Annotated in this window: 37 protein-coding genes and 1 tRNA gene (2 of these 38 running past the window's edge); 15 read left to right on the top strand and 23 right to left on the bottom strand. The window is 41.2% G+C overall.

Annotated elements, in window-relative coordinates:
* From sufD to O3603_RS00820, 8 genes are all read right to left on the bottom strand, one after another.
* Nucleotides 1-4 carry the 5' portion of a Fe-S cluster assembly protein SufD gene (gene sufD, locus O3603_RS00855; RefSeq protein ID WP_371519647.1) on the bottom strand. It extends 1,340 nt beyond the left edge of the window, so only the first 4 of its 1,344 coding nucleotides appear in the window; its start codon is at nt 2-4; the stop codon falls past the left edge of the window.
* Nucleotides 5-256: 252 nt separating this feature from the next.
* Nucleotides 257-1,012 (bottom strand): Fe-S cluster assembly ATPase SufC, encoded by a 756-nt coding sequence (sufC, locus tag O3603_RS00850; protein WP_279181079.1) that lies wholly within the window; start codon nt 1,010-1,012, stop codon nt 257-259.
* Between the two features lie 12 nt (nt 1,013-1,024).
* Complete coding sequence (locus tag O3603_RS00845) at nt 1,025-1,429, bottom strand: hypothetical protein (protein ID WP_371519644.1); 405 nt, start codon at nt 1,427-1,429, stop codon at nt 1,025-1,027.
* Nucleotides 1,430-1,447: 18 nt separating this feature from the next.
* Nucleotides 1,448-2,893 (bottom strand): Fe-S cluster assembly protein SufB, encoded by a 1,446-nt coding sequence (sufB, locus tag O3603_RS00840; protein WP_371519642.1) that lies wholly within the window; start codon nt 2,891-2,893, stop codon nt 1,448-1,450.
* A 356-nt stretch (nt 2,894-3,249) separates the two neighbouring features.
* Nucleotides 3,250-6,180, bottom strand: a complete 2,931-nt coding sequence (gene infB, locus O3603_RS00835) for a translation initiation factor IF-2 (protein ID WP_371519639.1) — start codon at nt 6,178-6,180, stop codon at nt 3,250-3,252.
* 144 nt (nt 6,181-6,324) lie between these two features.
* Nucleotides 6,325-7,590: a transcription termination factor NusA gene (gene nusA, locus O3603_RS00830; RefSeq protein ID WP_155714909.1), complete on the bottom strand. Its 1,266-nt coding sequence runs from the start codon at nt 7,588-7,590 to the stop codon at nt 6,325-6,327.
* Between the two features lie 5 nt (nt 7,591-7,595).
* Complete coding sequence (rimP, locus tag O3603_RS00825) at nt 7,596-8,063, bottom strand: ribosome assembly cofactor RimP (protein WP_009435524.1); 468 nt, start codon at nt 8,061-8,063, stop codon at nt 7,596-7,598.
* A 487-nt stretch (nt 8,064-8,550) separates the two neighbouring features.
* On the bottom strand, nt 8,551-10,239 hold the full coding sequence (locus tag O3603_RS00820) for a S41 family peptidase (RefSeq protein WP_315441459.1): 1,689 nt from the start codon (nt 10,237-10,239) through the stop codon (nt 8,551-8,553).
* A 185-nt stretch (nt 10,240-10,424) separates the two neighbouring features.
* Between O3603_RS00820 and O3603_RS00815 the strand changes: the two genes are divergently transcribed.
* Nucleotides 10,425-10,498 (top strand) — tRNA-Asn (locus O3603_RS00815).
* 518 nt (nt 10,499-11,016) lie between these two features.
* Here the strand turns inward: O3603_RS00815 and O3603_RS00810 are convergent.
* From O3603_RS00810 to O3603_RS00770, 9 genes are all read right to left on the bottom strand, one after another.
* A complete protein-coding gene (locus O3603_RS00810) occupies nt 11,017-12,150 on the bottom strand; it encodes a SusE domain-containing protein (protein ID WP_273541082.1) in 1,134 nt (377 codons plus the stop codon).
* A 35-nt stretch (nt 12,151-12,185) separates the two neighbouring features.
* The gene (locus tag O3603_RS00805; RefSeq protein ID WP_371519634.1) at nt 12,186-14,108 is read right to left on the bottom strand and encodes a RagB/SusD family nutrient uptake outer membrane protein; all 1,923 of its coding nucleotides are present in this window, start codon (nt 14,106-14,108) and stop codon (nt 12,186-12,188) included.
* An 11-nt stretch (nt 14,109-14,119) separates the two neighbouring features.
* Nucleotides 14,120-17,167, bottom strand: a complete 3,048-nt coding sequence (locus O3603_RS00800) for a TonB-dependent receptor (RefSeq protein WP_315088974.1) — start codon at nt 17,165-17,167, stop codon at nt 14,120-14,122.
* Nucleotides 17,168-17,670: 503 nt separating this feature from the next.
* Complete coding sequence (locus O3603_RS00795; protein ID WP_371519632.1) at nt 17,671-18,039, bottom strand: desulfoferrodoxin family protein; 369 nt, start codon at nt 18,037-18,039, stop codon at nt 17,671-17,673.
* A gap of 413 nt (nt 18,040-18,452) precedes the next feature.
* Nucleotides 18,453-20,477, bottom strand: a complete 2,025-nt coding sequence (locus O3603_RS00790; protein WP_371519630.1) for an alpha-amylase family glycosyl hydrolase — start codon at nt 20,475-20,477, stop codon at nt 18,453-18,455.
* A 579-nt stretch (nt 20,478-21,056) separates the two neighbouring features.
* Nucleotides 21,057-22,064, bottom strand: coding sequence for a DUF5115 domain-containing protein (locus O3603_RS00785; protein ID WP_371519627.1), 1,008 nt, complete (start codon nt 22,062-22,064; stop codon nt 21,057-21,059).
* A gap of 82 nt (nt 22,065-22,146) precedes the next feature.
* Complete coding sequence (locus O3603_RS00780) at nt 22,147-23,328, bottom strand: SusE domain-containing protein (RefSeq protein ID WP_314866893.1); 1,182 nt, start codon at nt 23,326-23,328, stop codon at nt 22,147-22,149.
* Nucleotides 23,329-23,433: 105 nt separating this feature from the next.
* Nucleotides 23,434-25,068, bottom strand: coding sequence for a RagB/SusD family nutrient uptake outer membrane protein (locus O3603_RS00775; RefSeq protein ID WP_371519624.1), 1,635 nt, complete (start codon nt 25,066-25,068; stop codon nt 23,434-23,436).
* Nucleotides 25,069-25,089: 21 nt separating this feature from the next.
* The gene (locus O3603_RS00770; RefSeq protein ID WP_371519622.1) at nt 25,090-28,158 is read right to left on the bottom strand and encodes a SusC/RagA family TonB-linked outer membrane protein; all 3,069 of its coding nucleotides are present in this window, start codon (nt 28,156-28,158) and stop codon (nt 25,090-25,092) included.
* A 282-nt stretch (nt 28,159-28,440) separates the two neighbouring features.
* On the opposite strand from O3603_RS00770, the gene O3603_RS00765 reads away from it, so the two are divergent.
* Together O3603_RS00765 and O3603_RS00760 are read left to right on the top strand one after the other, a co-directional pair.
* Nucleotides 28,441-29,466, top strand: coding sequence for a LacI family DNA-binding transcriptional regulator (locus O3603_RS00765; protein WP_009435426.1), 1,026 nt, complete (start codon nt 28,441-28,443; stop codon nt 29,464-29,466).
* Between the two features lie 70 nt (nt 29,467-29,536).
* The gene (locus O3603_RS00760; RefSeq protein WP_371519618.1) at nt 29,537-30,865 is read left to right on the top strand and encodes an MFS transporter; all 1,329 of its coding nucleotides are present in this window, start codon (nt 29,537-29,539) and stop codon (nt 30,863-30,865) included.
* 283 nt (nt 30,866-31,148) lie between these two features.
* Here O3603_RS00760 and O3603_RS00755 read toward each other — a convergent pair whose 3' ends face one another.
* The 6 genes from O3603_RS00755 to O3603_RS00730 all read right to left on the bottom strand — a co-directional run bounded on the left by O3603_RS00755 (nt 31,149) and on the right by O3603_RS00730 (nt 39,343).
* Nucleotides 31,149-32,030 (bottom strand): carbohydrate kinase, encoded by an 882-nt coding sequence (locus tag O3603_RS00755; protein ID WP_371519615.1) that lies wholly within the window; start codon nt 32,028-32,030, stop codon nt 31,149-31,151.
* A 12-nt stretch (nt 32,031-32,042) separates the two neighbouring features.
* On the bottom strand, nt 32,043-33,206 hold the full coding sequence (locus O3603_RS00750) for an MFS transporter (protein ID WP_371519612.1): 1,164 nt from the start codon (nt 33,204-33,206) through the stop codon (nt 32,043-32,045).
* A gap of 84 nt (nt 33,207-33,290) precedes the next feature.
* The gene (locus O3603_RS00745) at nt 33,291-34,982 is read right to left on the bottom strand and encodes a DUF4980 domain-containing protein (RefSeq protein WP_371519610.1); all 1,692 of its coding nucleotides are present in this window, start codon (nt 34,980-34,982) and stop codon (nt 33,291-33,293) included.
* A gap of 206 nt (nt 34,983-35,188) precedes the next feature.
* Nucleotides 35,189-37,468: a hypothetical protein gene (locus O3603_RS00740; protein ID WP_371519607.1), complete on the bottom strand. Its 2,280-nt coding sequence runs from the start codon at nt 37,466-37,468 to the stop codon at nt 35,189-35,191.
* Between the two features lie 67 nt (nt 37,469-37,535).
* On the bottom strand, nt 37,536-37,697 hold the full coding sequence (locus tag O3603_RS00735; RefSeq protein WP_287315251.1) for a hypothetical protein: 162 nt from the start codon (nt 37,695-37,697) through the stop codon (nt 37,536-37,538).
* 554 nt (nt 37,698-38,251) lie between these two features.
* Nucleotides 38,252-39,343 (bottom strand): lactonase family protein, encoded by a 1,092-nt coding sequence (locus O3603_RS00730; protein WP_371519604.1) that lies wholly within the window; start codon nt 39,341-39,343, stop codon nt 38,252-38,254.
* A gap of 2,740 nt (nt 39,344-42,083) precedes the next feature.
* Here O3603_RS00730 and rplM point away from each other — a divergent pair.
* The 12 genes from rplM to O3603_RS00670 all read left to right on the top strand — a co-directional run.
* Nucleotides 42,084-42,548 carry a 50S ribosomal protein L13 gene (rplM, locus tag O3603_RS00725; protein WP_009435477.1) on the top strand — a complete coding sequence of 155 codons (465 nt, stop codon included), beginning with the start codon at nt 42,084-42,086 and terminating at the stop codon, nt 42,546-42,548.
* An 11-nt stretch (nt 42,549-42,559) separates the two neighbouring features.
* A complete protein-coding gene (gene rpsI / locus O3603_RS00720) occupies nt 42,560-42,946 on the top strand; it encodes a 30S ribosomal protein S9 (protein ID WP_009435516.1) in 387 nt (128 codons plus the stop codon).
* Between the two features lie 222 nt (nt 42,947-43,168).
* Complete coding sequence (rpsB, locus tag O3603_RS00715; protein ID WP_155714931.1) at nt 43,169-43,984, top strand: 30S ribosomal protein S2; 816 nt, start codon at nt 43,169-43,171, stop codon at nt 43,982-43,984.
* Between the two features lie 119 nt (nt 43,985-44,103).
* Nucleotides 44,104-45,102: a translation elongation factor Ts gene (gene tsf, locus O3603_RS00710; protein WP_371519600.1), complete on the top strand. Its 999-nt coding sequence runs from the start codon at nt 44,104-44,106 to the stop codon at nt 45,100-45,102.
* A 151-nt stretch (nt 45,103-45,253) separates the two neighbouring features.
* The gene (locus tag O3603_RS00705) at nt 45,254-45,871 is read left to right on the top strand and encodes a fumarylacetoacetate hydrolase family protein (protein ID WP_371519597.1); all 618 of its coding nucleotides are present in this window, start codon (nt 45,254-45,256) and stop codon (nt 45,869-45,871) included.
* 91 nt (nt 45,872-45,962) lie between these two features.
* Entirely contained in the window at nt 45,963-49,547 is a 3,585-nt protein-coding gene (gene porU, locus O3603_RS00700) for a type IX secretion system sortase PorU (protein ID WP_371519594.1), read from the top strand.
* 99 nt (nt 49,548-49,646) lie between these two features.
* Nucleotides 49,647-50,816, top strand: a complete 1,170-nt coding sequence (gene porV / locus O3603_RS00695) for a type IX secretion system outer membrane channel protein PorV (RefSeq protein WP_371519591.1) — start codon at nt 49,647-49,649, stop codon at nt 50,814-50,816.
* A 35-nt stretch (nt 50,817-50,851) separates the two neighbouring features.
* Nucleotides 50,852-51,355 (top strand): 2-C-methyl-D-erythritol 2,4-cyclodiphosphate synthase, encoded by a 504-nt coding sequence (ispF, locus tag O3603_RS00690; protein ID WP_273539617.1) that lies wholly within the window; start codon nt 50,852-50,854, stop codon nt 51,353-51,355.
* Nucleotides 51,356-52,061: 706 nt separating this feature from the next.
* Entirely contained in the window at nt 52,062-53,567 is a 1,506-nt protein-coding gene (locus O3603_RS00685; protein WP_371519588.1) for a hypothetical protein, read from the top strand.
* Between the two features lie 109 nt (nt 53,568-53,676).
* Nucleotides 53,677-55,158 carry a hypothetical protein gene (locus O3603_RS00680; protein ID WP_371519585.1) on the top strand — a complete coding sequence of 494 codons (1,482 nt, stop codon included), beginning with the start codon at nt 53,677-53,679 and terminating at the stop codon, nt 55,156-55,158.
* 57 nt (nt 55,159-55,215) lie between these two features.
* Complete coding sequence (locus tag O3603_RS00675; RefSeq protein ID WP_371519582.1) at nt 55,216-56,841, top strand: hypothetical protein; 1,626 nt, start codon at nt 55,216-55,218, stop codon at nt 56,839-56,841.
* 374 nt (nt 56,842-57,215) lie between these two features.
* Nucleotides 57,216-57,671, top strand: partial view of a glycosyltransferase family 4 protein gene (locus O3603_RS00670; protein WP_371519579.1) — the start only. Its footprint extends 819 nt past the window's final position; 456 of the gene's 1,275 nt are visible here — the first part of the coding sequence; the start codon lies at nt 57,216-57,218; its stop codon lies off the right edge, out of view.

Here is a 57,671-nt window from a genome sequence, read left to right as displayed (position 1 = left end):
GCATGTTTGTTTTAAGAAGTTTGGGAGCAATGAAAGAGCAGTCTTTGTAATCCTTTTTTACCGTTTATTACAACCTAAAAAGAGGTTTTATAACTCTTTGAGAGCCATCATCTTACAGACAATTAAAAATCTCTTATAAGACAATTTAAATTCTCTTATAGGACAATTTGAATTCTCTTATAAGACAATTTCAACTTTCTACTAACTCTTTTCCTACTCGCTCCATTATGTAAATACTTTTTCTTACACGACGTTATCAGTCGTTATCCACTTCTTCCTTTATCCAATCGTAACCGCGTTGTTCAATCTCCTTCGCCAATTCTGGGCCTGCCGTCTTCACGATACGACCTTTATAAAGCACGTGAACAACGTCTGGTTTGATCATATCAAGCAGTCGCTCATAGTGCGTGATGACGATGTATGAGGTTTTATCAGTATGCATCTTGTTAACGCCATCAGCTACAATGCGCATAGCATCAACGTCAAGACCAGAGTCAGTCTCGTCCAGAATACTAAGCTTTGGCTCCAACATTGCCATCTGGAAGATTTCATTACGCTTCTTCTCACCCCCCGAAAAACCTTCGTTTACACTGCGACGGGAGAGTGTGGAGTCCATCCCTACCAGCTGACGTTTCTCACGCATGAGTGCCATAAACTCAGCAGCCTTCATTGGTTCTAATCCTTCATAGGCACGCTTTGCATTGATAGCAGCCTTCATGAAGTTTGTCATACTCACGCCAGGTATCTCAACAGGATATTGGAAAGAGAGGAACAAACCCTCGTGAGAGCGGTCTTCCGGCTTCATCTCCAATAGGTTTTTGCCATTAAAAATAGCCATACCATCGGTCACCTCATAGAGAGGATTACCCGTCAGTACGGCACTCAGCGTTGATTTACCCGAACCATTAGGTCCCATGATAGCATGCACCTCACCATCTTTTACCGTGAGGTTGATACCTTTTAATATTTCTTTTCCTGCGATGGTTGCATGCAGGTTTCTTACTTCTAACATATTATCTTTGCTTTAATTATCCTTCACTAAAAATGAATTAACAACATCTAACAACGTATCGAACACGAAATCAGAGAAATGATATTCACCACGAGCCATCTTTTCTACTCTCTCTTGCTCTATTTGCTCTTCAAGGAGCGAGGACGAATAAGCATCTTTACCAAAGAAAGACTTTGATTTCTTCTTATAAGGTGGTAAGTTACCTATCATCTCCGAGCCCGTAACTGTACGATAGAGACGAGTATCGAAGGGCTTAGGTGTATACGGTAACCCCATCACAGACTGGCATGTAATCGCTGTATCCTGCTTCACTTGCTCATCAATCAAATATTTCTGCCACGGCTTTATCTGCCATGATTGGGCTTGAAGCATTGTTGTAAGGAGCAAACCAAACGTGATAAGAATGAGCTTTCGCATGTTGTTTATTCAGTTATATTATCCTACCGTTCCTTCCAAAGTTACAGAGAGAAGTTTCTGTGCTTCAACGGCAAATTCCATTGGAAGTTTGTTGAGAACATCCTTCGCATAACCATTAACAATCAAGCCGACAGCATCCTCGGTAGGAATACCACGCTGATTACAGTAGAAGAGTTGGTCCTCACTTATCTTCGAAGTGGTTGCTTCATGCTCAACAATAGCAGTATCGTTGTGGATGTCCATATAAGGGAATGTATGTGCACCGCAGTCGGAACCTAAGAGAAGAGAGTCACAACTTGAATAGTTACGAGCGTTCTCCGCATTGGCTGTAGCACGAACCAGACCACGATAAGAATTCTGACTATGTCCGGCAGAGATACCTTTCGAGATGATTGTACTCTTCGTATTCTTACCTATGTGAATCATCTTCGTTCCCGTATCTGCCTCTTGGTAGTTGTTGGTTACAGCAACAGAATAGAACTCTGCCTGTGAGTTATCACCCTTCAACACACAAGAAGGATACTTCCAAGTAATAGCCGATCCAGTCTCTACCTGTGTCCATGACAGCTTAGAGTTCACTCCACGCAGTTCGCCACGCTTTGTAACAAGGTTCAAGACACCACCCTTACCATTCTCATCACCAGGATACCAGTTCTGAACAGTAGAGTATTTAACCTCTGCATTGTCTAACACAACGATTTCAACTACCGCAGCATGCAACTGATTCTCATCACGCATAGGAGCAGTACAGCCCTCAAGATAGCTAACATACGAATCATCATCAGCTACGATCAATGTACGTTCGAACTGACCAGTGTTGATAGCATTGATGCGGAAGTACGAACTAAGCTCCATCGGACAGCGGACACCTTTAGGAATATATACGAAGGAACCATCACTGAAGACCGCAGAATTGAGTGCTGCAGAGTAGTTGTCACGATAAGGAACAACACTTCCAAGGTATTTACGCACCAGGTCTGGGTGCTCCTTGACTGCTTCACCGATAGAACAGAAGATAATCCCCTTCTCAGCTAACTGCTTCTTAAAGGTTGTCTTCACTGATACTGAGTCCATAATGGCATCAACAGCCGTCCCACTCAGTGCTAATCGTTCTTCCAAAGGAATACCTAACTTATCGAAAGTCTTCTCTAACTCTGGGTCAATCTCCTTATTCTTAGGCTTCTTCGCCAATGGATCAGCATAATAAGAGATATCCTGCAAATGTATTTCTGGCAAATGCAAGTGTCCCCACGTTGGTATAGGGAGTGTCTGCCAGTAACGGAAAGCCTTCAAACGAAAATCGAGGAGCCACTCTGGTTCCCCTTTCTTCTGCGAAATAAGTCGAACGACATCCTCGTTCAGACCCTTCGGAATGACCTCCGTATGTACATCAGTCGTAAAGCCGAACTCATACTTCTGCTCTGCGACTTTCTTTACAAATTCATTATTCTTGTTCTCAGACATTTGTTTTGTGATTAAAGAGAGGAGAGGCTGTTCAGTCGTTAAAGAGGTTAAAGGATGTCAGAGGAATCAAGATCAATACTTACAATTGCTGTAGACCTCTTTATCTCTAACGTTTAGCCCATCTGAAAAACACTCTTTACCTTTCTTATACCTATTGCTTGACGCATCAAAACCTATCGTTCCTCTTCATCCAACAATAAGTCTTTTTAGCTCTCGCCATCTCTATTCTCGATACTAAATATACACTCTATGACCATACAAGATGTATGCCATGAAGTTCTACGGCAACATTTGTTACCATGAAGAAAAAACCGTCTTTACTCCTTTACCGGAGAGAAGACGGTTTTTTTATGTTGTTACAATTTCTGTTCAACCTCAATCTCCGTGAAGGTTTCGATAATGTCACCCACCTGTAAATCATTATAGTTGACAAGCGAGATACCACATTCGAGACCCGTTGCGACTTCCTTCACATCATCTTTATAACGTTTCAGGGCGTCGATAGGAGCTGTATGAATAACAATACCATCACGAACTACGCGACCTTTATCCTTGCTATGAACCTTACCTTCAGTAACCATACCACCGGCAACCGTTCCAACCTTGGATATCTTGAAGACTTGTTTCACCTCAAACTGACCAGTGACAATCTCCTTCTTCACCTTGTCAAGCATACCCACCATCGTTGACTTCACATCATCGATAGCATCATAGATGACAGAGTAAGTATTGATCTCAACACCCTCACGGTCGGCCAAGCGGCGTGCATCGGCAGAAGGACGAACCTGGAAGCCGACAATGACAGCATCAGAAGCAGATGCTAACATAACGTCACTCTCAGAGATCTGACCTACCGCCTTACTGATCACGTTCACATTAACCTTCTCTGTTGACAGCTTGATGAATGAGTCAGACAATGCCTCGATAGATCCATCGGTATCACCCTTCACGATGATATTCATCTCATGGAACTCACCACGAGCGATTCGGTGAGAGATATCAGACAGAGTAAGACGTGTTTGTGTACGCAAGCCCTGCTCACGTTGCAACTGCTCACGCTTGTTAGCAATCTCACGTGCCTCCTGTTCAGTCTCCATAACATGGAAGGTATCACCAGCTGTTGGTGCACCATTCAGACCAAGGATAATAGCTGGTTCCGCAGGTCCTGCACTCTCGATGCGTTGGTTACGCTCATTGAACATAGCCTTAATACGTCCCCATGAAGTACCAGCGATAACGTTATCACCAATCTTCAACGTACCATTAGACACAAGAACCGTACTTACATAACCACGCCCCTTATCAAGAGAAGACTCAATGATAGTACCTGTAGCCTTACGGTTAGGGTTAGCTTTAAGATCCATCATATCGGCTTCAAGAAGGACTTTGTCAAGAAGCTCATTCACTCCCAATCCCTTCTTAGCACTGATCTCTTGACACTGATACTTACCACCCCACTCTTCAACGAGCAGATTCATCTGTGACAAGTCTTCACGTATCTTATCAGGATTAGCTCCTGGCTTATCAATCTTATTGATTGCAAATACCATAGGAACACCTGCTGCCTGTGCATGAGCAATAGCCTCCTTGGTAGTAGGCATCACAGAGTCGTCCGCCGCAATGATGATAATCACAATATCGGTAACCTGCGCACCACGAGCACGCATAGCAGTAAAGGCTTCGTGACCCGGAGTATCAAGGAAAGTAACCTTACGGCCATTCTCCAATGTTACACTATAGGCACCAATATGCTGGGTAATACCACCTGCCTCACCAGCAATCACGTTCGTGTTACGGATATGGTCGAGCAAAGAAGTCTTACCATGGTCGACATGACCCATGACAGTAACGATAGGAGCACGTGAAACAAGGTCGTTCTCATCATCAACCTCCTCGCTAACAGCCTCCTGTACCTCAGCACTGACATACTCTGTCTTGAAGTCGAACTCATCAGCAACGAGATTGATAGTCTCAGCATCCAAACGTTGGTTGATAGAAACCATGATACCGACAGACATCAATGTTGAGATGACATTCGTTACAGGAACATTCATCATTGTAGCCAACTCAGAAACAGTAACGAACTCTGTCAGCTTCAATATCTTACTTTCCTTGCGCTCTGCCTTAGCCTCCGCATTCAGACGCTCTTGAACAGCATCACGCTTCTCCTTACGGTACTTAGCACCCTTCTTGTTCTGGCTCTTACTTGTCAGACGAGCAAGTGTCTCCTTTACCTGGCGTGCTACAGCTTCATCATCAACCTCTAATGGTTTCTGATTACGGTTGCGGTTCTTCTTTCCACCGTTCTTATTATTGCCGTTATTGCTACCCTTCTTACCATTCTGGTTTTGCTGTTGATTAGCGGCAGCATTGATATCTACGCGTTCCTTATTAATACGAACGCGTTTTTTCTTGCCCTGACCATTATTCTGACCAGCCTTCTCCTCACGCTCTTTACGACGTTCCTCCTTACTCTTCTTCTTAGGACGAGTACTCTGGTTCAGCGTACTAAGGTCTATCTTACCTAAGACATTCACCTTAGGAGTATTCAAGATCTTCTTCTCGTTCTTTGTCAAGAAGAGCCCATTATCTTTCTTTTCCTCCACTACTGCAGAATTTGTAGTTGTATTTGATGTTGTCGAAGCAGGCTCTGCCACTACTTCAGCTTTTACTTCTTTCTTAGAATCATCATGGTTCTTTTCCTCATTCTGAGGTGCCTCCACAACTTTTGGCTCAACAGACTTCTGTGTCATATGACCCTCAACAGATTTCTCAACCTTTGTTTTATTAGTAGTAACAGACTTATCTGTCTCTACCTTTTCTATTGGCTTTTCATTAACAACAGGCTTATCTTCTTTTTCGGATTTCAAAACCTTATTAACCTCATTCTTAACCTGCTCTTGGCTAACGGCAGTAGCAGCTACAGGTTCAGAGTTCTTTTCAGTAGGAGCAACAGAAGACTTAGCGACCGGCTTATTAAGCTGATCGAGATCTATTTTTCCGACTGGTTTATACTGCGGACGATTACCCTTAAGCAGAGCCTCTGCCCTATGTTCTGCAGTAGACTTCTTCTCTTTAGGCTTCTTTTGGAAAAGTTTAGCAGCGTCATTCTTAACCTCTTTATCGTTTTTAAAGGCTCCGACAAGAGCATTATACTGCCCATCACTGAGTTTGAAGTTCAAGTCACTCTTAACCTCTCCCAACTCTTGTTTCTTCTCCAAGAACTCCACTGCCGTCTGAAGTCCTATATTCAATTCTCGAATTGCTTTGTTTAATCTGATGCTCATTAACTTTATTTTATTCGGTGTTGGGTGCTAGTTGTTGGTAGTTGTTTTGCCTTTTGGTAGAGAGGGGTTCCGAACATGGAGTCGATAAATAGTCACACCCGTTAGCTATCAATCAACAGCCATCACCCACCAACCAATCACCTTTTATTGTTCAAACTCTGACTTCAATATGTTCAAGACATTATCAACAGTCTCTTCCTCTAAGTCAGCTTTCTCGATTAACATCTCACGTGGAGCATTCAATACCTGTCGAGCAGTGTCAAGTCCGATACCTTTAATAGCATCGATAACCCACTGATCAATCTCATCAGAGAACTCATCCAAATAGATATCCTCTTCAGCATTCTGTTCATCAAGCTCACGGAACACATCGATAGTATAACCTGTCAGCATACTAGCCAACTTGATATTCATACCACCACGACCAATAGCTAGACTCACTTCTTCTGGTTGCAAGTAAACTTCAGCCTTCTTGTTTTCCTCATCAATGGTCAAACTGCTAACCTTAGCAGGAGCCAGTGCGCGCTGAATAAAGAGTTTAGTATTGGCTGTCCAATTGATGACATCAAGGTTTTCGTTACATAATTCACGAACGATGCCATGTACACGACTTCCACGCACACCAACGCAAGCTCCAACAGGATCAATACGTTCATCAAAACTCTCAACAGCTATCTTCGCACGCTCACCAGGCATACGAGCAATCTTATGAATTGCTATTAAGCCTTCCGCAATTTCAGGAACTTCTGCTTCAAGAAGACGCTCTAAGAATTCAGGAGCAGTACGTGAAAGGATAATCTTTGGATTGTTATTTTCATTATCAACACGATGAATCACCGCACGAATAGTCTCACCCTTACGATACTGATCACGTGGAATCTGTTCACCCTTAGGGAGTATCAACTCGTTATTCTCGTCATCAACAAGTAAGACTTCACGTTTCCAAGTTTGATAGACTTCACCTGAAATTATTTGACCAACACGATCCTTATACTTATTATATAGAGAGTCATGCTCCAATTCAAGGATCTTTGACGCCAAAGTCTGGCGTAAATTCAATATAGCACGGCGACCGAACTTATTAAAATCGACCTCCTCACTAACATCCTCACCAACTTCATAATCGGCTTCTATCTTACGTGCATCCGTCAGACTAATCTCTTTATTTTCGTCTTTAACCTCACCATCAGCCACAACTACGCGGTTACGGTGAATCTCAAAGTCTCCCTTATCAGGATTAACAATCACGTCGAAGTTTTCATCGCTACCGAATATCTTTGCGAGAACATTACGAAAGCTCTCTTCCAATACACTCACAAGTGTTGTGCGATCGATACTCTTGGTGTCTTTAAACTCCTTAAAGGTCTCGATCATATTCGGACGCTCTTCTTCTACTTTTCTTGCTGCCATAGCCTTTACTTGAAACTTATTATATATTTTGTATACTTTACTTCATCCATCTTGTACGCATGGTCTACATCCATTTTCACTGGACGCTTCTTTCCTTCCACTTGTACTTTCTCATTAACTGCAACGACGAAATCATTGCCATCAACGCTCTTCAAAACGCCTTTAACCTTCTTCCCATCCTTATCCAACACCTCAACTTCCTTTCCAATGAAGTTCACATACTGTTGAGGAACCTTGAATGGCTGTCCTAGACCAGCAGAACCAACTTCTAACTCATAATCCTCCTCATCACGTGAAAGGCGATCTTCTATATATTTACTCAGCTCTACACAATCCTCGATCCACACCCCATCGGCATGATCAATCTCAACGACAATCTTGTCATCTGAACTGATTTGAATGTCAACTAAGAAGTATTCCTTACCTTCCAGCCACTCGTCAACGAGACTCTTTACAACGTTTTTATCTATCATAAGCGTTTTAATATGAAAAATGAGGAGCTATCGAAAGCCCCTCATTCCTCTGAACGTGTGCAAAGTTACAAATAAATTCGACACAAGCCAAATGTTTTCTACTTTTTCTTAAGACTTCACTTTTCTAACACATATAACACAAGTGATGTGTAATAAGACGTTCCAATCCGAACTTAACCAATGTTCCTTAAGGTAAACATACTTTTAATTATTACCCAAGATAGCCTTTCTTGTGAAACAGAAAGCACTATATTGAATTAGGGGAAACGACTCCTTTGCTTTAAAAACAATCTAAAAATTAACTAAAAACAGACTATTTAATCATTATAAATAAGCTATTTTCATCATACGAAAACACCCTTTTACAAGTATATAGATACCCTTTAATAACCAAGAAGATGCCCTTTGATTACTTCAAAGGGCATCTTTTCTCTTTAAAAAGGTATCTATTGATAGTCTTAAAAACTTACGCTTTATCTAATACTTACTACTTTTTAATATCAACAGATGGTTGCAGTATTTTCTTATATGCAGTTGGATCTTTTAACAATTCTACTGCCCTTTTCCATTGTTTGTCGAACTGCAAACTATTTTCCATTGATCCTCTCTGGTAGTAATAAGCAGAAACAAGGTCACTTGTCAACAACTGTTTTAAGGTTTGCTTGTTGTAATCAAGATCCTTAGCAATGTTATGATTGAGCTTTTTCTCCAATGCATCGAACTCTGGTTTAGCGTCATCATAATAACCTTCAAACCTTGCTAATTTCACAAGACCTTCTAGATATTTCTTGCTTTCACGATCATATTTGAAGCCACTCTTTAGTACTGCCTGCTTAAAGTCTGCGTAATCTGCATCGGAGATAACAAAGTTCTTTGCAGGAGCAATTGTAGGATGTGTACTCAAATACTTCAATTCCCAATTCAACATCACTTCACTTGAATCACGTCCAGATGAGGTAAGATAAAAAGCAATATTAGGTAAGGAGTCTGGTTGCACCTCTATATCTGGCTTAATACCTCCACCATCTCTGACCTCACGCCCATCGGCAGTATGGAACACACGAGTCAAAGAATCGGGTACGTGTTCAGTGTATCCACCATTAGAATGTTTATAATTGATTGCTTGAATACAACGTCCACTAGGAATATAATATTTACTGGTTGTCAACTTTAAATTAGCATTATAAGGAAGATCCATTGACACTTGCACAAGTCCCTTTCCATAGGTTCTTGTACCAAGAATAACCGCACGATCCAAGTCTTGTAAACTGCCACTAGTAATTTCACTGGCACTTGCAGTCTCATCATTCACTAGAACAACAATCGGCATAACAGTGTCTATTGGCTCAACAGTTGTCTTATATTCTTTATTTGCGCGTTCTATCTTTCCAATGGTTTTCACCAATGTTATGCCCTTAGGAACAAACATATTAACAATATTGATAGCCTCTTGCAAACTACCACCTCCATTATTTCGAAGATCCAAGACTAGCGACTTCATTCCTTGTTTCTTCATATCAAGAAAAGCACGTCGCACATCCTTTGAACAATCAGTTGTAAAGGAGTTGAGATTCAGATAACCGACTCCATCATCCTGCAAACCATAATAAGGAACAGCAGGAAGTTGAATTGAACGACGTGTAATCTTAAACTTCATCTTCTTACCTGTTGATGGTCTCTTTATCGTGAGGACAAATCGTGAGCCAGCATCACCACGTAATCTATTACTTACATAGGAGACATCTTTACCCACCATAGACGAGTCACCAATAGCAAGAATAATATCCCCTTTCTTCAACCCAGCCTCTGAAGCAGGCATATTTTCGTATGGTTGATCAATAATCGTATTCTTTATAGCAAAGTTATAACGTATCACCGCACCGATACCAGCATACTTACCTGAGATCATTAGGTCAAGGTCTTTCACCTTATCTTCCGGATAATACACCGTATAAGGATCCAACGAATGAAGCATATAATTAATACCATTACCTACAACCTCATCTGCATTGAGGGTGTCAACGTACATCAAATCGAGGTATTTATATATTGCAGAAAAGGTCTCGAGGTTCTTTGCAACCTTAAAATTATGATCCTTGTCCGAATTATTTTGTGCCACTGCAGCACCACCAAAAGCAAGAATCCAAAGACAGAATACTATGAATAGTTTTTTCATCACGTATGTTTTGTTTGTAAGTTATGAGCTTATAGGGGGCAAAAGTACATTATTATAATGGAAAAAACATAATTAGCATAGGAAATTAAAGTATTTTACTCTTTTATTGAAATTTATTCTCAAAATATTTGGTAGTTACAAATAAACATCGTACCTTTGCAACCGCTTACAAGAAACAAGCACATGCTTCAGTAGCTCAGTTGGTTAGAGCACCTGACTGTTAATCAGGGGGTCGTTGGTTCAAGCCCATCCTGGAGCGCATAGAAAAGGAAATTCTCAATTAGAGAATTTCCTTTTTTTCTTTTTCTAAGATAACATATTCACATTAAAGCCCCACTCTATTAGCTGTCTACTTGCTTTAATGATTTATTGTGTTGACAAGGAGCACAAGTCGTATTGACTATTTACACTAGTAGTTCGAAACTTCCTAAAGGATGAAGAATACAAAGGAGTTTAAAAAGGGCTAAGACCTATAAAAACGAAGAAAAATATTTCTACTACCAATTTTGGCACCCTCTTACCGAACATAAATCACTAAGATCAAAACAACTACAGCAATTATTAAAAATGACATCAACTATAATTAAAACTAAATTAGGGCTTTTTCAAATAGGAAAAGGTAGCAAAAGCAAGAATAAAATCATAAGAGAATACACCCTATCGATACTAGAAAAGAGTTTCCACAAGTTTAGATAAGAAGAAAGAGATATGCTACAACTAAGGAAATTGCAACATATCTCTTTTTGAAGAATCAATCACAAAGATTGTTTATACCTATTATTGTACAGGCTCAAAGGATGTGTGTAAGTTATCTGCATCCAAACAAAGGGTAAACTTAAAGCGCCCAGGAGTAGTAACTTTCCACTTCACATCACCACCAGCTCCTTCATATCTAAACATATTCAATTGGTGATTAACAGCAGGATCAGCATTCGACTCTGGAGCAAAGAAGAATTGATCACCCCAGTTCGTACCAGTATTTACCTTGATTTCTCCGTTCTTAAATTCTCCTGTCCATGAGTAGATATAAGGATAACGAGGATTCTCTATCTTAAATAAGCCTTCTGATGATCCAGGATCCCAACCAATAGAACAACCATCACCAACGATTCGGATTGTTTCACGAGTTGGTAATTGAACAATGTTCACGACACGACAATCCATGAACTCATCATTAATATCAACAATAAATGTTCGTGTGCCAGATGCTGTATTCGTAAAGTTTGAGACATTACCTTCATTAACAAACTTCAGCTTCTCACCACTATCTTGACCATAAGCAGGACGATCTGATGTAGGTGATGTTGTGAAATAATAACTACAAGGAGTTACAGGGAATGTACCTTCATAAATACCAGAGCCCAACTGACGCTGACTTAGTCGTTCTACACGTTCAGCCCCCGTAGCATCATCCTTGAGATGAGCATAAAGGTACATTGGAGTCTTCTCATAACCAGTCACACTAAACTCTACCATTGAGGATTCTGGCTTAATATATTTGATTTCATTATTTATCAACCCTACTACTTCCGCTGTCACAGAAACCTTTGTACCAGCTGGAACCCACCGAGCTATTATATCATTAAGCTCCTTATGAGTGAATGTAACTTCTCGTTTTTTACCTATAGAAATAAATTCCGTATGGTTATCACTCTTTGATTCTGTGGCATAGAGTCTAATACTATAGGTGATTGAATCATAGTCCTTAATAGGACTTTTCACCTCATCCCACTTGAAAGTAATAGCGGGCTGACCTTCTTGTCCCTTATTCAAGACCACTTCAGGAACAGATGCTTGAATGTGCATATCATCTGGCTGATTAGGTAGTTGAAAATAAGTAGGATCTTCATTACAAGCAGTAAATGCTAGAAGGATACTAAGAAGTCCGAATATTTTATTGATTGTCTTCATTGTTTTCGCAATTATAATTCATATTTCATGTTGGACTATTCGCTTTCCCAGAATGGACCTTGCACCAAGTTCGGGTTCTTCTCATATTCATCAATATATACAGGCATCCAATAATATTGACGCTTCCAAATACGATGTTGGAAGACTGTACGCTTATAGAAGCTAGCTTCATCACCTCCCAAAGAGTTCATACCGTAACCATCACCTATCATCTCTGGCAAGTTTTCAGCATCTTTCCAACGACGGATATCATACCAACGATTGTCTTCAAAGCACAACTCTACTCGACGTTCTGCACGAATAACCTTACGAAGTGCAGCTTGGGAGTTGTCTATATGAATATACTTATCATCCTGAAGGCTTACATTATCAAATGTATACTGACGTACACCAGCTCGTTCACGAATACGATTTAGATATACCAATGCAGAAGAACGAGCTGCAGGATCATCAAAGGCTTCATTTTCTGCTTCTGCATAATCCAAATATGTGAAGGCTAGACGATAGATGAAACCTTGTCTATCAGTAATCTTTCCCGTCTTAACATTATCTGTCAAGTTAATTGCCTTACGAAGAAGATAACCATTCTGAGGTGCATCGTGCGGTGAACTTGATCGCACATTATCTGTATGGTTATATAGCATATCAGCCTTGCGACCAACATATGTAAGCCATGCACCATTATAAGTTACTGCGTTATAAAAACGTGGTTCACGATTACAATACATATTATAGGTGTGTGGGCCTGTTACTTCTCCCATATGACCTGTACCATATTCCCACTTTGTATTTCGTGTATCAGTTACTGTAGAGAAACCTTCTTCACGATAGTTAGAGTTGGGATCACTTATAGGAAGGCCATTCTTTGCAAAGAAAGCATCCACAAGACCTTGATAAACACCAAGTCCATTACCACCACCAACTTCACGTACAGAACACCAATTGAGCAATCCTGTAATGTCTTTATATGCGTTGTGCTTGGTTACTGGGAACGTTATCTCATGATTTCCTTCGCTCCAACGTTTGATGTGAACATTATACGTTGACATAAATGGGTCTATCGAACCATCATCATTATACTCTTTATATAATTCATATCCTGCTTTCTCAGCCTCATCAATACATAGCTTACAAGCTTCTGCAGCCTTTTTCCACTTATTGGGGTCATAAGTTTGGTTGAAAATTAGCTCTCCATTCTTGTTCTTATAATTGTTATACCAAGAGTTACCATTTACTAATGGACTTGCAGCAAAGAGCAACATACGTGCACGAACAGTAAGTGCCATGACCTTTGTTATCCGCCCATACTTTGAAGGGTCAGCATAAGTAGCAGGTAAAGCATTAGCAGCTTCTAGCATTTGTTTATCACAATAGTCAACGATATCATCGAACTTTGACTGTCCAACCATCAATTCCGAAAGTGTAAAATCAGATGGAGTAATATAGTCTGGCTTGAATGGTATACCACCATAAGCCTCTGCAGCTTGCCACCAACCATAAGCTGTTAAGAACTTCAACTCGTTCTTGATATTATCAACTTCACGCTGAGGAAGGTCTTGATCAGGCAATGCATGCAACATATTCTCCATGATGTAACCATGGCGAATATACTTAGGCATATCTCCCCATAGGTTTCCTCGCCACGAAGAATTTATCGTCCATTGTCCAAACAGCTTCGGAATTGTTTGATCCCAACTCCATTGTTCCCAACGCCGTGATGGTGTTAAATCATCAGCAAACACCTCATATCCATCTTCTGTTAAGGCAAATTTATCTGGAGTATGGATGATATTATAAACATAAGACAGCATTCTATAAACCTTATCACGATTTGTGAATACAGTCTTCATGTCTAGTTCTGTATCTGGTTCTTTGTCAAGATAATCAGAACAAGACGTTGTTGCACTTAAAGCCAACAAACCAATTGCAAAGTATTTAGCTATTTTTCTAGATTTCATAATTAACATCATTAGAAATTAATGTCTACACCAAACTGAATAGAACGATTCATTGGATATCTTAAACCATCACTCGTTCCCAATTCTGGATCCCATAACTTAAACTTAGAGAAGGCAAAGAGGTTATTGCCACTGACATACACACGCATACTCTTTACATATAGACTCTTAAGCCAGTTAGTATTAAGTGTATAACCAAGTTCTATTGTCTTACAGCGAAGGAAGCTCATATCCTTCTTCCACCAAGTTGAGGCACGATAGTTATTTACATCAGGTCCATAAGTAAAACGTGGCCAGAACGCATATGGATCTTGATTATCAGTAGTCCAACGATCGCTGATATTCTCACTATAAGCATTTCCTTGTACAGTTGTACCACTACCTGGTATAAAATATGGTGTACCACCTATAATACGATGAGAATCTCCAACCCCTTGGAAAAAGAAGTTGAAATCGAAGTTCTTATAGGCTATCACACCACCAAATCCATAAACAATCCGTGGATCAATAGTACCCCCAATGAATCCAGCATCCTCTTCTGTAATAGCGTTATCACCATTCTTATCAACATACTTCACATCACCAGGTTTGAGATTTGTACCACCTACACCACTTTGTGATGGGATACCTGCTTTCAATGAGCCATCGGCATTGAAGTCATCATTCGTAAATAATCTCTCAGCTGTGAGTCCTTGAAGTTCATAAAGAGAGCGACCTGTCTGTGCGCGATAGGTACCTTTCTTCTTTTCTGGTTCATCATACTCATCAACACGATTCTTTGCGTATGTAAAGTTAGCATAAGCAGAGGTGAACCAATCCTTATTCCATTGCTTATGGAAGTTAAGACTCATCTCTACACCACCATTAGTTACCTTACCAAAGTTTGCCCATGGGTTATTGATAAATCCGCTTTGTGAAGGAATAATACTACGTTTCATGAAGATATTAGATCGCTTCTCACGGAAGAGGTCAAGGTTAAAATCAATCATATTCCATAGACCTAATTCAAAGCCAAAATTATACTTCTTTACCGTCTCCCATGTCAGATTGCTCACGCCAATATCACCCTCACTGATACCTTTGACATCCCCTTCATAATTAACCTGCCCCGTTGTTCCCCAAGTATAACCTTGAGCTGACTGATTCAAAGTCGTTAAATAAGCAAAACGACGTCCCTCAATCTTATCATCACCAGCCTTACCAACGCTGGCACGGAACTTTATCTTATTAAAAATGTTATGATACTTCTGCATCCAAGGTTCCTCACTCATTAACCAGCCAACAGCAAGCGAAGGGAAGAAACCAAATCGCTTACCTTTGGCAAAGTTCTCTGAACCATTATAACCAAAGTTGAACTCTGCAACGTAACGATTATCATAAGTATAAGAGAGACGCCCTGCTACACCTTGTTTACGATAATCTTGAATATCACCATCATCATAAGCTTGTTGATTATAAAGGAAGAGTGCATCTACATCATGCTTTCCGAAACGACGGTTATACAACATATCTGCTTCAAAGTAAACACGTGTATTACCATACTCACTTCCCTTACTACTACCCATGGACTCATCTCCTACACTTCCTTGAAGGTGTAACAAATTACCCTCTGCATCGCGTCCTGTGGCAGGAAGAACTGTTCCTGGATTGGCAGTACGACTACGTGTACTCTTGTTCCAGCGGTCAAAACTAAAGAGAGCTTTCACCTTTAAACCAGGAGTAACCATCTTCAAATCCTGTTCTACTGAGAAGAGTGTCTGAATCTTAGAGCTTGTATAGAAGTCATACCCATGCTGTGTTACCGTTTCCCACGGGTTAGCTCGATTCGATACTTTTGGTATTGTTCCATCACTATAACGAATTGGAGATACGAAGGGTAACGTTTCAAATGCCTGCTTGAAAGCGTCATCAGTATTACAGCTCTGCTGTCTAAAGCGATTCAAGAATCCACCAATATTCACACGTAACAAGGTTGTCTTAGTCACATCCATGTCAATATTAGAACGAAGATTGAACATCTGATTATTGGTTGAATTATCAAATGGCAATGATTTATCTTGTGCTAACATACCCGTTTCACGGAAGTAAGAAGCCACGATGGAATAACGGAGAAAGTCGGAACCACCACTTACATCTAGGTTAGCACGTGTTGAATAAGCATATTTCTTCGTAATAGCATCTATCCAATTCACATTCGGATAAAGGTCCGGATCATATCCACTACGTGTTCTGTCTATCTGTTGCTGTGTAAAAGGAAGAGGTGCGCTAGCTTCACCTGCGAGTTCATTGAGTAACCCCATATAGGCTGGTGCATCTAAGAACTTAGGTAATTGAGTTGGCGTATTAACCGATTGTTCAACATGGAACTTGACCGAAGGTGCACCAATCTTTCCATGTTTTGTCGTAATAACGATAACACCATTAGCACCACGAACACCATACATGGCACTTGCAGAAGCATCTTTTAATACCGAGAAAGATTCTATCTCGGCTACATCAACATTATTAAGATCACGCTCAACACCATCTATTAACACCAATGGTGCACGTGTTCCAGAGAAGGTGCTAATACCTCGAATCCAGAAGTTAGAATCGTCATATCCAGGTTCACCAGAGCGTTGAACTCCTATGACACCAGATAGTTTACCAGCAAGATTATTAGATAAAGAACGAGTGTTACCAAACTTCAAATCATTAGGTTGGATAGTCTGAATGGCACCAACAATAGATGCTTTTTTCTGACTACTAAAGCCCGTTATCACAACTTCATCAATATCCTTCGTCTCTTCTTCAAGTACAACATTCAATGATTTTGCACCTGATACTGATATTGTCTGCTTCTTGTATCCGACGTAAGAAAACTCTAATTTATTCTCACCTTCAGGTACATTGAGGGAGAAAATACCGTCAATATCACTAATTGCACGTATTGGACCATTTGTACCAACTACCGTTATGGTAACTCCAATCAAAGGTTCTTTCGCTAAGTCAGTAATCTGACCTGTTACCTTATAAGTCTTTGTTTGCTGACTTACCATTAAATCAGTAGGGGTTGCCATGACAGTATTTAAGGCACCACCAGAGAACAAACACGCAACAAGGCATGCTGTACTTAAGGTACGCCTATTAAGCATACTACGGCAAAAAAACATTTGCTTTTGTCTCATTATATTTAATAGGTAAAGTTAATAAATACACTCTTTACATGATAAATTGAGTACATCTCATCAAGGTGTAGTTTAGATTCTGTTGCAAAATTAAACATTTTACTGCAGTTACCTAAGTTCTATTAGTATATGTATAAAGAATTTCTAACAATGGAGTTCGCATCTCCCTGACTATCAACAGAGTCTATTTTCCTTTATAAGAAAAAAGTATAAAACAATAAAAGAAGGTATCTTGACTAAATATATCGATTCCATCGAAGGAGCGTTTCTATCGTGGTTTATAGAAAGAAGGAATCACTACTAAGAAATAGAATATAATAAGAGAGGATACACAAGACTCTTATGAAAGAGCCGATGTATCCTCTCTTATTATAAATAGACGCTTTATCTCTTACTTACTTTGATCTCCAAAGACCATGAAGGTTGCAATATTCACGTGCGTAAACGTCCTTGGCATCAGTCTTGAAAACAGCAACAGGCTTTTCACTTGGGTCTAAGTACTTACGTAAAACCTCATTGTTTTCAGTAATCAATTCAATCCACTGGATAGAATGCTCAGCTGTCATTGGGTGCTCAACCTCACCAACTGTAACGCGATAACCGCCTTCTATCTTCTCAACAACTGGTACATGCTTCTCTGTAGCAGCATCTGTTGTGTTCTCTTTCAATAGTTGCAAGTCACCTAATTCACACTCGCCTCCAACTAATACTTCTACTAAACTGCCTGTCTTTGGGCACTTATATACATTATTTCTTGTCGCCATAATAAATTATTAATTAATGTTCGAATGCAAATTTAAGAGTATTTGTTGGAAGAAAGAAAACTATTCTTTGTAAATATTACAAGCCTTACATTATTTAACAATTAGCGCTATTAAATGAGGAAGAGAGTAGAGTTTAAGGGAATAAGATTCGAGACCTAACATGAAAAGAAAGGAAGGTGAACACCGCTGTGCCCACCTTCTTCCATCGTTATTCAAAACTTATTATCTGAGAAAGCATATCGTTTTGAATCATTCAAACATAAACCTTAAACCTGAAATTATTAATTCTACATCATTTAAAAGTATGAGATTAAACCCGAACTTATTAGTTATACATCATTTAAAAGTATGAGCTTTATACTGAAACAACCTTCTTGACAGCTACTGAAAGTATGAGATTCAGCAGCTTTTATCTATTTTATAACAACCTTCTCACCCCTATGAATATAGATTCCGGGCTGTGTGGGAACACTAGAAAGGCGTTGCCCAGACAGGGTGTAATAATGGTTATCGGTGTTGGCTGGTGCTTCTTTACCACGTACATTATCAATCTTTGTCACGCTAAAAGTCACATCATTCACCTTATATTTCCCATCTTCTTTCGTACTTGTAACCACAAAGTAAGATGTTTTATTCACTCGTTCAATATCAAGAGTTTGGCTATTCGCCGCAGTTGTAGCCGTCCCTATGTTAAAAACAAAGTTGACATAATCATTCGCCTTATTAAGCGTATAGTCCTTATAAAACCATGTCTTACCATTTGCGGTTGTCTTTGAAGTAACCTTATTACCTGGCCAAGACGTTCCTACATGAGTGCCACCCCAAGAGTGAATATTCACATAATCGTTCCAACCCACCTGCTCCGTATTCACGTAAACACGGATAGTTTGAGGCACGAAAGGCTCCGGCTGCTTCACCATATACGTGCGTGTGAGCACCTGCTCCCCTACTTTACCATTCGACAACACTGCCACCTTTAATATAGTCTTCCCCTCGGGCAAAGTGATTTCAGCACCATTTGCCACCTTCTGACTACCTATCGTCGGTGTTGAACCATCTAAGGTATAAACCAATCGAGCGTTATCATCAGCAGAAACTGCCACCAGTTTAACCTTCAAGTTCTCACTTTCATAACTTCCATTAGCCTTATCTGCCCATGGCAATTCTGCCTCTCTTGCAAGATAATAAGCGTAATGATAGCCACTCAACAGCTTTGTGTATCGAGCAGAATACACATTCAGTTGGTTCGCACCTTTACCCACAACGACAAGCAAATCGCCCTTCTGTCCCTTCACAACATTGGCATAATAATCCTTTGAAGAGCGATATATCTGATACGCACTCTCATTAGTAATCCCTGCCAACTTGCGTGCGTCAATCATAGCCTTTATCTCTTTTGGATAAGCAAGATAATGTTTATAGAACACACAAGGCGTGCCTGGCATAGCTAAAAGATAGGCATTAGCAGCCAACGTATCCCTTCGGATAGGGTCTTGTTGCTCTGACACAGAGCGATACTCAACGTCATGGTTTTCAACAAAAGTCACCGAATAACGCTTGTATGCACCATTATCTACATTCAAACCCGTAATAGTACTATTGCCTAATTTACGCCAATCCTGACTATTGATAGCATCACGAACGGAATAACGGAAGGCGAAATCAAAGGCAGCACTACGCTTTCCAGTACCATCAATCCATGCCTTTACCGTATTCGCATTGCCATCCCAATACTCGCCAACAGAGTACTTCACGCCTGCTGCAGTATTATAATCACCAACATGAGAAGCGCCAAATCCCTTCACCATATCATATCGGAAACCAGCATAACCAAGGTCTTTGAGCAAGTAATCTTCGTATGCTTTGACAATAGTCTGTACGTTCTGACTATTATGATCAAGGTCGCGCATACCATCCCAACCCTCTCCTTCATCATTATTCCTACTTAATTGCACGCCCTCTTTCCGAGCCTGTTCAGCCGCCTTCCCGCGATCATCATTAGCGCAGACATCAGTTGACTGGTGCTGATAAGTAACTCCTTTATATGTCTCGGCAGGGAATCCAAACCATCCATTATTCGTTCCGTGATGATTAATCACTACATCGGCAATCGTCCCAATATGCTTCTCTTTGAAGGTACGAATCATACTCTTGAGTTCTGCCTCAGTACCGAACGATGAGTTCTGATTGAAGTAATAGAGCGGATCATAGCCCATCGACTTCGAGCCAGCAGCCTTACCACTCTGCGGAACCCACACAAGGTCGAAGTAACCCGATAGGTCGTCGGCTTTCTTTTCAAGCACTGTCCACTGCGAATCATCGAATGAATCCCAATAAAAACCTTGTAACATCACACCGCCATAACTGCTTGGCCAACCCTGTGCCATGGCACATAAGCATAGAAAAAGTGTGCATAAGCAAGTCAAAATACGTTTCATATAGATTTTGATTTTAGTTATCTCTTGTTGATGAGTGCAAAGTTAGTGATTTTCAACACATTGTCTTTCAATACAGATAACGGCATACGCTTTTTTTCATGCAAACGTTTGCACTTCGAACTGGATATAGTTACGACCACAACTAACGGCTATTACGCCCCCACATCTCCCCTTCCTCCACCCTACAACACGCCTTGAGCTGATTCAAGATAATACACTTTCAATCGCCACCAACGCATAGTAATGAAAGTTTCAAGCCGTGAGACGGTGTGTATCAGCGCCTGATACTCTGTGTCTCACATACCTGATACTCTGTGTTTCATAGGCTTGAGACTATGCGTTTCATAGGCTTGAGACTGTGCGTTTCAAAGCCTGAGACGATGCGTTCCATAGGATGAAACTCTGCGTTCCATATACTGAAACCCTGCGTTCCATGTACTGAAACGATGAGTTTCATAGACTGAGACTGGAATGAAACATATCTGACACGGGGACAGATATGCACAAGAAGCATGAAAAAAAGTGCGCTGGCTAACAACGAACCAACGCACCTTAAATATATAAATAGAAATTCAGAGTCTATGGAACAAGCTCCATTGTGCAGTGTGACTTGCTGTCACAAGAGAGATACAACTTGATGTTGTACTTGCCAGCTGTTACGTTGATATTACCGCCCTTAAAGGTGATATTATCCAAAGAACCACCCCAGTCTAACACCCAATCACTATTCGCACGGAACTTCATCTCACCTGTTGTCAGGGTTACGTTATCAAGTTCCCAGCACTTTTGAGCAGCATTGTAAGTCATTGCAGCATCTGAACTCCAACCATTAGGAGTAGCAGAACCAATGATACCAACACTATTGATTGCGGTGTAAGTAATGGTTTGTGAGGTCAAATCAAGGTCTACCTTATAGAAACCAGCAGGCTCTGTCATGACGATGTTAGCACCCTTCTCTACAAGATCCTGACCATAGTCAGTACCATTCCAATCCTGTTGGGTAGCAAACTTAAAGCCGTTCTGATTGAGATACATAAAGCCAGTGTACTTGCCATCGGCAGCTGGACTATAGAGCGGATTGCTGAATGACCAACCATTAGCATCGCCCGACATATAGAGATACTGGGTGAAGGCAGGAGCAACGCAAGTGACCTTTGCCTTTACATTCTGCGACAGACTATAGCCCTCGCCACGCTGTAATTTAATCTTATTGGTCACCGCCATGGCAACTTCATGCTGATCGCCATTCTTACCATACAGGTTCTCTATGGCTGAAACCAGTTCTGTACTCTTCACCTTTCCTGCTTCGCTAACATTCAAGGTTGCCGTCTTATTGTTATTAGAAAGTACGGCAGTCAAGGTCTGTGTAGCAACGGCATCAGTTGAAACCACTGATGGAGTAAAGAGCAGGACAGAGTCGGCTGTCACGGTATTGAAGTCGATTGCGGGTGCTTCAGCTACAGTGAACTTCACAGAGTTAGCCGTCTCCTCAGCATTAGACTGTGGCTTAGCCCAATCTTCATATTCATTGCTACCACAAGAAGCAAGGAGCAGTGCAGTACTTGCTAAGACTAATATCTTCTTCATATCAATTCTTGTTATTAAGAAGAAGGTGTGCCCTAAGGTAATGCCCAAAGGCACACACCCTCTAAAAGGTATCTTTTATTAATTATTGTTTTACGAAAGAATACTGACCAGTGATATCGTTGAAGTAAACAGTGTACGTTCCCTTCAAGTTACGAACATTCTTGCCACCCTTAGTTGCAACGCCGTATGGGAAGTTTTCAGCACCCCAATTTACATCCCAAGTACCATTAGCAGCAAACTTACAGCCCTCACCATCAGCACCTGTTGACTTCTCAGTGAATGTCACAGTAGCTTTCCAATCGTGGTTCTCAACAACAGATGTCTCTGCAGTCATTGGTGTTCCACCAGCAACAGTCCATCCATCGTGCTTGCCTGGCAATGCCATTGAAGTATAGACAGTAGGTGCTGCACCAGTGTAAGGTACAATCTTTAACTTAGGATTCTTTGTATCGAATGTAATCGTATAGTAGCCTGCTGTTGGCACTTTAATATCTGATGAGCCGCCATCGTTATATTTGAAATCACCAAAGCTTGCGCCCTGACCAACCTGACCATCATCCCAACTTGCAGGATTCTTCTTCAACTTGAAGCCTGCTGTTGATAGATAACCAGTCCAAGAGATAACGCCCTTACCTGTTTTCTTGTCATATTCCTGACCTTCCTGTGGGAGCAAAGGTACGACCTGACTATTGCCCCATGAGCCATCACCGAAGTTACCACCAATGAGATACCAGGTCTCAACAGGAGCATCAGATAGCTCAACATAATAAGGAGCAACGCTTACTTTAACTGCATTTGAATAGATGGTATCACCATTAACAAGTGAATAAACACGTGCATAGAGGTCTTGGCTTGCTGGCACATGACCATCTTCATAACGCTCCATCTTCTCTATTGCGGTTGCAAGTTCGGCTGCGCTAACCGACGTGCTACATGTTCCTGTTGGTGTTCCTACTGGTGCGTAGTCGCCACGTTCAGCATCCATATCAACCACCTTGTCGACTGATTTAGTCCACTTATTGGTAGTTGAGAATTGCATACCATACTCGGCAGCTATCGGAGCACCATATTCTGGTTGTGACCAAGTGAAGTTCAACTTATCAGCAACCTTTAGGTCAACAGTCTGTGCAGCATAGCCAGGTGTGTTCAAGGTGAATGTCTTCGGTGTAAGAAGGGTTGGATTATGATCCAAGTCCTTGTCACAAGCAGAGAACAGTGCTACACCTGCACACAATAACAATGATGACTTTATTATTGATTTCATATTAATTATCATTTAATCATTTATGTTCTATTTGATTGTTCAATCTTCTTTCTATCCAATACTTAGCCTCTGGTGTGCGCCATCAGCTAAGTATTGGCATATACCTTAATTATATCCTTGGTTCTGAACAAGTTTCTTGTTGGCTGTCAAGTCAGATGAAGGAATAGGGAAGAGATTGAGGTGAGCATCAAAGTTACGGCCGTTCTTTACGCCACCCTTCCAACTCCAGTTGTAGTTAACATTACCTCCAAAGTAACCGAAACGCACGAGTGTGGTGCGACGGAGCCCCTCGAAGTAGAACTCACGGCTCCATTCGTCACAGATCTGACGCAGAGAATAAGCGGTGTGAGTGGTAGCGTGCGCACGACTACGTAGTGCGTTGATGTATTGTGTACCATCGGTTGTTGTCGTTCCACCATTCATACGGGCATCAGCCTCTGCATATATCAGATAAGCTTCAGCAGCACGCATGAGGAAGAAGTCGGTATCAGGGAAATTAGAGTCATGTCCGGCAGAACCATCCGTCTTAAAGTTAGTGAACTTACAAACGGCAAATCCGTTGGTAAACACTTTCACATCAGTTTCATTATTACCATTATCTACGTTTCTACCATCACCATCGAAGAGCGCACGATCATCATCGGCAGCAGCTGGCATAGCGTATGCACCAATATTAGGAGCGTCGTTGTTAGGGAAGAACTTCTGTACCAAGTCTGGGCGCATACGGTTACCACCCCATCCAGCAGTTGTATTGTTACCCTTTGTTGTGGCATCCTTTATGTGCTCGCTGTTATCGTTTGAGCCAGCCATGAGGTAAAGAGTTGTACCATAAGAGGTAGTTGTCTTACCATCTTGGAGGATTGGGAAGATAGCCTCAACAGATGCTCCACTCTCGCCATTATCGCCCATGAAAAGCTGTTGATAAGCACTCCACTGTCCTTTCTTGGTTGTGTAGAGCTTGTAAGGAGAGTCGATAACCTTCTTTGCATATAGCTTAGCATTAGCCCAGTCAGCTGTACCTGTATATATCTCAGCATTCAGATAAAGACGAGCTAAGAGCATCCATGCAGCAGCTTTATCAACACTACCATAGCCAGCAGTAGCTGAAGTCTTTGGTTGAGGCTCGCTCAATTTAGGCTCAACATTGGTCTTTAGTTCATCAACAAGCCACTTGTAAAGATCAGCACGCTCGATACGATCAGGCTTACTAGACGATATTGCTGTCGTAAATGGTACGTTACCGAACTCATCCAAGAGGTAATAATAGTTCAAAGCACGGAGGAATCGAGCCTCAGCAGACATTTTTTCGTTATAGTCGCCGTAGTCTTTAAGATACTGGTTACAGTAAGTAATACCTACGTAAAGACGGTTATAAAAGCCCTTCAACATAGGATGTGAAGCATCATAAGTATTGAAGTTGAAGTTGAGAATACCTTCATCACCACCCCAAGCACAGATGGCTTCATCGGTTGTAAGTTCCTGTGTATTGAACAACTGACGGATATAACCACTCGTACCACCATCTATACCATCGACATCACTATCACCATTAGCTCCTCCATTACCTGCCATTGCGATGGTAGCATAACACTTGTTTAAGGCACTTTCAGCCTTTGTATTAACCTTTGTCTTTAGGTTTGGATCAATTGGATTAACATCCAAATCACCAGTACAAGAGGTAAGTCCTACAGACAGCATAAAGGCTGCTGCAGAGAATATATATTTAATATTTGTATTCATTGTAACTACTCTTTAAATGGATTAGAAGTTCAAATTCAGACCCAAGATGAATGATATTGGACGTGGATAGAGGTTGTTATCAATACCATTGAATACCTCTGGATCAAGTCCCTTATACTTTGTAAGACAGAAGACATTGTTCACTGTGCCATAAACGCGGCCAGAGATTCCATTCCATTTACCCTGCTTGAGGAGGTTAGCGAAGCTGTAACCAAGGGTAATATTATCCATCTTTAGGAATGAAGCATTCCGTACCCAGTAGTCAGTCTGTATAGACTTTGTCTCTGTGGTGAGCCAGTTATCAGCCAAGACATCCGCTGGACGGTTAACAAGATACTTGCCCTTTGAGAACAATTCAGAGTTTGACATGTTTGCAACACTTGCGAAAGCATCATTGTAAACATAGTTACCAAGACTTGCACGGAGTGCGAAACCGAGGTCCCAATTACGATACTCAAAGCGAGAGGCAAAGCCCATGGTTACAGGAGCAGCAGGTGCCTTATAATAGTACTTATCAGCATCTGTGATCTTACCATCACGGTTGCGGTCAACAACCACACCTTCTATTGGCTTACCACTCTTATCATATACCTGTTGGAATACATGGAAGGAGTTGACAGCGTTACCTACATGCTGTGCCTGAATGTTACCACCTGTACCAGCAGAGATACCACCTGTTGGAACGAAGTAGTTCGCATCATTGCCACCGTTAAGATTAGTAATCTTATTATAATTATAGGTGAAGTTGTAATCCATTGTCCAGTTGAATAGCTTGGTATTAACGGCTAACCAGTGGATACTTGCTTCAACACCTGTGTTAAACATAGAGCCGATGTTGCTCATAACCTGATTACGGAAGTTAGATCCAGCAGACACAGTTGCACTGTTAAGGAGGTCACTTGTCTTACGATAGTACCAATCAACTGTACCGCTAAGACGCTGCTTGAGGATACCCCAATCTAAACCTATATTATAAGAGGTGGTCGTCTCCCACTTCAGATTCGGATCGAATGCCTTTGGTCGAGCTAACGTACCATCACCATAGACTGGATAGTAAGACTCGCTACCAGTATTCATCTCATAAACGGCGAAATAGTTATAATCTCCGATACCTTCTTGCTGACCAGTCATACCCCAGCTAAGACGTAACTTGAGGTCAGACAACCAATCAATCTGCTTCAACATATTCTCCTCATTCATACGCCAAGCGAATGCGAATGAAGGGAATACAGCCCAGTGATCTCTGAAACGAGATGATCCATCATCACGAACAGTAGCAGTTACCATATAGCGACCATCCATCAATGACCAGTTAGCACGACCGAAGAAAGATACGAGGTAATTCTCTGTCGCATAGTCATACTTCGTACGATTGCGCTCTTTACCGGCAAGTGTTGCATCGTTATTGGTCTTTGGGAAGAAACTCCAATACGAGTTGTGCGTATTATGCCAGAAGTGTGCCCACTCATAACCAGCCATGATATCAAAGTGATTCTTAGCCTTGTCGTTGAAGTCATGGTAGTATTGAGCGTAAGCAGAAAGCTGCATATTGCGCTTCAACTGTGATTCCCAACCATGTGAACCATAGTAAATAGCCTGTGGAGAAGCAGGATCAATATCTTTTGTCTGACGTCCTTTGGCAATATCAATACCAGCAGTAACGTGTAAACGGAGGTCTTCGAAACCATGTACCTTATAATCAACATCAGCACTACCTAAGAAGTCGCGACTAATGGCGCGTTCGTTCCTTAAATTGAGGATAGACACTGGATTCTTAGTAGCCAATGAGAAGTAAGTCTGTGGCCAAGTAGGGTCATTGAGCGCAGTACCATCATCCAACCACTGATAATAACCTCCGAAATTATCAAATCCATTTGCACGAACAGGCTGAGTTGGGTCGAACTGGCGTGCAGCCTTTATCGCTTCACCATCGGCATAGCGGTTCTTTGTCCACATACCCTTTGCATTCAACGTCAACTTCAAATGGTCATTCAAGAGAGAAGGACTCAATGTCAAAGCACCAGTAAAACGCTCGAAATTAGAAGTCTTAATGATACCCTGCTGATTAGTATAGCCTGCACTTACACGATAAGGAAGCCAGTTTGCTGCTTGACCCGATACAGCAACGTTATGATCATGACTAAATGCTGTGCGGAAGATCTCGTCTTGCCAGTTAGTATTTGCCTTACCCAAACGAGCATAAGCTGTAGGAACTTGGTTACCATTAGAGTCCAGTGTGTACAATGCCGTACCGAACTTCTCTGTTATAAGTTTACGATATTCATCAGCCGACAAAACGTCTAGATTCTTTGATTTCGTACTAACAGTAAAGCTTCCATTATAAGATATCTGTGTTCCACGACGCCCCTTCTTTGTTGTAATGATGATAACACCATTTGAGCCACGAGATCCATAGATTGCTGTCGCAGAAGCGTCCTTCAAGACGTTAAAAGACTCAATATCTTGCGGATTAACAAGCGACAATGGGTTGGTGACACCTTTAACACCAGTTTGGTCCATAGCCACACCATCGATAACAATCAATGGATTGTTAGATGCGTTCAAAGACGAACCTCCACGAATACGGATAGTTGATCCAGCACCTGGAGTACCTCCATCATTCGTTACGCTCACACCAGCAACTTTACCAGAGAGCATATCCTGTGCATTAACAACAAGTCCTTTATTCTTCCCATCAGGCTTCAGAGCTGTTACAGAACCTGTTAAATCGCTCTTCTTAACGGCTCCGTATCCAATAACAACAACTTCATTCATCTGTTGAGCTTGGTCATCCTTCAACGTAATGACCATACCATTGGATGCAGAAACCTGCTGTTTCTGATAACCAATGTAAGAGATTGTAAGTGTAGCACCAGGTTGTACATTGACAGAGAAGTTACCATCAAGATCCGTTACAGTACCATTTGAAGTTCCATTAATTAGAACCGAGGCACCAATAACAGGCTCACCTGAAGCATCTTTCACCTGTCCTGTGACAGTAGTAGATTGTGCAAAAGCACTGACTGAAAGGCAGAGACCAGCGAAGAGCCCCATCACCTTAACAGGAAACTTGCATTTTACCTGCTTCATCTTTTTGTTAATTAAAGTGTTATAAATTGATTAAAGTATATATGTTCAGCATCATCAAGGTCGGTTAATAGCCGATTTTGAGAGGTTAGTAAGTGCAAAGTTAAATGAGAAAGATTACTTTCACACTTTTTGGGTATTAAATATGTTATTTAGACTGTGCAAACGTTTGCACATATAAAAAGGCTATAAATAAATTGACATAAGTCAAATGATTTGTGAAAAATGTGTATATTTGCGCTACAGAAGTAAATATATAAAGATAAAGGACACCTATTAATTCGGATGAACAATCAGCCCAGCATAACAATGAAAGATATAGCCCGAGACTTAGGAGTATCGGTTGCTACTGTCTCTCGCGCACTAAAAGATAGCCCAAGAATATCGGCTGAGAAGCGTGAAGAGATTAAGAGTTATGCGCGCGAACACAACTTCTTTCCCAATATCATAGCTGAGAGTTTGCGTAAAAGCAAGGTTCAACCATTAAAGATAATAGGCGTGATTATCCCTCAATTGTCGCATTTCTATTTCTCATCCATCCTCTCTGGTATAGAGGAGGAGGCATCTGCTAGAGGCTATCAACTGATGGTTGCTCAAAGTAAAGAGAAGTATGAGAACGAGGTAAGGATATGTAAAGCCTTCCACGAGAACAAGGTTTGCGGCATTATCGTGTCTCAGGCGAAGAATACAACGAAGTATGATCACTTCCAAAAGCTCATCCATCAAGGGCTACCTCTTGTCTTCTTCGATCGTATCAGCACAGGAGTCAATGCCAGTAGAGTTGTCGTTGATGATTATATGGGGGCATATGCAGCTGTATCACACCTTATAGATACAGGTTGTAAAAACATCGCTTATTATGGTACGTCATTAACCATGGAGATTGGTAAAAACCGATATAATGGTTATAAAGATGCGCTCTTGAAGCATGGATTAAAACCCGATGAACAGCTGATAAGAACCTGTGACAATCGTGCAGATGCTGAGTCTATAACCCCTGATGTAATGTCTTTGTCCAATCCCCCTGATGCTTTCTTCGCTGTCAATGATGATACTGCAATAGGCATACTCTACTCTTGTAAGCGTATGGGTTATCGTGTACCAGAAGATATATCTATCTGTGGTTTCACAAATGGAGAGCGTGCCATTGCCTGCGATCCGATGTTAACAACAGTGGAACAACGTGGTATGCGTGTAGGCGAAGAGGCCGCTAATATTCTCATAGACCAGGTGGAAGGAGTGATACCCAAGACTCGCATCGAAAAGAGAATAATACGTACAAGGTTGATAATAAGAGGTACAACTAGATAAGAAAACAAAGTCTGCCCTCACAAGATACTCCTTTGGAGTTCTTAAAGAGGCCCTATAAAGAATATAAGTAATGAAACAAAAACCTAATTTAAGTTTCTGGCAGCTATGGAATCTGAGCTTCGGTTTCTTTGGAGTACAGATTGCCTACGCCCTTCAGAGTGCTAACATCTCTCGTATCTTTGCGACACTTGGAGCTGATCCACATAAGCTCAGCTACTTTTGGATACTCCCTCCTCTAATGGGAATCATCGTCCAACCCATCGTAGGAACCTTATCCGACAAAACATGGACACGCTTCGGTCGACGCATACCTTACCTATTTATAGGTGCAGCTGTTGCTGTATTAGTCATGTGTCTATTGCCTAATGCTGGGTCATTAGGTATGGCAGTATCCACAGCAATGGTCTTTGGTTTGCTTTCATTGATGTTCCTTGACACCAGTATCAACATGGCAATGCAACCTTTCAAGATGCTTGTTGGAGACATGGTTAACGAGAAGCAAAAGACACTCGCCTACTCTATTCAATCGTTCCTATGCAACGCTGGCTCCATAGCTGGTTATATCTTCCCCTTCTTATTCACCTTCCTTGGCATTTCAAACCAAGCTCCTTTAGGTGTAATCCCCGACTCCGTTGTTTATTCTTTCTATATTGGCGCAGGCATACTCATCCTTTGCGTCATCTATACTACAGCTAAGGTCAAAGAGATGCCACCAAAGGTATATGCCGAATATCATAGTTTGAAGACACCAGAAAACGAACAGAAGACGGGTTGGATGACCTTATTAAAGAATGCACCAGCCACTTTCTGGAAAGTAGGAGTGGTTCAATTCTTCTGTTGGTTCGCCTTTATGTATATGTGGACATACACGAATGGCACAGTCGCAGCAAATTGTTGGAACGTTGATATGCTTGCACATGATGCCACAACAACGGCAGGTTATCAAGAAGCTGGTAACTGGGTAGGTATCCTCTTCGCAATACAAGCCATTGGATCAGTCGTTTGGGCAACTGTACTCCCACAATTCAAGAATCGCAAGTTAGCCTATGCACTATCGCTCATTCTCGGTGGTATCGGGTTCGTCATGGCAGCTTATATACACAACCAATACGTTATGTTTATTCCATTCATCCTCATTGGATGTGCATGGGCAGCAATGCTTGCTATGCCTTTCACCTTTGTCACCAATGCATTGGAGGGTTATGGGCACATGGGAGCATACTTAGGTCTCTTCAACGGAACGATTTGTATTCCACAAATCATTGCAGCTGCTATTGGTGGTTTACTACTTCAGTTGGTCGGCTCTGAGCAGAGTCACATGATGATTGTCGCTGGAGTAGCCTTAGTATTAGGCGCTATCTCGGTGGGAGTCATCAAGGAGCATAAAGCAAGTGAATAGATAAATACATTACTTTTTTATAACTCTCTCTAAATCGAAAAGGTGTATCGGAAAGCGTTCCGATATGCCTTTTTACTTTGTAATAACTATAGCGAAGAAACTAAGAAAGCCTTTCCTTGAATTAAGAAGAGCCTTTCCTCAATGCAAGGAAAGGCTCTTCTTGATACAAGGGAACGCCCTCTTATAATGTAAAAATCTCTTTCTTGTGCCTACGCCTATTTGTGTTTCCTCTATTATTGGATATTACATCAAGGATTGTAAGGCTCTTGAAAGGATGATACTATTACTTAATTCTATCCAACATTGTCTGTGGAATCTTTGGCATTGCACCATCTTGCGTGCATACATACGCACTTACTTCAACCGCTAACTTATGTGCTTCTGGGATGCACATACCAGCGAGAATAGCTGAAGTAAAGCTTGCTGTGAAAGAATCGCCAGCACCAACAGTATCAGCGACATCAACCTTTGGCGTCTCTTGAAACGATTGGATATTAGGTGCAAAGACGTAAGATCCATTCACACCACAAGTCAGTACGAGCATATCAAGGTTATACTTGCCCAATAAAAGCCAGCATTTATTCTCTATATCAAGACCTGGATAGCCAAAAAGACGACCAATGGTGATAAGCTCCTCATCGTTAATTTTGAGAATATTAGCATGGTGGAGCGAGTTAGTGATAATCTCCTTCGTATAGAAGTTTTGGCGAAGATTGATATCAAAGATCTTTAGACAATCCTTAGGAGTCGTCTCTAAGAACTTCTGGATAGTCTGTCGACTGACACTACTACGCTGTGCCAATGAACCAAAACATACAGCACGACAATACTTTGCGACCTCCTCTATCTCTGGAGTAAAGGGGATATTGTCCCATGCCACACCTTCTTTGATATCATAAGTTGGTACTCCCTCGCTATCAAGCTCAACTTGGACGGTACCTGTCTGATAGTCTACTTCAGGCATAATATAGTGTACGCCCTTTTGTTTGAAGGCATCGATAGTTTCCTTACCTAAGGCATCATTGCCTACAGCACTTATCGCTAAGGAATCATGACCGAACTGTCCTGTATGATAAGCAAAGTTTGCAGGTGCACCACCAAGCTTCTTTCCTTCAGGGAGACAATCCCATAGTGCCTCTCCGAGGCCGACAATTACTTGTTTCATATACGCTTTTCTTTATTTGTTATTCATCTTTGGAATATAGCAGAAGAGGTAAAGCACGCCTACAACCATTACAAGTACAGCACCGAGCTGTTGGTTCATAGCATCGCTAGCAAAGCCCATGAAGAGTGGGAAGATGGTACCTCCAAAGAGTCCCATTATCATCAGTCCACTTACTTCATTTTGCTTATCTGGAACGCTCTGAAGGGCTCTTGCGAATATCATCGAGAATATATTGCTATTACCATAACCTACTAGTGCGATGGCAAAATATACCGCTGTATCCCGTGTTCCAACGCCTAGCCAGACCATAGCAAGAGCCATCATCAATACCGAAATAGTGAAGAACACCTTATTATTCATTACTCTCAAGAAGAATGAACCAGTAAGACATCCAAGCGTACGGAAGATGAAGTAGAGTGATGTCGCAAATGCCGCATCATTCAAAGACATGTTGAATCTCTCCATAAGAATCTTTGGTGCAGTGGTATTAGTACCTACATCGATTCCTACATGGCACATGATTCCAAGGAAGCTAAGCAATACGATTGGTTTACCCAATAGGCTTAAACATTGTATGAAAGAACTTGCTTTACCTTCAATAGGCTCTTCTTCTATAGGAGTTGAGAAGAGTAAAAGGGTGGCAAGGATACCTATTACAAGATAAATAGGGAATAGAACACGCCATCCGAGTCCAAAGGCAGGGATGCTTGCCTGCGCTCCCCACATGGCAAAATAGGGCGCCATGAAAGAGGCGATAGCCTTAACGAACTGTCCAAAGGTGAGTGTTGAAGCTAGATTTCCACCCTTCATAATGGTAGAAACAAGCGGATTCAACGAGGTTTGCATCAGTGCATTGCCAATACCTAGGAGTGAGAACGATACGAGCATAAGCCCGTATGACTCACCAAAGACAGGGAGTAACAATGAAAACAAGGTGATGATGAGACTGAGTAAAACCGTCTTTTTACGCCCAATCTTGTTCATCAACATACCAGTTGGCACTGAGAAGATGAGGAACCAGAAGAAGACTAAAGATGGAAAGACGTTAGCCGTGGAATCAGTTAGGTGTAAATCGTCCTTTACATAGTTAGAGGCAATACCAACCAAGTCCACAAAGCCCATCGCAAAGAAGCATAGCATGACTGGAAGCATAGCCATTTTATTGGTTTTCGACATAATATTTAAATTTTTAGTTTGTGTAGTTGAATTATTCTAGATAATACTTGCAAAGTTACTTTTTTATGGTGGAAAAAGATTGAACTATTCATCCTTTAATGCATGAATCTTCACCTTACATCCCTTAGCCACAATCTTATCATAAGGCTTAGAAGGGAATACAAGATTACTCATTGCGACCTTCCCGTCTATATCAAAGGCTTCAATACTACAACGATCAACAAATATCTGCATACCTTTGATAGTTCCATTGGTGGGCGCAATGGTCTTTGATTTGAAGTCATTATGAAACTCTGTAAGTCCACTCTGTGTGCGATCCATACTAAATGTACCATTCTTTCCATCATAAACCATTGTCACATATTCGTCTTTATCATTGCTCAATACAATAGAAGCATTGCTCTTGATATTGGTTACTTCAAGATAAGATGCCATTTGGAAACGTCCAGAAGCTTTCTGTTCGAAGGCATTTAAGACCTCTGGAGAGGGTTTAACACTAACATACTCTTCACCATTATAATTATAAAGGCTCACATCTCGAGGCAAGCCATTGGCTGAACGAAACTGTTGAGTGGGCACTTGATTAGCATATTGCCAATTACTCATCCATGGAAGAACGACAATTCGACCATTAGGAGCATTACTAAACGATACAGTGGCATAATGATCTTTACCATAATCCATCCACTTTGTCACCTCTGGCTTTGATTCACAAGTGAACTTATGACCATCGAATGTACCCACAAAGTATTGTGTCGCACTTCCTCCAAAGGGTCCTCCTGGATTGATATTACAAATAAGAACCCATTTATCACCTATCTTCAATAGGTCAGGACACTCCCAGACACCACCATGATTACCATATCCCTCACCAAAACAACTCTCATACTTCCAGTCCTTCAAGTTCTTAGAACTATAGATATTCATTTGTTGTCCAGATGCAAGAATAAGATTCCATTGGTTTAAATCATCATTCCAAAAGACCTTAGGATCGCGAAAGTCAGGCACATCACTGGTGATTATTGGGTTGTTAGCATACTTCTTAAAGCTCATTCCATTGTCTGTACTATACGCAATACTTTGTGTTTGTGCTATACCAGCAGATGTATAAAAGGCTATCACAACATCTTTACCAAAACCAGCCGTATTCTCCTTGTCAACAACACTATTACCACTAAAGATAGTTCCGAGCGCATCAGGTTGTATAACTTCACCTTGATTTTCCCAGTGCATGAGGTCAGTAGACGTGCTATGTGCCCATGTCATATTCTCCCACTGAGAACCATATGGATTGTATTGATAGTACAGATGCCATACACCATCCTTATAAAACATACCATTAGGGTCGTTCATCCATCCATAAGCTGGAGTGTGATGATAGATAGGACGGAACTTCTCACGATTCTTAGTGTCGAATACGTTCGACAATTTTATATCCTTCCAACAAGCAAAGTCCTTTATTAGTCCAATACTACGTTTATCTCCCGTGAATTGGATATCGAGCAAAACATCACCACCATACTCACTGATATCGAGTGGAACACTATAATCAGTTTTATTGATGGCGAGCTTACAATTAAACTCTTTCACAACTTGGTTATCCTTGATAACACGAATATGCGCATTATTCTCATCCTCTTCCACTGGTAGAAGAATGTACTTATCCGATGTAATAACACGCTTAATGGCATGGTTCTGACTTAAAAATGATTGTGCATGCATAAGCGTAGTACTTGTAAAAAGGCATATAGCCAATGTCATTAACTTTCTATTCATTGCAGGTTATGTATAGTTATTTTGACTTCTAATGGACAAAGATAGGAATTTTATCGATAAATAAAAAGGAATGTTCCTCCTTTCCATTATTTTATTTATCATTCATAGAAACCAGTCCTTCAAACAAATAGTCTTACACACAAAAAAATATCGACAACATCCTTTGAAGGACATTGCCGATACCTTTATCATATGATTTTTCTGTATTAGTCAGCGTATGGAGTTGTCTTCCACAAGCGTACAGGAGCACTCATAATGAAGTTTTTCTTGTATCTTGAATCAGCATTATCACGATCTCCATTTGTTGGAACATTCACGTAGAGATAGTGCTGGAAGAAGCCACCAGTTTTATCTCCACCATTAGATCCAACGAAAGTAACAGACTGCTTAGGTAGAACGCCACCCAATCCAAGCATTGCTCCCTTACTATTAGAACCCTTAGGAGTATATATTCCATTGGTTGTTGTATTGTCAGGTGTCCAATACTGTGTCATCTTTCCGACCGTATTCGTATCATAGAACCATATTGTTTGACCATTAGCTTCTGCAGCACTGTTCACTCCTGCGTATGGAAATATACGCTTAGTATCGGTTGGATAGGTGGTGCCATTACTTGGGTCAGCCCAGAAATCTTCCGTATCGATATCATCCATATCAAGTACAAAGCGTGGACCAAGGTAACGTTGAGTGAGTACAGCTGACCCATTCACATCTTCATAACGTATGGTATAGCGATAGTTATTATTGTCTATCCATGTTGGATTGCCGTCAAGTCCTGCGCTAACTTGCGTTGTAGGAGTTGTTACATGCCCCATATAAAGCTGTCCTTCTCCGCTATTGCTAATGTAATCAGGTTTTTTCGACATACCAATCATATAGGCAATAAGTTTGCCGTTACTATCTTTCACACCCTTAGAATAGGATTGGAATACGAGTTTAGTGGTACTCCAACCTGGTAATTTGGCAGGAGAAACAATGCCGACAGAATACTTATAGCTTGTACCAGCATTACGGAAGCCTGCAAAACCATAGTATTGTGCAATGATACTACGCCAGTATTCATTACCTGCAAACATATATCCAGATGGTATAGAAGCCAGTTTATCACTTATCTTCTCTGTGTTTACAACGTATTCTTGGTAAGTATAGCGTTTTGTATTAGCCACATTATAATCGTTATCAACCGACAATTCAGCATCAGTACCGAAGTTATCGTGTTTAGCAATATAGCTCAATGGAGGGAAGTTATAAACAACACTACCCTTAGCTGGATAGTTTCTACCAGACACATAGTCAGCACGTGTACCATAAGCAGGTATCATATTGATAGATGTTGGTACAACCTTGTTTCCTGCACTTGTCTCTGTTGGTATTGCCATCAACATGAACTGTGTCTTAGAGATTTGTTTTGTCTCAACAGGACTACCAACTCCCTCTTGCTTATTATATATCTTCACAGTCTGTTGTTTAGGAGCCATCCAAACATATACATAACCTTTGTCAGAATCACCATTTGCAAGCGATACGAAGTCATTAAACTTATAATCGTAATAGCTAAGGTCATTGTGTATGCTGAACTTATTTGTTGAAGTCAAGCTTATTATCTTAGCATCAGTAATAGCACGCTGAGTGAAATTAAATGCCTTGAAGACTTTTTTATAATCATTTGATGTCGCATCATTGAGGACGCCATCTTGTGTATCTGCAAGGTCTGAAGTTGCTACATTATCAAATGCGCTTAGGTCGAACTGACCAACGAGAATGTTACTTGTGATGATACGAACACCATCATACTTAAAGCCGAAACCAGTATTGTTAGTCACCTTCAAGCGTACGATAGAACCAAATTGCTTAAAACGAACAGGAACATTTGCCTTAATTGTTTTCTTTGCTTGGTTAGTTTCCAACTTACGCCAACCGAAGATGTAAGGGATTTCTGCGCCAAAGGTTGTCTTGCTTCCACTTGTTGTAGGTGTATAATCTCCAACGAAGCCATCGAACTTAACATTACTATTTGTGTTGTCCAACTCTCCACCTAAGATACCACATACATACCATGTGCCTTGGCTAAGGTCAGTACCACTTTTCATCTCGAAAGTCTCGCTTGATTTCAATGTCAACTTACCACCCTGTGTGTAAGTCCACATTGTCTTCACCTTTGTTACAGGCTGGCTTGCGTTGTCACTTTTGAATATAAGTATAACAGGAACCTTCGTGCCTGTGGCAAGCTCGTGCGCACTTGCTCCAACACCATTGTAAAGACCTTTAGCAGTTGGGAAACCATTATCGTCCTTTACTTCATAGCCAATAGCACGACTAGTGGGGTGTACTACTGCATCACTCTGCATTTCACCTTCCATCGCCATAGAAACCTTTACACCAGGTCCATCATTATTAGTCGCATTTGTCTCTGATACATCCTTGTCTGCACAACTCGCAAATATCAATGTACAGAAAGCGATGCACGAATAAAGTAATTTCTTCATCTGTCTTTTAAACTTAATTATGTCTTGGGATTTCTTTGATCCCATTACGTTAATCGTCTTTTTAATTTTAGAAAGCTGTTGGGTTAGACTCTTCTGGGTCACCTGCATCTTCACCTGACTCAATAGTACCACTTATACCACTTTGTGCATGGAATCCACCCTCCATAAACTCGTCAGAGTAAAGGCTTAACACCTGTGCGTTAGGCTTTACATAATCTTTCTTCTTCATATCAAAATAATCACTAAACGGAGTTTCCTCACCTTAATATTACTGAGGGCGTTGAACTCCAAAATTATGGTTTATAATTTGTTATACAATCTAAAATTATCGAAGTTAATTGTCGTGAACAAAACAATAGTGGCTTTACACTCTTAAAAAATAGCCTTCCAAAACGGATGCAAAGTTAACTATAAATCGCACAATAACAATGTGTTAACGAGAACAATTTTAATATTTTAACTATAATGAATATCATTCCTCTTGATTCGTTATAAGTGAATAAGACTTAAAATGTAAATATTTGTCTATACTTTGAAACAAGGTTATATTGCTGAAATTTGTGGGGCTTTGAGCGTTTAAGATTTATATTAAAGGTTGAGAGGAAAGAGAAGTAATTGTATGAAGTATTGACAATAAAAAGAAAGGGAGTATTGACAATAACAAGAAAGAAGATAAGGACAATAAAAAGAAAGAAGGTAGGGACAGACGAGTTCGCCTTGCCTCTACCTTGAATATAAGAACTAACACTTCCTCCCCGAGCTCAGGGAAATGTTAGTAAAATTTTAATTATAGAATCTTACACAAACAGGATGACTCAGATGGATATCCTGGTTCGTATTCTTGAGCATACCCGTTTCCTTGTCTCGTGAAAAAACTTGAATCTTATTAGCATCACGACAAGCCACAAGGAGGAATTTACCATTGGGCGTGATAGCAAAATTACGAGGATGTTTGCCTGTTGATTGTTTGCCTACCCGCGTTAGCGTTCCATTGCCATTCACACGGAAAATCGTGATTCCATCACCTTTTAGACGTGTACTAGCATAAACAAATTTACCATCAGGGCTGACATGAATATCTGCACCTCCTTGCGCACGTGCATCATCAGCCACTAGCGTTTGGATTTCCTTCAACTTTCCTTCTTCGTAAGTGAACACCGTCACTTTCCCTGACAATTCGCTCATAAGATAAGCATATTTACCATTGGGAGAGAAGGTGATATGACGAGGACCAGAACCTGCTTTCAGATGGGCGGCTATGCCGTGATCTTCAAGTTTTTTCTTATCCTTATCATAATAGAAGCTAAGAATCCGATCCCCACTAAAGTCTGTTGAAAGAATATAACCATCAGGGGCAAAGATAGCACAATGGGCATGAGGCGTATTCTGACGTGTCTTATTAGGTCCGCCTTTTTTACTACTTACCATAAGAAGCGACTTATCCAACGTGCCGTTCTTTAAGATAGGAAATACAGAAATCGTACCACTCGAATAATTAGCCGTGAGCGCAATCTTTCCGTCCATATCAACATAACAGGGGTCTGCGCCATGCGTCAGTTGAGAGTTCATCAATCCTAAGTCGCCTTTCACAGGGTCAAAGCTGATGGCATTAAGTGCTGCTGTGGCATTGTTTTTCTCGCTTACAGCATAAATAAAACGCCCATTCTTGCTAAAGGTGAAATAAGAAGGGTTATCGACTTTTAACGAGCTGAGTTCCTTTGCAGAGCCATTAGAATCATCAAAAGAGAAGGAATATAACCCCTTACTTCCTGCGTCAGTATAAGTACCAACAACCATCTTAATGCCGTTTTCAGCTCTATTCAGACCAGGAATAAGAGCCAATGTAAGTCCCAATAAAATAGCTTTTGTTTTCATTGAATAAATGTTTATAGGTGTTTGTTTTGTTATTCAGAGAACGCTATCTAGCAATGCCATACAAGGATCTCCAAACGCTTGCAAAAGTAAGGAAAAGTTCTAGAAAGATTCGGCTTTTTTACTTTTTTGACTTCATGGTGCAGATTTTAAAAAAAATGAATGGAACTTTATTAAAAAGGGTTTAGATGGTTCGGGACAACTCTGTTCGTTCAGCACCTTCCGTCTAAACGGATTCCAGCACTTCAATGCAGATTTCTTTAATCCAGCGTTAAAACGTTCGCCTTCATACACGGAGTATCGCAAGAGGCAAGAGAAAGCACAGAGCACCTTTACGAACAATTCGTCGACTAGCAAATTCGCTAACTCGAGGGAATCATTATATTGATTTTGGAATTTTATTTTTTGGATTATCTTAGTAATCATAACGCTGGATTTTTCGTTTAACAAGTTTACTGATCAATGGTTTTTAATCATCAATGCAAAGATACGAAGAATCGAAGAAGGAAGCAAGAAAATGAGGGTAACAAGGAGGTGTTAGTGCTCAACAAAATGACATAAACACTGATAACTAACTAATAATCAACATAATACACAAACACCGTTTTCGCATTAACGAGTGGAAAGAAGCCTCCCCCAACCCCTCCGAAAGGAGGGGAGTTCAATTCGCTCAGAGGAGGAAACAAAAGATATTATTACAAATCTTCAGCAAATAGGACATCCCCTCCTTTCGGAGGGCTTGGGGAGGCTTCCCTTTTGGCTTGGGAAGGCTTGACTTGTTACACCGTTACGCGTTACACGTTACATTTTTACTGATGGTAATATGCAGGGGGCAGGGGGAGAGAAAGTTTATTATTATATATAATATATATATTATATATAATAATAATTTTATTTATATTTTAATTTATAATTTATTTACTTTAAAAATCTACATTTTGCTACTATTTGTCTTATTATGCCTTTTTTGCCCTTAAATTCTACAAATTTTATCCCCTTATTAACGTGTGAGGTATAAAATGTAACGTGTAACGCGTAACGTGTAACATGAAAAAGCCTCCCCCGACCCCTCCGAAAGGAGGGGAGCCTCCCCACATGGGCGTCAGCTTCCGTGTATTCCCATGTTCCGCAAGGAGCTCTGTGTGCCTTCGGCTTTTGTGCCATCCGTGTATTCTGTATCAAAAATAAGTTCCTGCACTTCGGTGTAGAAATCTTAAACACAGAGTGCACAGACGTTTATTGCCAGGAGATTACACAGAGTACCTAAAGGTACAAAGAATCCACAGAAAAAGCCTCCCAAGCCCTCAGAGAGGGGGGAGCCCCCACACGGGCGTCAGCTTCTGTGGATTCCCATGTTCCGCAAGGAGCTCTGTGTGCCTTCGGCTTTTGTGCCATCCGTGTATTCTGTGTCAAAATGAGTTCCAGTACTTCGGTGTAGAAATCTTAAACACAGAGTGCACAGACGTTTATTGCCAGGAGATTACACAGAGTACCTAAAGGTACAAAGAATCCACAGAAAAGCCTCCCCAAGCCCTCAGAGAAGGGGGGGAGCCCCCACACGGGCGTCAGCTTCCGTGGATTCCCATGTTCCGCAAGGAACTCTGTGTGCCTTCGGCTTTTGTGCCATCCGTGCATTCCGTGTCAAAAATGAGTACCAATATTTCGGTGCAGAAATTTTAAACACAGAGTGCACAGACGTTTATTGCCAGGAGATTACACGGAGTACCTAAAGGTACAAAGAATCCACAGGCTTCCTTTCACTTCCATTTTGTTACACCGTTACGCGTTACACGTTACATTTTTGATGATGGTAATATGCAGGGGGCAGGGGGAGAGAAAGTTTATTATAATATATAATATATTTTATATATTATATATTATAATAATTATTAGTATATTATTATTTATTACTTTTATTTATTTATTTGTTTCTTTTCAACACCCTATATGCGCAGACCAACAAAAATGTAACGTGTAACGTGTAACAATGTAACGGGGAAAGCCTCCCCATCTCGATGAAATCGGGCTTTTTTGAAGATTATAGCCTCGGAGAGAGGGGGAAATTACCCCTGACGAGGGCTTTATAACCTCACATAAACCCCTTCTGTTAGAGTGCAAAACTGTGTAAAAGACTTGCCAAAACATTCACATTATAAAAGCAATAACAAAACATGCCCCTCTTTTTATGCAATTTTGCAATATCCTCTTAATAGAGAACTCAGATTCCCTTCCTTTGAAAAACAAATATATTCGATTCCAAAACTATAACCCTCCCTCTCAAAACCTTATATTATTTAGCACTCAAACCAGTTCTTTTTTGTGCTAAAACCATTCCTTGCACTAAAAAACTTATCCTTATTGCACTAAAAGCCTCACTTTGCCCCTGTTTTCATTATAATAATTTTAGTGGGCTTAAAATAAACATTTTTGAAGATGAGAAAGCATTATAACAAGAGTATTTTTATTATTATGATGATAAAAAAAGCACGATTTCTTATGATTGGGGAGGACAAGAAGAGGATGATTGGTTAAATAATCGTAAATAACATAGAATGATTATAGGAAAAGTATATATATAAGGTAGAAAACAATTACCTTTGCAGTCCGATTATTATAGGGGTACTCTTAGAGCCCCATACGAATCATGTTAATAGTGTTGTCTTTGGCCGGGCGACATGGTTAGGCAAAGCATGTTCGTGAAATAGAAAACGTTTTTTAGTAGTAAAATTATTAATTTTTTAAAATGGACACTTTAAGTTACAAGACTATTTCCGTTAATAAGGAAACAGCTAAGAAAGAGTGGGTCGTTATTGACGCGAGCGATCAGATTGTAGGTCGCCTTTGCTCTAAAGTAGCTAAGTTACTTCGCGGAAAGTACAAGCCAACTTTCACTCCACACGTAGATTGTGGTGACAATGTAATCATTATCAATGCGGCTAAGGTTGTATTCTCTGGTAAGAAGGAGACTGATAAGGTTTACACACGTTATACTGGTTACCCAGGTGGTCAGCGTTTCAATACTCCTGCACAGCTTCGTGCTCGCAAGAATGGTATTGATAAGATGATTCGTCACGCCGTAAAGGGTATGTTACCAAAGGGTCCTCTAGGTCGTCATTTGCTGGATAACCTTTATGTTATCGACGGTACAGAGCTCAACGGTCTCGAGGCACAGAAGCCAAAGGCAATTGATATTAACCAGTATAAATAATAAGGAGAAAGATGGAAGTAATTAATGCAATTGGTCGCCGTAAGAGCGCAGTCGCTCGTGTTTACCTCTCAGAGGGCACCGGTAAGATCACAATTAACAAGAAAGATTTAACTGAATTCTTCCCATCAGCTATCCTGCAATACGTGGTTAAACAACCACTGCAGTTGCTCGGTGTAGAGGGTCAGTATGACATTAAGGCTAACCTCGATGGTGGTGGCTTTACAGGTCAGAGCCAGGCATTGCGTCTTGCTATTGCGCGTGCATTGGTAAAGGTTAACGCAGAAGATAAGAAGGCATTGAAAGCTCAAGGTTTCTTGACTCGTGATAGTCGCTCAGTTGAGCGTAAGAAGCCAGGTCAGCCAAAGGCTCGTGCTCACTTCCAGTTCAGTAAGCGTTAATATTTTTCTTTGGTCTTTATAGTCTTGAGAATTTATATGTACATTTAGTATGTTCGTATTAAAGACATAAAAGGTCGAAGATCAAAGAAAAAGAGTTTAGTATCTAAATTAATGAGATTCCTTTATCGGGGGACTACTCATTGATTGATTCTAACAAGCCTGACGAAGCTTATTCGTCAAGAAAGAATTAAAAAGAAAGTAAACAAGTAAAAACAAAACAACATGTCAAGAACAAATTTTGACCAGTTATTGGAGGCAGGATGCCACTTTGGCCACCTCCGTCGTAAGTGGAATCCAGCAATGGCGCCTTATATCTTCATGGAGCGCAATGGTATCCACATCATCGATCTTCACAAGACAGTGGCTAAAGTTGATGAAGCCGCAGAAGCACTCAAGGGCATTGCTAAGAGTGGAAAGAAGATTTTGTTTGTCGCTACTAAAAAACAAGCTAAGGAAGTTGTAGCTGAGAAAGCTGCATCTGTTAATATGCCATACGTTAATGAACGTTGGGCCGGTGGTATGCTGACCAACTTCCCTACAATCCGTAAGGCAGTTAAGAAAATGACGAACATCGACAAGTTGATGAACGACGGAACATTCTCTAACCTCTCTAAGCGTGAATTGCTCCAGATCTCTCGCCAGCGTGCAAAGCTCGAGAAGAACCTTGGTTCTATCGCTGACTTGACTCGCTTGCCATCTGCACTCTTCGTTGTAGATGTAATGAAAGAGCACATTGCCGTTAAGGAGGCTAACCGCTTGGGCATTCCTGTATTCGGTATTGTTGATACTAACTCTGATCCTAAGAACATCGATTATGTTATTCCAGCAAACGATGATGCAAAGGATTCAGTAGCAGCAATCCTTGGTGCTTGCTGTGAGGCTATTGCAGAAGGTCTTACAGAGCGTAAGGCTGAAAAGGCCGATGAGAAGGCTAATGCAGAGCAGTCTGAAGTAGCACCAGAGGCTAAGCCAAAGCGTTCTGCTCGTAAAACAGAGGAAGCTCCAAAGGCTGAGAACGAAGCACCAGTTGCTGAGTAAAAATGAAACATAGTGGGCGCTGGTGAGTGCTAATGAACTCTTATATCTTTTGATATATAGGTTCATCATCTCTCATCAACGCCCACATTATTTAATAATATTAGAAAGGAAAAACAAAAATGGCTGTATCTATTGAAGATATCAAGAAGCTCCGCGCTATGACTGGCGCAGGTTTAGCAGATGTAAAGAAGGCTCTCACAGAGGCTGAAGGCGACTTCGACAAAGCAAAGGAATTGCTTCGTGAGCGTGGTTTAGCAATTGCGGCTAAGCGTTCTGATCGTGAGACATCTAATGGTTGTGTGCTTGTAAAGCAGGTTGATGGCTTTTCTGCTATGATTGCTGTTAAGTGCGAGACCGACTTCGTGGCTAATGGTAAGGACTTCATTGCATTGGTTCAAGAGATTTTGGATGCTGCTGTGGCAAACAAGTGCCAGAGCCTCGATGAGGTTAAGGCATTAAAGCTTGCTAACGGAGAAGATGTAGCTACTGCCGTTCAACAGCGCTCTGGTGTAACTGGCGAGAAGATGGAGCTTGATGGTTATAACTTCCTAGAGGGTGAGAATGTATCTGTTTATGATCACATGAACAAGCATACCCTTGCCACTATGGTTCAGCTCAATGAGAATAACGAGGACGCTGGTCACAAGATTGCTATGCAGGTAGCAGCAATGAAACCAGTTGCTTTGGATGAAGCTTCTGTACCACAATCTGTAAAGGATGAAGAGTTCAAGGTGGCTGTTGAGAAGACAAAGGAAGAGCAGGTTGAGAAGGCTGTTGTAGCAGCTATTAAAAAGGCTGGTATCAATGCAAACTTGGTTGATAGTGATGATCACATCGAGTCAAACATCAACAAGGGTTGGTTGACTCGTGAGGAGGCTGACAAGGCGATTGAGATTCGTAAGATTGTTGGTGCTGAGAAAGCCGCTAACCTCAACGAGGGAATGATTCAAAACATTGCTAAGGGTCGCTTGAACAAGTTCTTCAAAGAGAACTGCTTAGTTGATCAAGAATTCCAATTTGGTGATGGTGATAAGCAGAGCGTTGGCGAGTGGCTTAAGGCTCAAGGTAAGGATTTGAAGATCGTTGCTTACAAGCGTTTCACACTCTCTGCAGACTAATCAACGTATATCGTTAAAGCAAAAATAAGCAAGGAGTTGTAGGAAAGCCATCAGGCTCCTGCAACTCTTTTTTAGATTATTAGCTCATCAGAATCATGACTGTCCATATTGATAAGATTAATGGTTGTGGATGAGATAAGCAAGATAAGATATGAAGATATTTGCAGTCGACATGAATTATGTCGGATACAATAAAGCACTAAATGAGCCGTTATTAAAGCAAGATAATCCGGTTATCTTTACAAAGGCAGACTCTTCTCTATTGAAAGATAGAAAACCTTTCTTCATTCCAGATGAGTTAGGAACTATAGAATATGAGGCCGAAATCGTCGTAAGAGTATGTCGTTTGGGTAAGTCCATATCCGAGCGTTTTGCCTCTCGATATTATGATGCTGTAACAGTGGGTATCGACTTTACGGCACGTGACTTACTAAGGAAACTGAGCCAGCAGGGATTTCCTTGGGATATGAGTAAGAGTTTCGATGGAGCTGCAGTCCTAGGCGAATGGATGTCAAAGGATAAGTTCTTGGATATTCAACGTCTTCGCTTTCACCTTGATGTCAATGGGGAAACAAAGCAAGAAGGAAGTACGAGCGATATGATCTATAAGGTGGATGAAATCATAAGCTATATTAGTCGGTTTTTCACACTAAAGACTGGAGACCTTATTTATACTGGTTGTCCTACTAGTGGATTCCCTGTACATATCAACGACCGCCTTGAAGGATATATAGAGGAACGTAAAGTACTGGATCTTCATTGTAAGTAAAAGGTATAAAAGCTATTTATCAAAACAAAGCATAAGGATTGAGTAACTTATAATAAGTCCCCTACAATCATCAAAAAGAATTATTAAGTCAATGACGAAACAAATAACTATTCTTTCCCTCATACTTCTGTTGAGCAGTATAACGATGAGTGCACAACAGAAACGATTCTTCAATCTAACAGTTGAAGACGTTACGATTGACTCACTCTTACCTCATTTCCATTACGCTATTCCCGTTGGAGAGAATTATGCAGACTCTATCTATGAGCTAGAGATACGCTACCCTGAGTTCATAAACATGAGCCCTGAGGACATACAACATTATAATTCTCTCACAAAACAAGTACCTCCAACATTGCCAGAGATACATCAACAGATGACGGTCGAGCGTAAAAAGGGTGTGCTAGAATTCTCTTTGATACCGATTGTTGAGCGTGATGGCAAGAAACAGTTCCTTGTTAGCTTTATGATAGCACTCACTTCACGTCCGAAGTCGTTGAATGCTAAGAGAGGAATGAAATCTATGACATCTACCAGAGCTGGTGGGCTTACGACTTTAGAGGTATCCAATCGTTATGCTAACCATTCCGTCTTGTCTACTGGAAAGTGGGCAAAGATACGTGTACCAGCTGATGGCATATATCAATTAAGTAATGACTTGATTCGACGAGCTGGTTTCACCAATTTAGATAAGGTGAAAATCTATGGCTATGGTGGACATCTCCAAGATGAAGAACTGACAGCTAATTATATCATATCTCATGATGATTTGAAAGAGGTTCCAACCTATACAATTCATGGCAAGAGACTATTCTATGCTAAAGGTTCTGTTAGTTGGGATAGCAATTCAGCCACTCGACGCACTCGCAATCCCTATTCTGATTACGGATATTACTTCCTTACAGAAGATAACGCAGGTAATCCAGCATCCATATCAGATAGTACAACCTTCTTAAATAGCTTTTATCCATCAGCAAATGACTACCATTCATTGCATGAGGTAGATAACTTCAGTTGGTTTAATGGTGGTCGTAATCTCTTTGAAGAGACGCCATTAAAATTAAATGAGAGTAAGGTCTTCACTTTAAAGAATAAGGCAAAAGCCAGCACTGGTATCTTGACTGTTGCTGTGACAACAGGTGATTACAAATCAACCATTAAGGTGGAAGCTAACGGAAGAGAACTCGGTGAGATACATATTGCACCTGGTGACTCCTTTGATAAAGGTTATGAGGTTATCAGAGACTATGCTGTCTCCAACCTCCAAAGTGTAGATAGCATCCGGCTCACGACGATCTCTGGTGGTCCAACAAGGCTTGATTATCTCGCAATGACCTATCCAACGCCTGCCCCAGCGCCTTCACTGAATACATCGTTCCCAACTCCAGAGTATGTCTATAATATCACCAATCAAGACCATCACGCTGATGAGCCTGTCAATATGGTGATTATCATCCCAACAAGTCAGAAGCTCTTACAACAAGCTGAGCGCCTAGCTGATTTCCACAGAACACATGATAACATCTCTGTACGAGTTGTCCCTGCTGACGAACTATACAACGAGTTCTCTAGTGGAACACCTGATGCAATGGCTTACCGACGTTACATGAAGATGTTATATGATCGTGCTACAAATGCACAGACCATGCCCCAGTCACTCTTGCTCTTTGGTGATTGTGTATGGGATAATCGCATGAACACCAGCTCTTGCCGTCTATTGAATCCAGATGATTACCTACTTGCTTACGAGAGTGAGAACTCATTTAGTGAGACAGACTGTTACATTAATGACGGATGGTTCACACTGATGGATGATGGTGAAGGAACTGACCTTCTGCGTCGCGATAAAGAGGATCTTGGTGTTGGACGATTCCCCGTTACCAATGCTATTGATGCGAAGACGCTCGTTGACAAGACCATTAATTACGCATTAAATAAGAATGGAGGAAGCTGGGAGAATGTACTTATGTTCATGGGTGATGATGGCAATAATAATATCCACATGCGCGATGTGAATGAAACTGCTGAATCGGTTTCATCCGCCTACCCTGCTTATCAAATAAAGAAGGTGATGTGGGATGCTTACCCTCGAATCTCTACTGCTACAGGGAACACCTACCCAGAAGCTAGTGCGATAATCAAACAACAGCAAGCACAAGGAGCATTGATAATGGATTATGCTGGGCATGGTAAAGAAGATCAGATTTCACATGAAGCAGTACTCCGTCTTGTTGACTTCAAGAACTTCTCCAATACAAATCTTCCGTTATGGATTACTGCCAGTTGTGATATTATGCCGTATGATGGTGTGATTCCAACTATTGGTGAAGCGGCTATGTTGAATAGCAAAGGGGGTTCGGTAGCATTCTGGGGAACGACTCATACAGTATATACTTATTATAACAAGGCTATCAATACTGCCTTCTTAAAGCATGTGCTAAGTCTTACAAACGGAAAGCCTACCACACTCGGTGAGGCGCAACGACTCGCAAAGTGCGAGCTAATCAACTCTAGTAGAGACCTTACACCAAACAAACTGCAATATGCCCTCTTAGGTGATCCAGCTTTAGCCCTCAACCTCCCAAAGTTGCAAGTGAACGTAGAGTCAATCAATGGTCAGGCGGTTAATACTGGTAATACTATCCTTATTAAAGGTGGCTCAATCGTGAAGGTGAAAGGCTCTATTACAAAGGATGGTAATAAGCAAACGGACTTCAATGGGCTCATCACTGCGGTCGTAAGAGATACCAAAGAACTCGTAACCTGCAAGAAACAAGACCAGTCTGCCGACGTAGCCCTCACCTATTACGACCGACTGAAGACGCTTTACAATGGCACGGATAGTGTGCGCAATGGCGAGTTTACACTCACTTTTGCTGTACCACGTGACATCAATTATACCTCTGGTACAGGCTTAATGAACTTCTCTGCTATCAACGAAGACCATTCTCTCATGGCGCAAGGATATGAAGATAGATTCAATATTGATGGGTCAGAAGTAGTCTATAACGACTCTATCGGACCATCTATCTATGCTTTCCTCAATTCTCCTTCTTTTGTCGACGGAGGCAAGGTGAATAGCACTCCTTACTTCGTCGCACAGATAACCGACAAGGACGGAATCAATGCGTCAGGCAACGGAATTGGTCATGATATGCAGTTGTGCATAGATGGTAAATTGACACAAACCTACCTCCTCAATGATAACTTCCGTTATGATTTCGGCAGTTATACTTCGGGCACAACGGGATACAGTCTACCCGAACTATCAGAAGGACCACACACCTTGCAGTTCCGAGCATGGGACATCCAAAACAATGCGTCAACAGTAACGCTCCACTTCAATGTGGTCAAAGGGCTTGCCCCCGATATCTATAGCGTCAGTGCATCGAAGAATCCAGCTTACAACGAGACAACCTTCATCGTATCGCATAATTACATGGGTTCGAATGTGGATGTAGAGATAGAAGTACTCGATATGAGTGGACGCTTACTCTGGCATCACGTGGAGTCAGGCGTATCATCAGGTAATGCCATCTCAACCAACTGGAACCTGATAGTAGATAATGGTACTCGATTGCAAACAGGCGTCTATCTCTATCGAGTTCGCCTCAGTTGTGATGGTGCAACAAAGGTGTCAAAGGCTAAGAAACTCATCGTCTTAGACAATAAGTAATATAAGTAACACGTTTTAATCCATGATGTAAGCTGGCAAACTAGCTGCATCATGGATTCTTTATATAGCAATATTCCATAAGCAATTCAAGTAAATAAGATGAATAAAAAGCTTCGTTTATCCTTCTTGACCATGGTCGTTATAACCTCTTCTGCTGCATTTGCACAGGGCACAAAGAAGGATATGTTCAACCCAGTTACTACCTCCGTTACCTCACAAACCATTGCTCCTGATGCACGTGCAGCAGGTATGGGTGATGTAGGAGCAGCCACTGATCCTGATGTCAATTCCCAGTATTGGAACCCTGCGAAGTATCCTTTTAATATTTCTCGTGCAGGTGTCTCTTTGAACTACACCCCGTGGCTTCGCCAGTTGGTGAGTGACATCGACCTCGCTTACGTAGCTGGATATTATCGCATAGGTGATTACAGTGCAGTGTCATCCTCCCTTCGTTACTTCTCTTTGGGTGAGGTGCAGACGAATGACGGCTCTAATATGACCATCAACCCATACGAGATGTCATTAGATGTAGCTTATTCTTTGATGTTAAGTGAGCACTTCTCACTCGGAGCCGCTGTGCGTTGGATTTATTCCGACCTCACGTATGACTATAAGGAAGATACATCACCCGGTTCCGCCTTTGCAGCCGACCTCTCTTGCTATTACCAGAATTACATCAACATTGGTGAGCGTGAGTGCCAGTTAGGACTAGGCTTGAATATCTCGAACATTGGTTCTAAGATAACGTTCGGTGGCGATAATCGTTCTGAGTTCATACCTACCAATCTCCGCTTAGGTGCCGCATTGATGATTCCAGTTGATGAGTTCAATAAGTTCACCATAGCTGCTGATGCAAACAAGTTACTAGTTCCAACTTACCCCAAGCGTAATACGGGCGAATCGCAAGTAGATTATGACAACCGCTTGCAGAAGGATTACTATGATGTATCGTCTATCTCGGGTATCTTCAAGAGCTTCGGCGACGCACCCAATGGATTCTCTGAAGAGATGCAGGAGGTGCAATGGAGTGTGGGAGCTGAATATACCTATAATGATAAGTTCTCACTTCGTGCAGGTTATCACAACGAGAGTGAGAATAAAGGAAACCGCAAGTACTTCACTGTAGGTGCTGGATTCAAGATGAATGTATTCGCACTAGATGCGGGCTATGTCATTGCAACAGCTAAGAACAACCCACTCGACCAAACGCTCCGATTCTCCCTATCATTCGATATGGATGGTATAAAGGACTTGTTTAAGAGGAAATAGGAAGCCTCCCCCCGCGGGGCAATCATCTAACATATATGACAAATACTACTCAATCAATCCCATCTTTCCGCATTGGAATGGGTTACGATGTCCATAAACTCGTTGAAGGGCGTGACCTCTATCTCGGTGGTATTAAGATAGAGCACAGCCTTGGATTGCTCGGACATAGCGATGCGGATGTCCTCATTCACGCCATTTGTGATGCGCTACTCGGTGCTGCTAATATGCGTGATATTGGTTATCATTTCCCAGATACCGCCAACGAAACATTGGATATGGACTCGAAAGTAATCTTACGTAAGACCATCGAACTACTTGCCACAAAGGGTTATCGTGTGGGCAACATCGATGCAACCGTATGCGCTGAGCGTCCGAAGATAAATCCTCACATACCAGCAATGTGCGAATGTCTTGCCAATATCATAGGTTGCGACATCGATGCTGTATCCATCAAAGCCACCACGTCAGAGCGAATGGGCTTCGTTGGACGAGAAGAGGGTATGGCGGCTTATGCGGTATGCTTGATAGTAAAGGTGTAAAGGCTAATGAATACTAAATAAAAAACGGCTGATAGCGATTCTTAATACTGCTATCAGCCGTTTTTATTATACGAATATTCCAGCGCTATAAAGTCCAATCGTCTGCTTCTCCTACATGGATTCTCAGCTTGTGTCTAGCTTTCCAATAGACTTACCAAAGGGTGATAATAAAATCAGCTTATATTACAAGAAACCGTCTAATCCTATCAAAGAGCCTCTGTTTCAGCGGCAGAACATCAACGTTTCACCTGTTTGCGAATCGTTTCCCACCTGTTCCAGCATTCCTTTCTCACCTGTTCCCCATTCCTTCCTCACGTATTGCGCATTCTTTTCTCACGTGTTCCGCATCATTGACACACGTATATAAAGTTAGTTTCATCATGATGAGACACAAGTTTCATCATGAAGAGACACAGATTTCATCATGATGAGACACTCGTTTCACCATGGTGAAACGAAGAAAAGATACGGAATACAAAGACGCAAGACGCATGAGGAAAGAATGGGGAACAGGTGAGGAAGGAATGCGGGAACCTATGAGACAAAGAGCGCAAACAGGGTTCAAGCGATCGTGGCTTTATACAGAACTTACCATTACTGGCGTTAGAGAATACTTGACATCAAATGTGAATCTAATGCTTTATCCCCTTTGCCGTTTCAAGAATTATCCTTATTTTTGTCACATATAACTACTTTAGAACAATTTATGAAGCGTTTCTTCCTATCATTATTATTGCTTGTTGCAGTCCTACAATGCGCTATTGCGCAGAGTGACAAGCCTGCAACAATTTCCGTTTATCCGGCAGTAAAGGATGCAACGGGGCTTATCAATAGGATTAGCGAGAAGCTATTGCCTTATCAGAAGCATATTACTTCTAAGTCGCTTATTAAGTTTATGAGTCGTGTTCCCCATACGTATACTGGTGATAAGGGTCGTACAACAGAGGAGGATAGAGACTCATATCTTGTTAATTACACTTACTTTTATGTGGCAGGGACTAATCAGTCTAAGGTGCAGAGTCTTTTAGATCTTGCAAGGGAGAAACATTTATATGATACCACCCGCTATCGCTTCTTGTTCTCTAGTGGAGAATCCGCATTAGAGCCGTCTGCTTTATATGTTATAGACCTAAAGAATCCCTACATAATTCCATCGCTTTCGTTTACAGATGTACGTTTCAGCAAGGGCTCTTATGGTGATTCTGTATTTAAAATAAGTCTTACACATGGTGCTGCGGATGCTTTCACAAACCTTACCTATCACGAAATAAATAATCTGATACTCTTTTTAGTGGATGGTAAGCTCCTCACATCTCCTTGTGTTCGAAGTGTTATCTCTACTAAGACGCTGGAGCTATCATTGGGGTTTAGAGAAGAGGAAGGTCAGAAACTATTGCCGCATCTGAAAGCTGCTGTGGTGAGTGATTCTGCTTATACGCCCCTTTATCGTCCGCAATACGTATTGGGTGATACGCTGGCTTATCGTGTTTCTTTCCCACAGAGTAAGGGTACTGCACAGCGTTCGCACACCTTTCAACTCATCCCAAGACTTGTGAACGATAGTATAACACGGATGGAATGTGTGGTAGATTCTATTGCTCTTACCATTGATGAGTTCTTTAAGGGAAACAAGGAATATAAGGATATGGCTAATTATTTCGTTTATGAGTTACGCAAGAACCATTTTATGATTGAGACAGATCAGTCGTCTCACTTTGTTGTGCCTATGTTGAAGGATTTACCAGCATTATCCCATGCGTTGGAGACCTATCTTACAACGCATCGTGCAGTGGTCAAAGTGATGGGATTGTCTGGGCATAATGACCTGAAGCAGGTGGGTGAAAGGCTGGCAGAAGAATGGGATGGGTTCTTTGAACAAGGGTATATAGAAAGCATACTACCGGAATTGAATGTGATGACACAGCTCGATAATCGCTTTTCTAATCAGCAGACACAAGGCACATGTTACCTTTATTTGGAGGATAAAATAGCAGAATATACGATCACGAAGATGGATGATGGACTGGTGATTACGCTTACTGTCAAGGCAGATAAGAATGGTGGGGCAGGGAGGTACACCTATTTAATCGACCAGCGTGGACTGATACGACAATTGAGGTATGAGGCGATTGCTAATGCGAAGGTTCCTCGTAATGCCGTGAGCCCAACCTTCCGTGTTCCTTCGAGCTATCTTATAGAACGCATAAGATAGTCGGCTGTGGTGATAGCAGCGTATGACTTTAGAACAAATAACCAAATGATAAACCTTATGAAACGAATTATCCTTATTTTTGTCGCATATAACTACTTTAGAACAATTTATGAAACGTTTTTTCCTATCATTATTATCGCTTGTTGCAGTCCTACAATGCGCTATTGCGCAGAGTGAGAAACCAGCAACGCTGTCTGTTTATCCAGCCTCTCAGAATGTGGCAAGCCTTATTCGACCAATCAATAAGAAGTTATTGCCCTATCAGAAACATATTACATCGAAATCGCTTATCGACTTATTGGGCTTTATCGACACAGAAATTGACAAAGCAAGCCCTTCCCCTTCTGATGATGCCTTGTTCTATGTTTCTGAACAGAATAGAAGTATGGTGCAGAGCCTTTTAAATCTTGCCAAAGAGAAAGGCTTGTATGATACTTCTCACTATCAACTCTTGTTATCGAGGTCATCTTCGGATAAGGATTTGTATGACTTACACGTCATAGACTTAAAAAGCCCAGTGGCTATCCCAACATTGTCAATCACGGATGCGCGTTGCGACAAGAGTTCTGATGGCAATCCCGTATTCCAACTAAGCCTTACACGTGATGCCGCAGTAGCGTTTACGAAGTTGACTTATCAAGAAGTAGACAATAATATTGTGGTTCTGCTGGATGGAAAGTTCCTCGCCACGATGTTTGTTAATAGTGGGGTTTCCACTACAGAGATAGAAATTCCGAATGAGATGGGTGTGGTTAAAGCAGAAGAGATTGTGCGACGCCTGAAGTCAACGGCTATAAAGGAGGCTCCACTCAAACCACTTTATCGTCCGCAATACGTGATAGGTGATACCCTGACCTATCGTTTCACTGCTCGGAAAGAGGAAGGTAAACAGACGGAATCCCATGTATTCCGTTTCATACCAAGACTTGTAAACGACAAGATGACACGCATAGAATGTATTGAAGATACCCTCTACGCTGCAAATGAAAAGGAGATGCGTGAATATGAAGAAGTATTTCAGAAGATAATAGATCATACTTGTGACAGGTTACGCAAGTGTCACATTATGATAGAAACTGACCTGTCAACACACACTGCTGTATCGACATTGATGAACTCCAAGACGCTCGTTAAAGAGATAGAGGAATATCTGATAGAGAATGCAGCTCTGTTTGGTGCGAGCAAAGAGGAAATGCAAGAAGCCGCCAAACAGATGGCTGAGGAACTATTGAAGGAGGTGAGTGCAGACTTTACGGGCGAGAATATGGCACGTCGGTTACCCGAATTGGAGGTGATGACTGCAATGGATTATTTCTTCTCGGAAGGGCAGACACAAGGTACGTGTTACTTCCCTTGTGCGAAGAACTTAGTCGATTATACCATCGCACAGGCTAACGAGGGACTTGTTATCACGCTCAAGACAAAGGATAAGGACAGTGATACGGAGGAAAGATATATCTACCATATAGATAAGCAAGGACTCATACAGCGGTTAGAATATCAATGGATTGTCAAACAGGAAGCAACAGAGAAGGACAAAGGAATGTCAGATGTTGAAGCTTATGGCTATCTCATAGAGCGCACAAACTAATCGGATGGAATGAATGAACGACGAATTAGAATGTAAATTATCAAACATATAGACTTTATGAAACGTATAAGCCTACTCTTATTAATGCTTATTAGCTGTCTGCAAATGTCCATGGCACAAGCATTGAAGCCCGTGCAAATATCATTTTATCCAGTAGTACATGACCCACACGAACTACTGAAGTCGATTAGTGATAAGCTCCTACCCTATCAGAAGCATATTACGACATACCCATTAGTGAAGTATTTCGGACGTTTTAATGACGAGATTTATGGGAATCAAAATGCAGCGGAAGCTGACTCAACAGCGGCTTTCAAGAAGCGTTTCGGCACCTTACCCGATACAGACGGGTATGTTGCAGCAGCGGCGGCAGATGCAGCTGATAATGGAGAAGATGTTGCTTTCCACATGAATTCGTATGTACGGGTGAATCCACAGGATGAGAAAATTGTGATGAGGTTGCTGAATCTGGCACGTGAGAAGCAACTCTATGACACGTCACGTTATATCTTCGGCTTTGGTATAAACGAACTGATGGATGATTGGCTAATCCTTTGTGCCTTAGATAAGCAGTCGCCTTATGCCATACCTACGGCCTCATTCACAGCTGTGCGTAAAGATGAAATATCTGATGGGAGCGTTACTGGTACACTAAGGCTCACTCGTCAGGATGCAAAACGATTGGTCAAACTCTATAATAATCCGCAGAAGGATGATGTGTACATGGCGATTGATAATAAGTTACAATGGCCAATTGATAAAAAGAATGTGCCAGTCAACAGAAGATTCTCATTTTTTCAAGAGATAAAGAATGTGGCAGAGGGGCAACTATTTATGAAGCGTTTACAGGCGTCAGTTGTGAAAGAACCCACTTATAAGCCCTTACTTCCATCGCAATATACTGTGGGGGATACGCTCACTTATCGTATAAAAGTGGATTGTGAAATGAAATGGATAACGGGAACGCATACCTTTAAACTTGTCCCGCTAGTGGTTAATAATGATCTTTGTCGCCTAGAATGCATAGTAGAGGGACTAGATGTAAAGCTGCCTGATTGGCAAACAGGTGCATACGACAAGGAACTAAATAAACTTGAAGCTAAGACGTTGCAACAGATGCTCAAGCAGCATTTTATCATCGAAGCAAATAATCTGACGGGAGAGACCAACGTTGAGGTGAAGGATCAGAAGATGTTCGATCAGTGGTATAAGAACCTCAAACGATGGTGTCAAGAGGACTGGAAAAGGAATAGAAAGTTCTCTAGAGTAACTGATGAGACGATGAGGACGACAGAAGGTGAGAATATCTTATATCACCTGGATAACTTCATAAAAGATGGATCATTTATACAATATATGCCCGAGCTAACGGCAATGATTGGACTAGAGATGCACTTTGATGAAGGTGAGACCACTGGCAGAGAGTACTTCGACCTACTTGGTGACTATGGAACTTATAACATATCAAAGGATAAGCAAGGGTTTGTCGTATCGCTTAAAGGCGACCCCGAAGTGAAAGATGGTGATTTTGTGGATGAATCAGACCCAGCCATACAGGATATGAAGACTAGGATCGATTCTTACGAATATCGCTTTGATACGAAAGGAAAACTACTGCAGATAAAGGGTGATGTGCGGAGAAATCTATATTATAAGGACTTTGTAATAGACCGAGTGATGTAATCCATAAAAGTAAACGCCGATACTCTCAACGAGCATCGGCGTTATCAGTATGTTTAACCAAAAATCTTTTTATGTGAAAGGGAATCTCACGACTACCTTTGCTATCACTGATCAATCGTTAAACGTTTTACCTAAAATAAAATAACTAAAAACCTAAATCTATTACTACTAACCTAAACAATCTATTAACCTTTTGACAATGCAAAGGTAGGATGATTCTCACTTCCTTGCAACATTTTACTTATGTTTTATCAAGATAATGCCCCTTTCTTGACGCAAATCAACCTTCTGTGTCCGTAAACAACTAATATTTTATTACTTTCCTTGTGTGTTTATGCCTTTTCTTGTAACTTTGCTGAAAAGGAAATAAGCGAATGAAAGTTCTGATAGTAAATACCAGTGAGAAGACAGGTGGTGCTGCTTTAGCTGCCAACCGACTTAAGGACGCTCTGAATAACAATGGCGTAAAAGCAAAGATGTTAGTACGTGATAAACTGACGGATGATATTACTGTTGTTGGTTTATCACATACTTTACGCAATCAATTACACTTTCTTTGGGAACGATGGACCATATTTTGGCATCTACACTTCAGTCGTAAGCACCTATTTGAGATAGATATTGCTAATTCTGGAGTTGATATCACAAAGTTACCAGAGTTTAAAGAGGCTGACATTATACACCTCTCTTGGATCAATCAAGGAATGCTTTCGCTGAAAGGAATCCGCAAGATCCTTGATAGTGGAAAGCCTGTTGTTTGGACAATGCATGATATTTGGCCTGCAACAGGTATCTGTCATATCACACTAAACTGTCTGCGTTATCAGTCT

The organism is Prevotella sp. 20925_1_30, from assembly GCF_041433025.1.
In the GTDB taxonomy this organism is placed as follows: Bacteria; Bacteroidota; Bacteroidia; order Bacteroidales; family Bacteroidaceae; genus Prevotella; species Prevotella vespertina.
Note: the sequence above shows the minus strand (reverse complement) of the source record. Positions and strands in the feature narration are given on the sequence as shown.

What these genes read in the sequence shown, in the direction of transcription:
- sufC (WP_279181079.1), bottom strand. Translation starts at nt 1,012, where the DNA reads ATGTTAGAAGTAAGAAACCTGCATGCAACCATCGCAGGAAAAGAAATA.
- O3603_RS00845 (WP_371519644.1), bottom strand. Translation starts at nt 1,429, where the DNA reads ATGCGAAAGCTCATTCTTATCACGTTTGGTTTGCTCCTTACAACAATG.
- sufB (WP_371519642.1), bottom strand. Translation starts at nt 2,893, where the DNA reads ATGTCTGAGAACAAGAATAATGAATTTGTAAAGAAAGTCGCAGAGCAG.
- infB (WP_371519639.1), bottom strand. Translation starts at nt 6,180, where the DNA reads ATGAGCATCAGATTAAACAAAGCAATTCGAGAATTGAATATAGGACTT.
- nusA (WP_155714909.1), bottom strand. Translation starts at nt 7,590, where the DNA reads ATGGCAGCAAGAAAAGTAGAAGAAGAGCGTCCGAATATGATCGAGACC.
- rimP (WP_009435524.1), bottom strand. Translation starts at nt 8,063, where the DNA reads ATGATAGATAAAAACGTTGTAAAGAGTCTCGTTGACGAGTGGCTGGAA.
- O3603_RS00820 (WP_315441459.1), bottom strand. Translation starts at nt 10,239, where the DNA reads ATGAAAAAACTATTCATAGTATTCTGTCTTTGGATTCTTGCTTTTGGT.
- O3603_RS00810 (WP_273541082.1), bottom strand. Translation starts at nt 12,150, where the DNA reads ATGAAGACAATCAATAAAATATTCGGACTTCTTAGTATCCTTCTAGCA.
- O3603_RS00805 (WP_371519634.1), bottom strand. Translation starts at nt 14,108, where the DNA reads ATGAAATCTAGAAAAATAGCTAAATACTTTGCAATTGGTTTGTTGGCT.
- O3603_RS00800 (WP_315088974.1), bottom strand. Translation starts at nt 17,167, where the DNA reads ATGGCAACCCCTACTGATTTAATGGTAAGTCAGCAAACAAAGACTTAT.
- O3603_RS00795 (WP_371519632.1), bottom strand. Translation starts at nt 18,039, where the DNA reads ATGGCGACAAGAAATAATGTATATAAGTGCCCAAAGACAGGCAGTTTA.
- O3603_RS00790 (WP_371519630.1), bottom strand. Translation starts at nt 20,477, where the DNA reads ATGAAACGTATTTTGACTTGCTTATGCACACTTTTTCTATGCTTATGT.
- O3603_RS00785 (WP_371519627.1), bottom strand. Translation starts at nt 22,064, where the DNA reads ATGAAGAAGATATTAGTCTTAGCAAGTACTGCACTGCTCCTTGCTTCT.
- O3603_RS00780 (WP_314866893.1), bottom strand. Translation starts at nt 23,328, where the DNA reads ATGAAATCAATAATAAAGTCATCATTGTTATTGTGTGCAGGTGTAGCA.
- O3603_RS00775 (WP_371519624.1), bottom strand. Translation starts at nt 25,068, where the DNA reads ATGAATACAAATATTAAATATATATTCTCTGCAGCAGCCTTTATGCTG.
- O3603_RS00770 (WP_371519622.1), bottom strand. Translation starts at nt 28,158, where the DNA reads ATGAAGCAGGTAAAATGCAAGTTTCCTGTTAAGGTGATGGGGCTCTTC.
- O3603_RS00765 (WP_009435426.1), top strand. Translation starts at nt 28,441, where the DNA reads ATGAACAATCAGCCCAGCATAACAATGAAAGATATAGCCCGAGACTTA.
- O3603_RS00760 (WP_371519618.1), top strand. Translation starts at nt 29,537, where the DNA reads ATGAAACAAAAACCTAATTTAAGTTTCTGGCAGCTATGGAATCTGAGC.
- O3603_RS00755 (WP_371519615.1), bottom strand. Translation starts at nt 32,030, where the DNA reads ATGAAACAAGTAATTGTCGGCCTCGGAGAGGCACTATGGGATTGTCTC.
- O3603_RS00750 (WP_371519612.1), bottom strand. Translation starts at nt 33,206, where the DNA reads ATGTCGAAAACCAATAAAATGGCTATGCTTCCAGTCATGCTATGCTTC.
- O3603_RS00745 (WP_371519610.1), bottom strand. Translation starts at nt 34,982, where the DNA reads ATGAATAGAAAGTTAATGACATTGGCTATATGCCTTTTTACAAGTACT.
- O3603_RS00740 (WP_371519607.1), bottom strand. Translation starts at nt 37,468, where the DNA reads ATGAAGAAATTACTTTATTCGTGCATCGCTTTCTGTACATTGATATTT.
- O3603_RS00735 (WP_287315251.1), bottom strand. Translation starts at nt 37,697, where the DNA reads ATGAAGAAGAAAGATTATGTAAAGCCTAACGCACAGGTGTTAAGCCTT.
- O3603_RS00730 (WP_371519604.1), bottom strand. Translation starts at nt 39,343, where the DNA reads ATGAAAACAAAAGCTATTTTATTGGGACTTACATTGGCTCTTATTCCT.
- rplM (WP_009435477.1), top strand. Translation starts at nt 42,084, where the DNA reads ATGGACACTTTAAGTTACAAGACTATTTCCGTTAATAAGGAAACAGCT.
- rpsI (WP_009435516.1), top strand. Translation starts at nt 42,560, where the DNA reads ATGGAAGTAATTAATGCAATTGGTCGCCGTAAGAGCGCAGTCGCTCGT.
- rpsB (WP_155714931.1), top strand. Translation starts at nt 43,169, where the DNA reads ATGTCAAGAACAAATTTTGACCAGTTATTGGAGGCAGGATGCCACTTT.
- tsf (WP_371519600.1), top strand. Translation starts at nt 44,104, where the DNA reads ATGGCTGTATCTATTGAAGATATCAAGAAGCTCCGCGCTATGACTGGC.
- O3603_RS00705 (WP_371519597.1), top strand. Translation starts at nt 45,254, where the DNA reads ATGAAGATATTTGCAGTCGACATGAATTATGTCGGATACAATAAAGCA.
- porU (WP_371519594.1), top strand. Translation starts at nt 45,963, where the DNA reads ATGACGAAACAAATAACTATTCTTTCCCTCATACTTCTGTTGAGCAGT.
- porV (WP_371519591.1), top strand. Translation starts at nt 49,647, where the DNA reads ATGAATAAAAAGCTTCGTTTATCCTTCTTGACCATGGTCGTTATAACC.
- ispF (WP_273539617.1), top strand. Translation starts at nt 50,852, where the DNA reads ATGACAAATACTACTCAATCAATCCCATCTTTCCGCATTGGAATGGGT.
- O3603_RS00685 (WP_371519588.1), top strand. Translation starts at nt 52,062, where the DNA reads ATGAAGCGTTTCTTCCTATCATTATTATTGCTTGTTGCAGTCCTACAA.
- O3603_RS00680 (WP_371519585.1), top strand. Translation starts at nt 53,677, where the DNA reads ATGAAACGTTTTTTCCTATCATTATTATCGCTTGTTGCAGTCCTACAA.
- O3603_RS00675 (WP_371519582.1), top strand. Translation starts at nt 55,216, where the DNA reads ATGAAACGTATAAGCCTACTCTTATTAATGCTTATTAGCTGTCTGCAA.